This is a genomic window from Pseudomonas sp. HP_08 (assembly GCF_055284095.1).
This window is the reverse complement of the sequence record NZ_JBTOQC010000017.1, coordinates 55,708-112,835: the sequence shown is the minus strand read 5'-3', so window position 1 is coordinate 112,835 and position 57,128 is coordinate 55,708. Positions and strand designations below refer to the sequence as shown.

At 61.8% G+C, this 57,128-nt stretch carries 47 protein-coding genes and 1 pseudogene (1 of these 48 running past the window's edge); 27 read left to right on the top strand and 21 right to left on the bottom strand.

Annotated elements, in window-relative coordinates:
- Positions 1 to 122 precede the first annotated feature (122 nt).
- Entirely contained in the window at positions 123 to 1,007 is an 885-nt protein-coding gene (locus tag ACYAS9_RS16985) for a DMT family transporter (RefSeq protein WP_463569430.1), read from the bottom strand.
- Positions 1,008 to 1,296: 289 nt separating this feature from the next.
- Between ACYAS9_RS16985 and ACYAS9_RS16980 the strand changes: the two genes are divergently transcribed.
- Positions 1,297 to 2,556, top strand: coding sequence for an OprD family porin (locus ACYAS9_RS16980; protein ID WP_463569429.1), 1,260 nt, complete (start codon positions 1,297 to 1,299; stop codon positions 2,554 to 2,556).
- 18 nt (positions 2,557 to 2,574) lie between these two features.
- Here the strand turns inward: ACYAS9_RS16980 and ACYAS9_RS16975 are convergent, their stop codons facing one another.
- Positions 2,575 to 3,534: an AraC family transcriptional regulator gene (locus ACYAS9_RS16975; protein WP_463569428.1), complete on the bottom strand. Its 960-nt coding sequence runs from the start codon at positions 3,532 to 3,534 to the stop codon at positions 2,575 to 2,577.
- A gap of 275 nt (positions 3,535 to 3,809) precedes the next feature.
- Here ACYAS9_RS16975 and ACYAS9_RS16970 point away from each other — a divergent pair, with 275 nt between their 5' ends.
- On the top strand, positions 3,810 to 4,205 hold the full coding sequence (locus ACYAS9_RS16970; RefSeq protein ID WP_463569427.1) for a hypothetical protein: 396 nt from the start codon (positions 3,810 to 3,812) through the stop codon (positions 4,203 to 4,205).
- Positions 4,206 to 4,240: 35 nt separating this feature from the next.
- On the opposite strand, the gene ACYAS9_RS16965 is transcribed toward ACYAS9_RS16970, so the two are convergent.
- Positions 4,241 to 4,564 (bottom strand): hypothetical protein, encoded by a 324-nt coding sequence (locus tag ACYAS9_RS16965; RefSeq protein WP_463569426.1) that lies wholly within the window; start codon positions 4,562 to 4,564, stop codon positions 4,241 to 4,243.
- Positions 4,565 to 4,696: 132 nt separating this feature from the next.
- Here ACYAS9_RS16965 and ACYAS9_RS16960 point away from each other — a divergent pair, with 132 nt between their 5' ends.
- Positions 4,697 to 4,981, top strand: a complete 285-nt coding sequence (locus tag ACYAS9_RS16960) for a hypothetical protein (protein WP_463569425.1) — start codon at positions 4,697 to 4,699, stop codon at positions 4,979 to 4,981.
- A gap of 40 nt (positions 4,982 to 5,021) precedes the next feature.
- Here the strand turns inward: ACYAS9_RS16960 and ACYAS9_RS16955 are convergent, their stop codons facing one another.
- Together ACYAS9_RS16955 and ACYAS9_RS16950 are read right to left on the bottom strand one after the other, a co-directional pair.
- On the bottom strand, positions 5,022 to 7,415 hold the full coding sequence (locus ACYAS9_RS16955; protein ID WP_463569424.1) for a TonB-dependent receptor plug domain-containing protein: 2,394 nt from the start codon (positions 7,413 to 7,415) through the stop codon (positions 5,022 to 5,024).
- Positions 7,416 to 7,632: 217 nt separating this feature from the next.
- A complete protein-coding gene (locus ACYAS9_RS16950) occupies positions 7,633 to 8,841 on the bottom strand; it encodes an ammonium transporter (RefSeq protein ID WP_463569423.1) in 1,209 nt (402 codons plus the stop codon).
- Positions 8,842 to 9,180: 339 nt separating this feature from the next.
- On the opposite strand from ACYAS9_RS16950, the gene ACYAS9_RS16945 reads away from it, so the two are divergent.
- The 10 genes from ACYAS9_RS16945 to dacB all read left to right on the top strand — a co-directional run bounded on the left by ACYAS9_RS16945 (position 9,181) and on the right by dacB (position 20,283).
- Positions 9,181 to 9,495: an ElaB/YgaM/YqjD family protein gene (locus ACYAS9_RS16945; protein ID WP_463569436.1), complete on the top strand. Its 315-nt coding sequence runs from the start codon at positions 9,181 to 9,183 to the stop codon at positions 9,493 to 9,495.
- 4 nt (positions 9,496 to 9,499) lie between these two features.
- The gene (locus ACYAS9_RS16940; RefSeq protein WP_463569422.1) at positions 9,500 to 9,892 is read left to right on the top strand and encodes a phage holin family protein; all 393 of its coding nucleotides are present in this window, start codon (positions 9,500 to 9,502) and stop codon (positions 9,890 to 9,892) included.
- Positions 9,889 to 10,245 carry a hypothetical protein gene (locus ACYAS9_RS16935; RefSeq protein ID WP_463569421.1) on the top strand — a complete coding sequence of 119 codons (357 nt, stop codon included), beginning with the start codon at positions 9,889 to 9,891 and terminating at the stop codon, positions 10,243 to 10,245. The genes ACYAS9_RS16940 and ACYAS9_RS16935 overlap by 4 nt, the downstream gene beginning before the upstream one ends.
- A gap of 131 nt (positions 10,246 to 10,376) precedes the next feature.
- A complete protein-coding gene (locus ACYAS9_RS16930) occupies positions 10,377 to 11,540 on the top strand; it encodes an EAL domain-containing protein (RefSeq protein ID WP_463569420.1) in 1,164 nt (387 codons plus the stop codon).
- Between the two features lie 63 nt (positions 11,541 to 11,603).
- The gene (locus tag ACYAS9_RS16925; protein ID WP_463569419.1) at positions 11,604 to 12,935 is read left to right on the top strand and encodes a deoxyguanosinetriphosphate triphosphohydrolase; all 1,332 of its coding nucleotides are present in this window, start codon (positions 11,604 to 11,606) and stop codon (positions 12,933 to 12,935) included.
- 263 nt (positions 12,936 to 13,198) lie between these two features.
- Positions 13,199 to 13,597, top strand: a complete 399-nt coding sequence (locus tag ACYAS9_RS16920) for a response regulator (RefSeq protein ID WP_463569418.1) — start codon at positions 13,199 to 13,201, stop codon at positions 13,595 to 13,597.
- 280 nt (positions 13,598 to 13,877) lie between these two features.
- Positions 13,878 to 14,504 (top strand): response regulator, encoded by a 627-nt coding sequence (locus ACYAS9_RS16915; protein WP_463569417.1) that lies wholly within the window; start codon positions 13,878 to 13,880, stop codon positions 14,502 to 14,504.
- A 9-nt stretch (positions 14,505 to 14,513) separates the two neighbouring features.
- The gene (locus ACYAS9_RS16910) at positions 14,514 to 18,137 is read left to right on the top strand and encodes a transporter substrate-binding domain-containing protein (protein ID WP_463569416.1); all 3,624 of its coding nucleotides are present in this window, start codon (positions 14,514 to 14,516) and stop codon (positions 18,135 to 18,137) included.
- Positions 18,138 to 18,196: 59 nt separating this feature from the next.
- Positions 18,197 to 18,541: a YggL 50S ribosome-binding family protein gene (locus tag ACYAS9_RS16905; protein ID WP_463569415.1), complete on the top strand. Its 345-nt coding sequence runs from the start codon at positions 18,197 to 18,199 to the stop codon at positions 18,539 to 18,541.
- A 266-nt stretch (positions 18,542 to 18,807) separates the two neighbouring features.
- Complete coding sequence (gene dacB, locus ACYAS9_RS16900) at positions 18,808 to 20,283, top strand: D-alanyl-D-alanine carboxypeptidase/D-alanyl-D-alanine endopeptidase (protein WP_463569414.1); 1,476 nt, start codon at positions 18,808 to 18,810, stop codon at positions 20,281 to 20,283.
- A gap of 13 nt (positions 20,284 to 20,296) precedes the next feature.
- Here dacB and ACYAS9_RS16895 read toward each other — a convergent pair whose 3' ends face one another.
- Together ACYAS9_RS16895 and rlmKL are read right to left on the bottom strand one after the other, a co-directional pair.
- Positions 20,297 to 22,693 (bottom strand): sensor domain-containing diguanylate cyclase, encoded by a 2,397-nt coding sequence (locus ACYAS9_RS16895; protein WP_463569413.1) that lies wholly within the window; start codon positions 22,691 to 22,693, stop codon positions 20,297 to 20,299.
- A gap of 239 nt (positions 22,694 to 22,932) precedes the next feature.
- Positions 22,933 to 25,152, bottom strand: a complete 2,220-nt coding sequence (gene rlmKL / locus ACYAS9_RS16890; RefSeq protein ID WP_463569412.1) for a bifunctional 23S rRNA (guanine(2069)-N(7))-methyltransferase RlmK/23S rRNA (guanine(2445)-N(2))-methyltransferase RlmL — start codon at positions 25,150 to 25,152, stop codon at positions 22,933 to 22,935.
- A gap of 556 nt (positions 25,153 to 25,708) precedes the next feature.
- Here rlmKL and rmf point away from each other — a divergent pair.
- Positions 25,709 to 25,924, top strand: coding sequence for a ribosome modulation factor (gene rmf / locus ACYAS9_RS16885; RefSeq protein WP_082481508.1), 216 nt, complete (start codon positions 25,709 to 25,711; stop codon positions 25,922 to 25,924).
- A 138-nt stretch (positions 25,925 to 26,062) separates the two neighbouring features.
- Here rmf and ACYAS9_RS16880 read toward each other — a convergent pair whose 3' ends face one another.
- A complete protein-coding gene (locus ACYAS9_RS16880; RefSeq protein WP_463569411.1) occupies positions 26,063 to 27,088 on the bottom strand; it encodes a quinone-dependent dihydroorotate dehydrogenase in 1,026 nt (341 codons plus the stop codon).
- Between the two features lie 236 nt (positions 27,089 to 27,324).
- On the opposite strand from ACYAS9_RS16880, the gene ACYAS9_RS16875 reads away from it, so the two are divergent.
- Both ACYAS9_RS16875 and ACYAS9_RS16870 read left to right on the top strand, forming a co-directional pair.
- Complete coding sequence (locus ACYAS9_RS16875) at positions 27,325 to 28,536, top strand: CmpA/NrtA family ABC transporter substrate-binding protein (RefSeq protein ID WP_463569410.1); 1,212 nt, start codon at positions 27,325 to 27,327, stop codon at positions 28,534 to 28,536.
- Positions 28,537 to 28,549: 13 nt separating this feature from the next.
- Positions 28,550 to 29,125, top strand: coding sequence for an ANTAR domain-containing response regulator (locus ACYAS9_RS16870; protein ID WP_463569409.1), 576 nt, complete (start codon positions 28,550 to 28,552; stop codon positions 29,123 to 29,125).
- Positions 29,126 to 29,143: 18 nt separating this feature from the next.
- Here ACYAS9_RS16870 and ACYAS9_RS16865 read toward each other — a convergent pair whose 3' ends face one another.
- Positions 29,144 to 29,752, bottom strand: coding sequence for a cysteine hydrolase family protein (locus ACYAS9_RS16865; RefSeq protein ID WP_463569408.1), 609 nt, complete (start codon positions 29,750 to 29,752; stop codon positions 29,144 to 29,146).
- Between the two features lie 119 nt (positions 29,753 to 29,871).
- Here ACYAS9_RS16865 and ACYAS9_RS16860 point away from each other — a divergent pair, with 119 nt between their 5' ends.
- The 6 genes and pseudogenes from ACYAS9_RS16860 (at position 29,872) to cobA (ending at position 38,958) form a co-directional block, all read left to right on the top strand.
- Complete coding sequence (locus tag ACYAS9_RS16860) at positions 29,872 to 30,837, top strand: helix-turn-helix domain-containing protein (protein WP_463569407.1); 966 nt, start codon at positions 29,872 to 29,874, stop codon at positions 30,835 to 30,837.
- Between the two features lie 285 nt (positions 30,838 to 31,122).
- Positions 31,123 to 32,334 (top strand): nitrate/nitrite transporter, encoded by a 1,212-nt coding sequence (locus tag ACYAS9_RS16855; protein WP_463569406.1) that lies wholly within the window; start codon positions 31,123 to 31,125, stop codon positions 32,332 to 32,334.
- Between the two features lie 9 nt (positions 32,335 to 32,343).
- Positions 32,344 to 33,999 carry a protein kinase domain-containing protein gene (locus tag ACYAS9_RS16850; RefSeq protein WP_463569405.1) on the top strand — a complete coding sequence of 552 codons (1,656 nt, stop codon included), beginning with the start codon at positions 32,344 to 32,346 and terminating at the stop codon, positions 33,997 to 33,999.
- Positions 34,000 to 34,254: 255 nt separating this feature from the next.
- Positions 34,255 to 35,466: pseudogene (locus tag ACYAS9_RS16845) on the top strand (NAD(P)/FAD-dependent oxidoreductase); the annotation flags it as partial.
- A gap of 2 nt (positions 35,467 to 35,468) precedes the next feature.
- Positions 35,469 to 38,201: a nitrate reductase gene (locus ACYAS9_RS16840; protein ID WP_463569404.1), complete on the top strand. Its 2,733-nt coding sequence runs from the start codon at positions 35,469 to 35,471 to the stop codon at positions 38,199 to 38,201.
- Positions 38,202 to 38,211: 10 nt separating this feature from the next.
- Positions 38,212 to 38,958 (top strand): uroporphyrinogen-III C-methyltransferase, encoded by a 747-nt coding sequence (gene cobA / locus ACYAS9_RS16835; RefSeq protein WP_463569403.1) that lies wholly within the window; start codon positions 38,212 to 38,214, stop codon positions 38,956 to 38,958.
- Positions 38,959 to 39,069: 111 nt separating this feature from the next.
- Here cobA and ACYAS9_RS16830 read toward each other — a convergent pair whose 3' ends face one another.
- The 7 genes from ACYAS9_RS16830 to ppsA form a co-directional block, all read right to left on the bottom strand.
- Positions 39,070 to 40,107, bottom strand: a complete 1,038-nt coding sequence (locus ACYAS9_RS16830; protein ID WP_463569402.1) for an OmpA family protein — start codon at positions 40,105 to 40,107, stop codon at positions 39,070 to 39,072.
- Between the two features lie 106 nt (positions 40,108 to 40,213).
- Positions 40,214 to 40,804 (bottom strand): RNA polymerase sigma factor SigX, encoded by a 591-nt coding sequence (gene sigX, locus ACYAS9_RS16825; protein ID WP_463569401.1) that lies wholly within the window; start codon positions 40,802 to 40,804, stop codon positions 40,214 to 40,216.
- Positions 40,805 to 40,891: 87 nt separating this feature from the next.
- Positions 40,892 to 41,716, bottom strand: a complete 825-nt coding sequence (locus ACYAS9_RS16820) for a mechanosensitive ion channel family protein (protein WP_463569400.1) — start codon at positions 41,714 to 41,716, stop codon at positions 40,892 to 40,894.
- 2 nt (positions 41,717 to 41,718) lie between these two features.
- Positions 41,719 to 41,967 carry a CrfX protein gene (locus tag ACYAS9_RS16815; RefSeq protein ID WP_459745315.1) on the bottom strand — a complete coding sequence of 83 codons (249 nt, stop codon included), beginning with the start codon at positions 41,965 to 41,967 and terminating at the stop codon, positions 41,719 to 41,721.
- 85 nt (positions 41,968 to 42,052) lie between these two features.
- Positions 42,053 to 43,048: a zinc transporter ZntB gene (locus tag ACYAS9_RS16810; RefSeq protein WP_463569399.1), complete on the bottom strand. Its 996-nt coding sequence runs from the start codon at positions 43,046 to 43,048 to the stop codon at positions 42,053 to 42,055.
- A gap of 68 nt (positions 43,049 to 43,116) precedes the next feature.
- Positions 43,117 to 44,118 carry an alpha/beta fold hydrolase gene (locus tag ACYAS9_RS16805; RefSeq protein WP_463569398.1) on the bottom strand — a complete coding sequence of 334 codons (1,002 nt, stop codon included), beginning with the start codon at positions 44,116 to 44,118 and terminating at the stop codon, positions 43,117 to 43,119.
- A gap of 142 nt (positions 44,119 to 44,260) precedes the next feature.
- Positions 44,261 to 46,636 (bottom strand): phosphoenolpyruvate synthase, encoded by a 2,376-nt coding sequence (ppsA, locus tag ACYAS9_RS16800; RefSeq protein WP_463569397.1) that lies wholly within the window; start codon positions 46,634 to 46,636, stop codon positions 44,261 to 44,263.
- On the opposite strand from ppsA, the gene ACYAS9_RS16795 reads away from it, so the two are divergent.
- The 3 genes from ACYAS9_RS16795 (at position 46,583) to yfcF (ending at position 48,355) form a co-directional block, all read left to right on the top strand.
- Positions 46,583 to 46,780, top strand: coding sequence for a hypothetical protein (locus tag ACYAS9_RS16795; protein ID WP_463569396.1), 198 nt, complete (start codon positions 46,583 to 46,585; stop codon positions 46,778 to 46,780). The two genes, ppsA and ACYAS9_RS16795, sit on opposite strands and share 54 nt — an antisense overlap.
- Positions 46,781 to 46,794: 14 nt before the next feature.
- Positions 46,795 to 47,613: a posphoenolpyruvate synthetase regulatory kinase/phosphorylase PpsR gene (gene ppsR, locus ACYAS9_RS16790; protein WP_463569395.1), complete on the top strand. Its 819-nt coding sequence runs from the start codon at positions 46,795 to 46,797 to the stop codon at positions 47,611 to 47,613.
- A 106-nt stretch (positions 47,614 to 47,719) separates the two neighbouring features.
- Positions 47,720 to 48,355, top strand: a complete 636-nt coding sequence (yfcF, locus tag ACYAS9_RS16785; protein ID WP_463569394.1) for a glutathione transferase — start codon at positions 47,720 to 47,722, stop codon at positions 48,353 to 48,355.
- Here the strand turns inward: yfcF and prpF are convergent.
- The 5 genes from prpF to ACYAS9_RS16760 form a co-directional block, all read right to left on the bottom strand.
- Positions 48,350 to 49,546, bottom strand: coding sequence for a 2-methylaconitate cis-trans isomerase PrpF (prpF, locus tag ACYAS9_RS16780; RefSeq protein WP_463569393.1), 1,197 nt, complete (start codon positions 49,544 to 49,546; stop codon positions 48,350 to 48,352). The genes yfcF and prpF overlap by 6 nt on opposite strands.
- A gap of 134 nt (positions 49,547 to 49,680) precedes the next feature.
- Positions 49,681 to 52,260 (bottom strand): Fe/S-dependent 2-methylisocitrate dehydratase AcnD, encoded by a 2,580-nt coding sequence (acnD, locus tag ACYAS9_RS16775; protein WP_463569392.1) that lies wholly within the window; start codon positions 52,258 to 52,260, stop codon positions 49,681 to 49,683.
- Positions 52,261 to 52,336: 76 nt separating this feature from the next.
- Positions 52,337 to 53,467, bottom strand: coding sequence for a bifunctional 2-methylcitrate synthase/citrate synthase (gene prpC / locus ACYAS9_RS16770; protein WP_463569391.1), 1,131 nt, complete (start codon positions 53,465 to 53,467; stop codon positions 52,337 to 52,339).
- 50 nt (positions 53,468 to 53,517) lie between these two features.
- Positions 53,518 to 54,411 carry a methylisocitrate lyase gene (gene prpB, locus ACYAS9_RS16765; RefSeq protein ID WP_463569390.1) on the bottom strand — a complete coding sequence of 298 codons (894 nt, stop codon included), beginning with the start codon at positions 54,409 to 54,411 and terminating at the stop codon, positions 53,518 to 53,520.
- A complete protein-coding gene (locus ACYAS9_RS16760) occupies positions 54,408 to 55,115 on the bottom strand; it encodes a GntR family transcriptional regulator (protein WP_463569389.1) in 708 nt (235 codons plus the stop codon). Before ACYAS9_RS16760 ends, prpB begins: the two co-directional genes overlap by 4 nt.
- A gap of 194 nt (positions 55,116 to 55,309) precedes the next feature.
- On the opposite strand from ACYAS9_RS16760, the gene ACYAS9_RS16755 reads away from it, so the two are divergent.
- Both ACYAS9_RS16755 and rloB read left to right on the top strand, forming a co-directional pair.
- Complete coding sequence (locus ACYAS9_RS16755) at positions 55,310 to 55,840, top strand: ATP-dependent zinc protease family protein (protein ID WP_463569388.1); 531 nt, start codon at positions 55,310 to 55,312, stop codon at positions 55,838 to 55,840.
- Positions 55,841 to 55,844: 4 nt separating this feature from the next.
- Positions 55,845 to 57,128 carry the 5' portion of an osmotic stress tolerance membrane protein RloB gene (rloB, locus tag ACYAS9_RS16750; RefSeq protein ID WP_463569387.1) on the top strand. Its footprint extends 252 nt past the window's final position, so 1,284 of the gene's 1,536 nt are visible here — the first part of the coding sequence; its start codon is at positions 55,845 to 55,847; its stop codon lies off the right edge, out of view.

Below are 57,128 nucleotides of genomic sequence, written 5' to 3'. Positions count from 1 at the left end.
GCCCGATGGAGTGGCGCCGGAGTGAGGGTACCCCGAAGGGGCCCAGCCAGGAGCAAACGGTTTGGTTACTTTGCCATGACAAAGTAACCCGGCCCGAAGAGGGCCGGAACCTCTCTCAAGGCCTACCTCTTCCTGCGCTGCTGCCAAGCCGCCGCCAATCCACTCAAACAGATAATCGCAATACCGATCTGCGCATCCAGCGGCGGCATGTGATCAAACACCAGCCACCCCAGCAACCCGGCAAAAACAATCTGGCAATAACTGAATGGCGCCAGCATCGCCGGTGCCGCGTAGCGAAACGCCTGGGTCAGCAACAAATGCGCGCCCATGCCGCAAGCCCCCAGCGCCAGCAAGAACGGCCAGTGCTTGAATTCCGGGGTCTGCCAGAAGAACGGCACTAGAGCGCTCATCACCAAGGTATTGAACAACCCGGCAAAGAAGTTACTGGTGGTCGGGCTGTCATAAGGGCTCACCAGCCGGGTCAGCAGTTGATAGAAGGCAAAGCACAGTGCCGACGACAGCGGCAGCAGAATCGCCGGGGTGAACAGTTCGCCGCCCGGGTGAATGATGACCACCACCCCGATAAAACCCACGATCACCGCACACCACTGGCCACGGGTAACCTGCTCGCGCAGCAGCGGTACCGACAGCGCCGTCACCAGCAAGGGCGCAAGAAAGTTGACGGCTGTCGCCTCGGCCTGGGGAATGAACAGCAGGCTGCTGGTGAACAGCAGGCTGGTGCCCAGCAAAGCCAGCGCGCGCAGCACCTGAAACAGCGGCCGCTTGGTCCGCAACACCCGCAAGCCCGACGAAGGCATGAAGATGAACGCCATCAACAGGGTGTGCACCACATACCGCGCCCAGACCACCAGCATCACCGGATAAAAGCCTGACAGGTACTTGGACAGCGTGTCATGACTGGCAAACAGAAACGTGGCCAACAGGATGAAAGTAATCCCTTTGAGGGGATGGTTGACGCCGGACACGGGCGTACTGGTCGTGCTCATTGGGCTTCCTTAGGCTTTATACGTAAAGCAGGCATGAATCGGCGGCAGGCAAAGTGATGGGCAGACAAACATTGTTATAGCTGACCGCTGGCACGACGCCCTGTTCTGCAAGCGTCTCAGTCAGTCGTTGTTGCGTCTTGTCTATAATGTTCTAACCAGTTAATTAACGTGCGATAATCGCCCTGTAACGTTTCCAAACAATTGCAGGCCACGTTCATGCCCAGCACTATTTCAGGCAGCAGCACCGCATTCGTTTCAATCGACCTATAACTACAAAAAAGGCATCGCCATGCGCTTTTCCTCTTCCCGCACTACCAAGGGCAGCTTCTGCGTTCTGTTCACCGCCACCGCACTGATCCCGACGGTCAGCCACGCCGCAGGCTTCGTCGATGACGCCAAGGTCGGTTTGAACCTACGCAACTTCTTCATCAACCGCAACTTCGTCGACCCGGCCAATGCGCAGAGCGGCGCGCAGGAGTGGACGCAGAACTTTATCCTCGACGCCCGCTCCGGCTTTACCCAAGGCACGGTAGGTTTCGGTGCCGATGTGCTGGGCATGTACTCGCTCAAGCTCGACGGCGGCAAGGGTTCGGGCGGCACACAGTTGCTGCCGATCCACAGTGACGGTCGCCCTGCCGATGACTTCGGACGTCTGGCGGTGGCCGGCAAGGCACGCTTTTCCAAGACCGAACTGAAAGTCGGCGAATGGATGCCGGTGTTGCCGATCCTGCGTTCCGACGACGGTCGCTCGCTGCCGCAGACCTTCCAGGGTGCGCAGATCACCTCGAAGGAAATCGACGGCGTGACCCTGTACGGCGGCCAGTTCCGCGCCAACAGCCCGCGCAACGATGCCAGCATGGAAGACATGTTCATGAACGGCCGGGCCGGTATCACCTCAGACCGCTTCAACTTCGCCGCCGGCGAATACACCTTCAATGAAAAGCGCACCACGCTCGGTGTCTGGTACGGACAGCTCGAAGACATCTACCAGCAGCAGTACTACAACGTGCAGCACAGCCAGCCGGTCGGCAATTGGGTGCTGGGCGCCAATCTGGGCTACTTCATCGGTAAGGAAGACGGCCAGGCACTGGCAGGCGACCTGGACAACAAGACCGCATCGCTCATGCTCTCGGCGCGTTACGGCGGCAGCACGTTCTATGTCGGCCTGCAAAAAGTCAGCGGCGATAACCTGTGGATGCGCGTCAACGGCACCAGCGGCGGCACCCTGGCCAACGACAGCTACAACTCAAGCTTCGACAACGCCAAGGAGCGCTCTTGGCAGCTGCGGCACGACTATGACTTCAGCGCACTGGGCGTGCCGGGCCTGACCCTGATGAACCGCTACATCAGCGGTGACAACGTGCACACCGGCGCGATCACCGATGGCGAAGAATGGGCACGCGAGTCGGAACTGGCCTATGTGTTCCAGCAAGGCGCGTTCAAGAGCCTGAGCATCAAGTGGCGCAACTCGACCATGCGCCGCGATTACAGCACCAACCAGTTCGACGAGAACCGGGTGATCGTGAGCTATCCGATCTCGGTGCTGTAAGCGGACCGGGCGGCGATCCTACGCAGATCGCCGCCTCAGCGTATCGGAGGGCAATTCGCCAAAGCTGTTGCGGTAGCTCTCCGAAAAGCGCCCCAAGTGCAAGAAGCCATAGTCCATGGCCAGTTCGGTGATATTGCGCACCCGGCAGTCCGGGTCTTTCAGGCAGGCATGAATACGCTGCAGCTTGCGCTGGCGCACATACAGTTTCGGCGTCACGCCCGCATGCCGCTCGAACAACCCATACAGGCTGCGCAGGCTGACCCCGGCCTGACCGGCAAGCGCTTCGATGTCGATGTCCTGCTTGAGGTTGCGCTCGATGTAATCGCTGATGCGCTCGAACACTGCCGACGACCCCACAAGATTTTCGCGGCTGACGTTGGTTTTCATCAGGGTCAGCATCTTGCTGGCGACGATTTGCGCGTAATGCTCCTGCACCCGCAACAGCCGCTCTTCAGCCTCGGCTTCCTGGCAAACCATTGCCAGCAAGTTGACGAAGCCGTCCAGACGCCCCAGTTGATAGCGGTTTTCCGTGAAGCGCACGCCATCGTGCGGGTGCTGCCAGCGATGCTCGGCACACACTGACTCGATCAGGGTCACGGGCATTTTCAGGATGAATTTTTCGCAGTCGTCCGAATACGTAAGGTCTACCGGATCATCGGGATTGATCAACAGCAGTTCACCCGGCGCAAAATAATGCTCCTGGCCATGGCCGCGCCACAGGCAATGGCCACGCAGCAGGATCTGCAGGTGAAAGATGGTTTCGAGCGCCGGAGAGGTCACCCGTACACCGCCGCCGTAGCTGATGCGGCACAGGTCCAGGCTGGCAAACTGGCAATGGTTGAGACTGGCTTCGGGACGACCGACCGCAGGCATGCGGATGTTGTGCGTGCCCACATGCTGATTGACGTAACTCGACACCGCATGCGGGTCGGCACGGTCGAACACCCGACTGCGCTCACTGAGCAGGCGACTATCCATAAGGCAAGGCACTCTTGTAATTATTCTTGTGGGTCTGCGCTTGGCATCGTGGCAAAGGCAGAGGCTAATCAGGTCGCGGCACTCTGTCGGGCCGCTGCTGGCGTCAGAGTAAGGGCGCCGTGTGACAAGCGTCAATCGAGCCCTTGTGCTATATGGGCGGTAATCGAACGGCATAGTGGCACATACCTTGACAGCAGGTGTCTGGCTCGCACATCAGGCGCGGTGCGGCGCGTGGCGCTGGTCATATCCGGATACGAATCGCTATGCTTGGACACATGAGCCCGAACCCGATTCGCCATCCCTGCCCGCCCGGCGCCTGCAATTGCGGGCGCGAACGGCTGGACACGGCCGGCGCCGATCAGCGCATCCTGCTGCTGACCCGCGAGCAGGAACAAAAGCTGCTCGAACGCCTGGAAAACGTCGAAAGCCTCAGCCAGTTGCAGCATCTGCAACAGCGGATCTTCGAACAATTGGGCGTACGGGTTCACATTGCGCCTGGCTTCAACGAGGTGAAAACCATGCGCGGTATCGGCATTCACATGGATGAACTGCCCGGCCTGTGCCGCAAGACCCGCCAGTCGATTCCCGCTGCAATTCGTCGCGGCCTTGAAAAGCGCCCGCATATTGCCTGGGAATTGCTCAATACCTTCGACCTGCTGCGTGACGCCTGACGCCGGGTCTTGCGCCCGGCGTGCAGATCAAGGTCTCAGCGGTTCGACAGCAGACGCTTGATAATCAGACCGACGCCCACGGCAATGGCCGCCGACTTGACCGGATTGGCCTTGATGAACACGGTGGCCTGCTCGACTTTCGAAGGGCCGTCCAGCGGGCGCGGCTGCTTGGGCGACAGCAGGTTTTCGGCACGGTCCAGCAGTTGCCCCAGCAAATGCCGCGATTGTGGCCCGCGATCAGCGCGAATAGTGCGGCCACGCTTGAGCAGCGCATCGGCTTCGTCCAGAAAAGTGCTGAGTTCCGAGCGGGTCTTGACCTTCAGATCGTCGGCCAGTTTGTCGGTGATATCGCGTGCCATGAGCTGTACCTGATGAGTGGGGGGGATACAGCGTTGACTGTGGGGTGGCCGGCTTCGTTCCGTTCATCATCGGCCTGCCATCGATGATAATATTTCGCATCCTCACACAGGCAGGGCCCCTCAGGCAGGCACATGCAGGACACGTATGAGATTCACTATGTAAAGCACGGACTCAAAAAAGTATTCGTCCTCAACCGCAACGCCATGAGCGAATTCGACGCCTGGAAAGCCGCCTTGCTCATCGACGGAGAATGCGTGGGCACCACGGTATTTCTACGCACGCTGGACGACGCCATCACCAGAGCCACCCTGAACGGCATCAGCAAGGTGCGCTGGAACAAGGCCAGCCATGTGGTTTCGTGGAGCGAACGAGCGCGGCAGAACCAGAACACCTTGCCAGTCACCCGTATCGGATGAGGCAGGCGCTCTGGAACCTGCACAGCATGCGCCCCTCGTCTTACCAGTTGTAGGTCACCTTGCCGTAGTAGTACGCACCGCTATAGCCATAAGGCGAATAGGTGCTGTAGGCCAGGTTGCCGCCGCTGTTGGTGAAGTCGTTCTGTTTTTCCGGGTACTTGTCGGTGACGTTGTCGCCGCCGACGGTGAAGGTCCAGTTGCGCAGGTTGTAGTCCAGCGCCAGGTCCAGCAGCCAGGCGGCTTTATAGGTCTGGTCGTTGACCGGGTCGGCCTGGTAACTGGTGAACTCGCCATAACGCACCAGATTGGAATGCAACGCCCAGTTGCCGAAGGTGAAGTCGTTGCCGAGGCTCAGCTTGTGCTTGGGCGTGGTATCGCCCAGCAGGCCGATGCGCTCGCGACGGTCGACACGCAGCAGATTGACGCCCAGTTGATCGAGCACCGCCGGGTTGGCTTTGACGTCGGTGACCTTGGTGTGGCTGTAGTTGTAGCCCAGGGTGCTGTTCCAGCGCACGCCGTTGTCGAACTGGTAACGGTAGTTGGCCACCAGGTCGACGCCGTCGGTGCTGGTGTCGGTGGCGTTGGTGAAATAGCGCACGGTGGTGTAGTTGATGTCGCCTACGCCGTTGGCGCGCAGGTAGTTGGTGGCCGCGTTGTTGAGCACCAGGTTGGATGACAGCGAGATCCGGTCACGAATGTCGATGCGGTACACATCGGCGGTCACGGTCAGGTTATCCAGCGGCTCCAGCACCAGGCCCAGGCTGTAGTTGCGCGACTTTTCCGCTTCCAGGTCTTCGGCACCGAGCAGTTGCGCAACGCGGCTGCTGGCCGGAAACGTACCCGCTTCCTGAAGCGTGCTGCCGATCAGTTGCGAGGACGTGAAGGCAAAGTCTTGCTGGGCCAGCGATGGCGCACGGAAGCCGGTCGACACACTGCCGCGCAAGGCAACCTGCGGGGTGAAGTCATAACGTGCCGACAGCGAGCCGCTGACGTTGGAGCCAAAGTCGCTGTAGTCCTCGTGACGCACCGCCGCCGAGGCGCTGAGTTTGTCGGTGAAGTTGGTTTCCAGGTCCAGGTACTGGGCGAAGTTATGCCGCGACGAACTGCCGGCATCGGAATCGCGGAAACCGGCCAGTCCCGAACTGCCGCTCTGGAAATACGACTCGGCCTGACCGGCCTCGATCTGATAGCCCTGGCGCAGATATTCGGTGCCGAAAGCCACCGACACCGGATTTGGCAGCCAGGCCGCGCTGAATTCACGCGACAGGTCCAGGCTCACTTGCTTCTGATCGTTGGTCAGCGTGCCGTTATAGAACGAGCGCGGCGTGTTCAGGCCCAGGGAGGTGTTGATGGTCTTGGTGCGAATCTCGTAGCTGTTCTTGCCGTAGTTGGCCGACAGGTCGTAGTGCCAGTCGAACGCCAGCTCACCGCGCAGGCCGGCCACCAGAGTGGTGTCTTCCAGGGTGCCGCGAATCAGCGGCAGATAGCCGTTGGGGAAGATCGCCGGGTTGTTGTTCGAGGCATTGCTGGCCCGATAGAACGCCGCCGTCTCGCCCCGGCGCTTGCTGTAGCCGCCAAAGGTGTAGAACTCGGCCGCGTCATTGAAGCTGTATTCACTGTTGAACTGCAGCTTGCCCTCTTCGGTGGCCGGCTCACCCTGACGGAAGACATGCTGGCCGTAAGTGGTCGAACCGATGCTGGCGGCGCGAAAATCGTTGCCGGCACGGTCGGTGTAATCGTTGTTGGCGCCTTCGGCCGACAGGTTGATAAAGCCGTCGCTGCCCAGGGCAATGCCGGTATTGCCCGACACCTTGCGCTGAATGCCGTCGCCCTTGGTGTATTGGCCAAAGCCGGTGGACACCGAGCCGCCATGGTCGGCGCTCTTGAGAATGACGTTGATGACCCCGGCAATCGCGTCCGAGCCGTAGCGCGCCGAGGCGCCGTCACGCAGCACTTCAATGCGCTCGATGGCCGACAGCGGAATCGCGTTCAAGTCTGCCGGTGCCGAGCCGCGCCCTACCGCACCGCCCAGGTTGACGAACGCCGAGGTGTGCCGGCGCTTGCCGTTGACCAGCACCAGCACCTGGTCCGGCGACAGCCCGCGCAACTGCGCAGGGCGCGTCAGTTCGGCGCCGTCGACCAGACTGGGACGCGGAAAGTTGATCGACGGAATCAGCTTGGCCAGCACCGCGCCCAGCTCTCCGGAACCACTGTTGCGCAAGGTGTCGCCAGTGATCACATCGATCGGCGACAGCGAGGCACTGGCCGTGCGTTCCTGGGTGCGGGTGCCGGTGACAATCACCGTGCTCAATGTCGAACTGGCTGATGTTGCGCCTTGGTCGCCCGCCTCTTCTGCCCCCGCAGAAGTGCCGAACGCCAGCAGATTGGCCGACACGATGGCCGTGACCAGCAGGTGTTGCTTGAAGCTCCTCATACCGCTCCCCTTGAATCCCTTTAACCAGGCACAGGGCCTGGCCTTGACGAGCGATCCGTATGGAGAACGGTGGCGATCATCTGATCATTATTGAGTGAGAACTCCGGTAGCCCGATGCCATATATCCTAACTCGATTTAATTTTGGTATTTAAATACGAATATGGAATAAGACGATGCATTTGAGTTTGTAGAGGGCGCGTCCATGCGCCTCGGCAGTCAGTCCTGACTGACCGCACCAATCTTGTGAATCGACAGGTCAGCCCCGTAGTACTCCTGCTCCTGATTCAGACGCAGGCCCACCACACGCTTGAGCACGCCATACACCAAAAGCCCACCAACCAGCGCCACGACCACGCCCAGCAGGCTGCCGATCAACTGGCTGATCAGGCTCACGCCGCCCAGGCCGCCGAGTGCCTCCTGGCCAAAGATGCCGCAGGCAATGCCGCCCCATACGCCGCACAGACCGTGCAGCGGCCAGACACCGAGCACATCGTCGATTTTCCAGCGCACCTGGGCGGCGGTGAAGCTCCAGACAAACAGGCCGCCGGCAATCGCGCCGGTCACCAGCGCACCGACCGGATGCATCAGGTCGGAGCCTGCGCAGATTGCCACCAGACCGGCGAGCGGGCCGTTGTGCAAGAAGCCCGGGTCATTGCGCCCGACCAGCAGCGCGGCGACGGTGCCGCCGACCATCGCCATCAGCGAGTTGACCGCCACCAGGCCACTGACCGCCGGCAGGGTCTGGGCGCTCATGACGTTGAAGCCGAACCAGCCAACGATCAGGATCCACGAACCCAGCGCCAGAAACGGAATGCTCGACGGCGGGTACGCCACCAGACGCCCGTCACGGTAGCGACCGTTGCGCGGGCCCAGTAGCAGCACCGCCGCCAGCGCCAGCCAGCCGCCCATGGCGTGCACCACCACGGAGCCTGCAAAGTCATGGAAGCTGGCGCCGAAGCGCTCCAGCAACCAGGCTTGCAGCCCATAGTTGCGGTTCCAGATCATGCCCTCAAACAACGGATAGACAAACGCCACGATCAACGCCGTGGCACACAGCTGTGGCACGAAACGCGCACGCTCGGCGATACCACCGGAAATGATCGCCGGAATGGCTGCGGCAAAGGTCAGCAGGAAGAAGAACTTGACCAGGCCATAGCCATGATCGGCATTGAGCACCGCCGCCGGCTGCATGAAGGTCACGCCATAGGAAATCCAGTAGCCGACAAAGAAATACGCCAGGGTCGACACGGCAAAATCACTGAGGATCTTCGACAGGGCATTGACCTGATTCTTCTGCCGGACCGTGCCGACTTCGAGAAACGCGAAGCCTGCGTGCATGGCCAGGACCATGACCGCGCCCAGCAGCAGGAACAGGGTGTTGGATCCATGGACCAAGGTGTCCACGGCGCTTTGCAAATTTTCCATTGAAAAGGCAGACCTGCAGGTTCTTGAAAGCACCAAAGCGATACATTCTTCAACCGGCGCGCACCGAACTGGCGCAATACGCAGGTAACCCGATCCATCGGCAGTGCCCCGAGTGAGGGCATGAAGAGAAAAGTGCTTCGGATATTTCTCGGTTTTTAGAGTTTTGGCGTAGGGTATGCGCCCAGTGCCGCGCCTGTTTGGCGCAACCACGCCACGCAACGCACCATGGCGAAGCAAAAGCTGTACCAGCGCGCTATCGAACACTGGAAAGGCAATCGAACTGAACCTTCCGCGAAACGCTCTACTCTCAATCCCTACATGCCATTCACGGAGAACACCATGGCCCGCCGTACTGCTCAGAATGCTCAGGAAATTCTCTTGGCCGACTTCCAGACCCTGGTTGCCGACACCGAAAAGCTGTTGGATCACACCGCCTCTCTTGCCGGCGAACAGGCCGACATCTTGCGCGACCAGATTCAGGACAGCCTGCTGCGCGCTCGCGAAACCCTGAAACAAACCGAAGATTCCCTGCGCCAGCGTGGTGAAGCTGCCGTCATCGCCACAGAAGATTATGTGCAGAACAATCCCTGGCAGTCGGTGGGCCTGGCCGCAGGTGCCGGGTTCCTGATCGGCCTGCTGGCATCCCGGCGTTAAGGCCATGGATCCGCAAGCACAAGACGCCGCTGCGAAGGCGGCGCAGGGTCCTTCACCGCGGCGTCTGGGCGCCGCTTTCATTGGCCTGATGCACAGCCATATCGAACTGTTCGGCATTGAATTGCAGGAGCAGAAGGCCCGCACGTTGCACCTGTTGCTGTTTGCAGGTCTAGCCCTGGTGTTTGCCCTGCTGTTGCTGACTGCATTGTCGGCACTGGTGCTGATCGTGCTGTGGGACAGCTACCGTCTGGTCGGCATCATTGGCTTGTGCGTCTTCTATTTTCTGGCACTGGTGTTCTTTGCCCTGCGGATGCGGGCGGCGATCTTCGATGAGTCCTCGCCGTTCAGCGCCACGCTCGAAGAACTGGCCAACGACCGTGAGCGACTGCTGCCATGAGTGAACCAAAATCACACCAAGGCAATACCCGACGCGAGCTGCGCAAGGCGCTGGTTCGCCTGCGCATGGAAATGCACCGTCAGGAAATCCGCCATGAGTCCACGCAACTGATGCAGCCGTTCAAGCGGGTGCGTGGCATGACACGTGACATTCCCGGCACGCTGGGCATCCGCCACGCGCCGCTGTGGGGTGTGGGCGCCGTTGCCCTGCTGGGCTTTCTCGGCGGCAAAGGCCGGGGCCGTGAACGTGCAGCACCTGCACGCGCTGGCGGCCTGGGCCGATTGATCAAATTGAGCGTCACGCTGATGCCACTGATCAAGCTGGCGATCCAGAGCCGCATGCGCAAGCCATAAACAGCGCACGCCACTCGCGGCTTGCCGTAGTGGCGCTCTGGCTACAATCTTGCAACAGACTTTATCCCAGCGCCCGGGCCACTGCCCGGGCGCGGTTTTGTGTGCACGGTTTATTGTTCAAGGAGCACCATGTGATCGAGGGGCAACCCATTGCCTGCTTCCAGCCGTTTATCGATACCGCCACGGGGCGGATCGCGGGTGTCGAAGCTCTGGGCAGACTGCGCGACGAACAGGGTAACCTGCGCTCGGTCGGCCCGCTGTTCAACGATCCGGCCCTGTCGGGCGACACCTTGCGCCAACTGGACCGAGTCATCCGCGACAATGCCTTGAGCCGCCTGCACGAGGCACCGCAAGACTGGTTTTTGAGCCTTAACATGTCGCCACGCTGGATCAGCGGCGTGGCTCCGGGCGAGCCGCTGCCCAGCCTGCAACAGCTTGAGCGGCATGACGTGCCCCCGCAGCGGGTGGTGTTCGAAATCACCGAACTGGGTGGCGACAGCCAGCGCCTGAACGAGGTGGTCAACCGTTACCGCCAGGCCGGTGCGCGCATCGCCATCGACGACTTCGGCGCCGGTTACTCGCAACTGGACCGCGTGCTGGCCTTGCAGCCGGACATTCTCAAGCTCGACATGCGCCTGTTCCAGGCCGCAGCGCGCGGCGGCCCCAGCAGTGAGGTGGTACGCGCCCTGGCGCTGATGGCCGAAAAAACCGGTTGCTGGATCATTGCCGAAGGCGTCGAAACCGAAGCCGAGCTGCACTTTGCCCTGGAATGCGGCGCGCGCTATGTGCAGGGCTATCTGTTCGCCCGCGCCGAAGAACACTTTTTTGCCGCCGACACCTTCGTCGAAACGTTTGCCGCCCTGCGCGACCGCTATGTGCTGCACAAGGTCGCCGAACGCGCCCGGTTGATGACCCGGCGCAAGAAGCTGGCGCGCCTGATGGGCCTGTTGCAGCGCTGGGCCCTGGACGAGTTGCCGGTCAGCGAACTGCCCCATCCGCAGGATTACCCGTGGTTGCTGCGCTTTTATCAATGTGATCGTCACGGCACCCAACTGACTCCCAACCTGGAATGGCGCAACGGCGTGTGGCAGGCCGATGCACGTTACCTGGGGCATAACTGGTCGTGGCGACCGTATTTCTATCACCTGCTGGCCGAAGGCTGGGAAGAGCGGCGCCTGATCCTGTCCAATACCTATCGCGATGCCACCAGTAACCAGTACTGCCTCACCGCCGGGCAGTTCTACGCGGGCGGCACCCGGTTGTTATTGATCGACATTGATGCCGCAGGCTTGTGACCCTTGCGGCAACGGTCACGAACCCTGAAGCTAGGCGTCTAATGAGCCTACGGAGCGCACGCCTTGGATTGGCAAACCCTGCTTAACCGCGAACGACTCGGCAAAACCCTGCAAAGCCCCGAAGAACTGGGGCGCAGCCCGTTTCACAAGGACCACGACCGGGTCATCTTTTCCGGCGCCTTCCGCCGCCTGGGACGCAAGACCCAAGTGCATCCGATGTCGAGCAACGACCATATCCATACCCGGCTGACCCATTCGCTGGAGGTCAGTTGCGTGGGCCGCTCACTGGGCATGCAGGTGGGCCAGACCCTGCGCTCGCAGTTGCCCGACTGGTGCGACCCGAGCGATCTGGGAATGATCGTGCAATCGGCCTGTCTTGCCCATGACATCGGCAACCCGCCATTCGGCCACTCCGGCGAAGACGCGATCCGCAACTGGTTCAAGCAGGCGGCAGGCCGTGGCTGGCTGGACGGCATGAGCGAGGTCGAGCGCAATGACTTTCTCAACTTCGAAGGCAATGCCCAGGGCCTGCGGGTGCTCACGCAACTGGAGTACCACCAGTTCGACGGCGGCATGCGCCTGACCTACGCGACCCTCGGCACCTACCTGAAATACCCCTGGACGGCGCGGCATGCCGATTCGCTGGGCTACAAGAAACACAAGTTCGGCTGTTACCAGAGCGAACTGCCGATCCTGGAACAGATCGCCCACAAACTGGGCATTCCGCAAGTCGAAGACCAGCGCTGGGCGCGGCACCCGCTGGTGTACCTGATGGAGGCGGCCGACGACATCTGCTATGCGCTGATCGACCTGGAAGACGGTCTGGAAATGGACCTGCTGCAGTACGCTGAAGTCGAAGCCCTGCTGCTGGACCTGGTGGGCGACGATCTGCCCGACACCTACCGCCAGCTGGGCCCCGATGATTCGCGGCGGCGCAAGCTGGCGATTCTGCGCGGCAAAGCCATCGAACACCTGACCAACGCCGCCGCACGCGCTTTTGTCGACCAGCAGCAGGCCTTGCTCGACGGCAGCCTGGAAGGCGATCTGGTCGAGCACATGCATGGCCCGGCCAAGCGCTGTGTGCTCAGCGCCAAGGACATGGCCCGCAAGAAGATTTTCCAGGACAAGCGCAAGACCCTGCACGAGATTGGTGCCTACACCACGCTTGAAGTGCTGCTCAACGCTTTCTGCGGTGCTGCCGTAGAGCAATTCGGTGGCCGTACGCCGTCGTTCAAGCATCGGCGCATTCTTGATCTGCTTGGCAGCAGCGCCCCGGCACCCGAGGCACCTTTGCACAGTGCGTTTTTGCGCATGATCGACTTCATCGCCGGCATGACTGACAGCTACGCCAGCGAAATGGCCCAGGAAATGACGGGAGGCTCGGGCCACCGCTAAAGGATACAGAGCGCGGCTGGCGCCACGGATCGGCACTTTTCCCGGTCTGTGGCGCAGTGGCGCGCACGCAAACTTCGGAAACGCCCTACACGCTTGTCAGAAACCTCCTATCGCCCGCTGGACAAGCGCTCCTGAATAATCCCCCCACTCGACGCCCCCGCAACGCCTTGCCAGATCAGGGCCTCCACGCCATGACTGCGGCGCTGCGCAGGCCATTGCGCCAGCACCTGCCGGGCGCGCCTCCCGAACCTGCCGGAAGACCCATGTTCAAACACAACCTGCGGATTCTGCTGGTGGAAGACCACCCTTTCCAACTGATCGCCACCCAGATTCTGCTCAACAACCAAGGCTACTTTCTGCTGACCCCGGCACTCACCGCCGCCGAGGCCTTCGCAGCCCTGGAGCGCAGCCCCCAGCCCTACGACCTGCTGCTCTGTGACCAGTGCCTGCCGGACATTGCCGGTCTGGAAGTCATCGATCATGCCTGGCGCAAAGGGCTGGCGCATAAGGCCATCCTGCTCAGCGGCCTTGAACCCGAGCAATTGCACAACCTGGAACAGTCCGCACGGCAACGCGGCCTGCCGCTGCTGGGTTGCCTGAACAAGCCACTGCATGGCCCCGACCTGTCGCGTTTGCTGAACGCTCTGGAGCCTGAAAACTGAGCCGCTTGTCATCACGACAAAGCCGTAAGATTCAGAGCATTATTTTGTAGGGTATTTCTCTAAATAAATAAACGGATCCTATCCAGACACTTCCAATGCATACTGGCCAATCGCACACTTAATTAAACATCGGCTGCTGAACTGGGCACTAACGTACGCCAATACGTTAATTATTGTAGGAACTTTCCTATATACAGCAACCGACCCTGTTCATTCATGTGACTTGCCGAGCTTCTGAGCTAATGTGCGCGCTTTCTTCGCTGTCTGTCTGGAATGAACTATGAACTCAGTCTTTATCATCGACGACCATCCTGTTATTCGCCTGGCCGTGCGCATGCTGCTTGAAAATGAAAACTACGAGGTGGTCGGTGAAACCGACAACGGTGTGGACGCCATGCAAATGGTGCGCGAATGCATGCCCGACCTGATCATCCTCGACATCAGTATTCCCAAGCTTGATGGCCTGGAAGTATTGGCCCGCTTCAACTCCATGGGCCTGCCTTCGAAAATCCTGGTCCTGACCTCGCAGACGCCCAGCCTGTTCGCCATCCGCTGCATGCAGTCTGGCGCGGCAGGTTACGTGTGCAAGCAGGAAGACCTCAGTGAATTGCTCAGTTCGGTGAAGGCGGTATTATCCGGCTACAATTACTTCCCCAGCCAGGCACTCAATACGCCACCCGGCGCAGACGGTAAACCCAGCGAAATTGAACTATTCAAATTAGTCAATGATCGCGAATTGATGGTACTGCAATTATTCGCGCAGGGTCGTTCCAACAAGGAAATTGCCAAGGGCATGTTTCTCAGCAACAAGACCGTCAGCACTTATAAAACCCGGCTCATGCAAAAGCTTAGAACCAAAACGCTGGTGGAACTTATCGAGATGGCTAAACGCAATGCATTGGTGTGAGTAAAGTGGATGTCCAGGTGCCTTGAACACAGTTGCAAACTGGCCGCCTGCCTGTTGCTGGCCTTGGGGTTGCAGGCCAGTGCCATGGCCGCCGACGCTTACAACCTGCTGGGCCGCACCACCGCCACGTCTATCGAGGTGAAGCTCGACCGCGCACAGTGGCAGTGGGTGCGCAGCCAGCGCGGGCTGGTGCTGGGCACCTCGGTCCCTGACTACCCGCCCTTCGACATGACGCTGTCGGGGCAGGACTATGAAGGGGTGACCGCCGATTATGCCGGCATCATTTCCCAGGCACTCAAGCTGCCCGTCAAGGTCATGCGCTTTGAAAGCCGCGATGCGGCCATCGAGGCGCTCAGGCAGGGTCAGATCGACCTGCTGGGCAGCGCCAACGGCTTTGAGGCCATGGAGCGCAATGTCAGCGTGTCCCTGCCTTACGCCACGGACCAATCGGTGTTGATGACCCGTACCGGAGAAACCCGGCCGCTGACCAATGGCCTCAAGGGCATGCGCTTGAGCATGGTCTACCACTACCTGCCTCCGCCCGAGATCCGGGCCTTGTACCCAGGAGCAATCCTGCAGACGTACCCCTCATTCCAGAGCGCTATCAACGCTGTGGCCTTCGATCAGGCCGATGTGTTTATCGGCGATGCGATTTCCACCCGCTACATCATCAACAAGGGCTATCTGAGCAATGTGCAGGTCGCAAGCTTCGGTAAACACGAGGCCAACGGCTTCGGTTTTGCCGTGCGCAGCGATAACACCCGGCTGCTGGAAGTCATCAACCTGACGCTGCAAGCCATTACGCCAGGCGAGCGTCTGGAAATTTCCAGGCGCTGGGGCACTGACAGCGCCGGGATGCCCGACGGCCAGCCGTTGCAGCTCAGTGCGAGCGAACAACGCTGGATGGCGGCGCATCCCCAGGTCCGGGTGGTGGTCAATGAAAACCATGCGCCCCTGACCTTTTTCGATGCCGATGGCCAATTGCGGGGCATCACCGCCGACTTGCTGGAACTGATACGCCTGCGCACCGGGCTGCGCTTTGAGGTGCAGCGCGCCTCGAGTACCCGCGACATGCTCGATCAGCTCAACCAGGGTGAGGCGGACATGATCGCAGCCCTGACGGTCAGCGACGAGCACAGTGCGCGCCTGGGCCTGGTGCGGCCCTGGCTCGACACGACCTTCGTCCTGGTGACCCGGCGCGATAGCAAACTGGCGGCCTGGCCCCTGCAAATGAACGGCAAGCGCCTGGCCGTTGCCGAGAACAGCCCGCTGCTGCCCTGGCTGCGCAGCCAGCACCCGGAAATCATCACGGTGCCGATCGACAACCCGCTGCAAGCCCTGGACCTGCTCAATGATGAACGGGTCGACGGTGCCGCCGTCTCGCTGCTCAGTGCCAATTATTTTCTCGCATCCGGGCGCTTTGCCCAGCACCTGCGCATCACCGCCACGCTGGGCGAACAACCGGCATTGATCGCCATGGCCACCGCGATGCCGGCTGTCGAGCTGCGTTCGATCCTCGACAAGGCGCTGATCAGCATCGCCCCGCAGGACATGACCGCCATCAACGAGCGCTGGCGCACTTACAACGCCAGCGGGGTCAACTGGCACCAATACCAGCGCCTGATCTATCGGGTGCTGATCGGCGCAGGCCTGCTGCTGTTCAGCCTGCTGGCCTGGAATGCCTGGATGCGCCGGCAGATCCGCCAGCGCAAAATTGCCGAGCGCGCGCTGAGCGATCAGTTGCAGTTCATGAACACCCTGCTCGACGGCACCCCGCACCCGATTTATGTCCGCGACCGCCAGGGCTTGCTGCGCATGTGCAACGACAGCTACCTGCAGACCTTCTCGGCCAGCCGTGACCAGGTCATTGGCCAGTGCGTCACCAGCGGCGTCCTCAGCAACGCGGCCGAAGCGGCCGATTATGCCAGCGACTATCAACGGGTCATGGCCACCGACACCGCCCTGGTCCTTGACCGCACGCTGCACCTTGGCGATCGACGGCTGACCATCTACCACTGGATCCTGCCGTTTCGTGACTCACTGGGCGATGTGCAAGGCATCATCGGCGGCTGGATCGACATCAGCGAGCGCCGGCAACTGATCGACGAACTGCAGGCCGCCAAGGAACAGGCCGACAATGCCAGCCGCGCCAAGAGCACCTTTCTGGCAACCATGAGCCACGAGATACGCACGCCCATGAATGCGGTGATCGGCATGCTGGAGCTCGCTCTGAAACGGGCCGACCAGGGCCATCTGGACCGTACGGCAATCGAGGTGGCGTACAGTTCGGCCAGTGATCTGCTGGAGCTGATCGGCGATATTCTCGACATTGCCCGCATCGAGTCCGGGCACCTGGCCCTCAGCCCGGAACGCGCCAATCTGCGGCAACTGACCGAGTCGGTGGTGCGGGTCTTCGACGGGCTGGCGAGGCAGAAAAGCCTGAGCCTGCACTTGGAGCTCGATGAGCGGCTCGACACCGATGTACTCATCGACCCGCTGCGCTTCAAGCAGGTGCTCTCCAACCTGATCAGCAATGCCATCAAGTTCACCCCGCAAGGCGAGGTCCGCGTCACCCTGCAGGCAAGCCCGGGCCTGCACGACCGGCAATTGCATCTGCTGTTGAGCGTACGCGACAGCGGCATCGGCATCGGTGCTGCCGACCTGCAGCGCCTGTTCGAACCCTTCGCGCAGGCCGACAACACCGGACAAATGGCACGCAGCGGCGCGGGTCTGGGCCTGGTGATCTGCCGTCACCTGTGCCAGATGATGGGCGGCAGCCTGGACCTGCAAAGCGAAGCGGGCCAAGGCACCAGCGTCACGCTGCGCATGGACCTGACGCTGCTCGATGTGACAGACCGACCGGTACAAAAACCCGAGGTGCTGGTGCCGGCCAGCAACGCCCTGCACATTCTGGTGGTCGACGACCATCCGGCCAATCGCCTGCTGCTCAGTCAGCAACTGGGCTTTCTCGGCCATCGAAGCGAAGTTGCCGAACACGGCGAGCAGGGTCTGCAGGCCTGGCTGGCACACACCTTCGATCTGGTCATGGTCGACTGCAACATGCCCGTCATGAACGGCTACGAGTTGACCCGCGCCATCCGCGAGCACGAAACCCTTGAGCAACGAACGCCCTGTGTCATCTGGGGCTTCACCGCCAATGCCCAGCCTGAAGAAGTGCAGCGCTGTCGCGACGCCGGCATGGACGACTGCCTGTTCAAGCCCATCGGCCTGACAGCGCTGGGCAAGCAACTGGCGTCCTTGAAGCCGGTGTTGTCCAGCGCCAGCATAGCCTTGCCATTCAGCCCCGACAGCATCCGCCAACTGACCGGTGACCGCGCCGACCTGGCCCATCGATTGCTGACCCAGCTACTGTCCAGCAACCGCCAGGACCGTGAGGCCCTGGCCCAATTGGTGCCGGGTCACGATGATCCGGCCATTGTCGAAATGGCCCACCGCATCAAGGGCGCTGCGCGAATCATCAGCGCAACCGGGGTAGTCGATGCCTGCGAAGCGCTTGAACAGGCCTGTCGTACACCGGCGCAAAGCGCTCTGGTCATGACGTGCCGGCAAACCCTGGACAGCGCGCTGCAAACCCTGGACAAGGCTCTGGCGACACACTTGCTCAACCTTTGAAGCGCGCGCATCACTTAACTGATAGACTGCGCGCCGTATTTACCCAAGAGGATTTTTTCATGGCTACTAACCGTTCCCGTCGTCTGCGCAAGAAGCTGTGTGTGGATGAGTTCCAGGAGTTGGGTTTCGAGCTCAACCTGGAATTCAAGGAAGACCTGAGCGATGAAGACATCGATGCCTTCCTCGATGCGTTCCTCGATGAAGCCATGGATGCCAACGGCCTCGACTACGTCGGCGGCGATGACTACGGTCTGGTCTGCCTGGCCGAGCGCGGTTCGGCAACCGAAGAGCAGCGCGCCATTGTCGAAGCGTGGCTCAAGGCTCGCAGCGAAGTGACCAAAGTTGAAGTCAGCCCGCTGATCGATGCCTGGTACCCGGAAAAGCCGATCAATTCGGCCGTCTGAGAACAGGGCGGTAATTGCCGCCGGTTTTTGACATCCCGCAAAGAAGCCATCCCTTGAGGGTGGCTTTTTTGTATCCGGGATCAAACCCGCAAAGTATGAAAAATCCAGCTACAACTCACTTGCGATACCGCACTGCCCGTCGGCTTGGGGCATAATGCCGCTCTGTTACGGCGCGTTCAGTTCATTATCTTTTTTTGCGCCCTCCATCGTCGCCGAGGGTATTACCCTCCTCTGGTTTTTCATCTTTGTTGTAAGGTTTTTAATTGATGATCAGACTCTTACGTCCTCTGCTACTGGCCACTCTGCTCGCCTCTGTCACGCTCCAGACCCAGGCCGCCACGATCAACACCACGCTTCCCCCAAAGGTTCAACAGGCGCTCAAGGCCAGCAAGCTGAACGATGACGCCTTGTCGCTGGTCATGCTGCCGCTCAATGGCCAGGGCTTACCCACCGTGTTCAACGCCGATGTGTCGGTCAACCCGGCCTCGACCATGAAACTGGTCACCACCTACGCGGCGCTGGAAATCCTCGGCCCGACGCACCAGTGGAAAACCGAATTCTTCACCGATGGCACCCTGAGCAACGGCGTACTGCGCGGCAACCTGTACCTCAAGGGCGGCGGCGATCCCAAGCTCAACATGGAAAAGCTCTGGCTGTTGATGCGCGACCTGCGTGCCAATGGCGTGCAACAGGTGACCGGCGATCTGATTCTGGACCGCAGCCACTTCGTGCAACCGGTGCTGCCGGCCTTCAACGACGATGGCAATGACGAAAACAAGCCGTTTCTGGTGCGCCCGGACTCGCTGCTGGTCAACCTCAAGGCCTTGCGCTTTGTGACCCGCAATGACGAGGGTCGCATCGTGGTGTCGGTCGAACCGCCGATTGCCACCATTCGTATCGACAATCAGGTCAAGGCCAGCGCGGCCAAGCAGTGCGGCGACGATGTGCGCTACAACCCGGTGCCGCAAACCGACGGCAGCATGACCGTGGTGGTCAGCGGCCAGTTGGCCAAAGGCTGTAACTCGCAGACGTACCTGTCGCTGCTCGATCATCCGGCCTATGCAGCCGGTGCCGTGCGCGCTATCTGGCAGGAGCTCGGTGGCAGCATTCAGGGCGGCGACAAAGTCGCCAACGTCCCGGCCGGCGCCAAACTGCTGGCCCGCACGTTTTCCCCGGACCTGGTCGAAGTCATCCGCGACATCAATAAATACAGCAACAACACCATGGCCCAGCAACTGTTCCTGAGCCTGGGCCAGGAGTTTCGCACCAGTGCCGACGGCGACGATGCCAAGGCCGCGCAACGGGTGATCCGCCAGTGGCTGGCGAAAAAGGGCATCACCGCACCGCATCTGGTCATGGAAAACGGCTCAGGCCTGTCACGCGCCGAGCGGGTCAGCGCCCGGGAAATGGCCATCCTGCTGCAAGCCGCCTGGCGCAGCCCGTATGCCGCCGAGTTCACCAGCTCCATGCCGCTGGCCGGCATGGACGGCACCATGCGCAAGCGCCTGAAACGCACGCCGTTGCTGGGTGAGGCGCATATCAAGACCGGTACGTTGAACACCGTGCGCGCGATTGCCGGCTATAGCCGCGACAGCAACGGCAATACCTGGGCGGTGGTGGCGATCCTCAACGACCCGCGTCCGTTCGGCGCCTCATCGGTACTGGACGAAGTGCTGGTCGAGTTGTACCGCCAGCCCAAGCTGAACAACGACACCCTGTCGATTGCACAGCCAGCGCTTTGACCCCCCTCAAGGGTCAGGCCTGCTCCGGCTCGACCCTGTCGCGCCCGGCCTGCTTGGCCGCATAAACGCCGGAGTCGGCACGTAACAGCAAGGCATCGGCGCCCTCTTCGGGGCGCCAGCTGGCGATGCCGAAGCTGGCAGTGACACGCCCTACTGCCTCGATCGACTGGCTGCGCATGATCTGCCACAGGTTGACCGCCAGTTGCCAGGCCTGCTCGCCACGAATGCCGGGGCAAAGAATGATGAACTCCTCACCGCCCAGCCGGCAGAACACATCTTCAGCGCGCAAACGCTGGGCGATATTGTGTGACACCGCCTGCAGCACCGCATCGCCGACCGCGTGGCCGTGCTGATCGTTGATGCGCTTGAAGTTGTCGATGTCGAGCATGATCACCGACAGATCGCCACCGTAGCGCTCGATACGCCGCAGTTCGGCCTGCAAGCGCTCCTGGAAATAGCGGCGGTTGTAGGCGCCGGTCAGCACATCGGTGACCGACAACGCGCGCAACTCATCCTCGACGCGCTTCATGTCGGTCACATCGCTTAAAAAGCCATGCCACAGAATGCCGCCATCGGGCAAACGCTCCGGTGTCGCTTCGCCACGCACCCAGCGAATGCCACGCTCGGGCAGCTCGATCCGGTATTCCTCACGCCACGGCTTGCAGTGTTCACTGCTGTCGCGCATGACCCGCATCACCCGCATCCGGTCCTCCGAGTAAGTGCGGTCGAACACTGTGTCGGCGTTGGTGACGATTTGCTCTTCGGTCAGGTCATACAGCTCGCACATCCCGACACTGATGTAATTGAACCGCGCCTGGCCATCGGCAAGGCGCTGGAACTGATAGATACCACCCGGCACCTGGGAGCCGAGCCGCTCCAGCAGCCGGTCGCGCGCCGCCAATGCTTCATGAACCCGCTTGCGTTCGGTGACATCGATGCACACCGCCAGATAGCCGATCCATTGATCCTGATCGTCGCGCACGGCGGTCACCAGCATGTTGACCACCAACGTAGTGCCGTCACGGCGCCGGAACAGCCATTCCCGGGCCGGGTGGCTGCCCAGTTCGGTGGCCTCGATCAGCATCGCCTGCTCCAGTGGAACCGGTCGCTGGTAGTGCTCGCTCAGTTGCCTGGCATGCGCCTCAAGCTCGACAGGATCGTGCAGATCCTTGAGCACAAACTTGCCCAGCACTTCCGCCTCGCTGTACTCAAGCATCTTGCACGCCCCCACGTTGAACGTGCTGATCACCCCGTTGAGGTCAGTGGCAATGATTGCCACTTCAGTGGCGGCATCCAGCACATTACGCAATTGCCCATGGGTGATGCGCAGTTGCTGCTCGCGCAGGCGCAACTGGCCGGTGCGCTGGTCGACCAGCAACAAGGCACGCTGACGCTGACCGATCAGGCTGTAAAGCAAGGCGCTGAGCATCAGGCTCAACAGGCCGCCCAACACCACCACGCTGCCGGCCATCGACTGGTTGCTTTGCAGGAAAGACTCGGTGGGACGCACCTCAAGCAAATAATCGCGATCGGCCAGGTTCAACAAGGTGCTGACCCGCAAATCACCGGCGGCCGCCTGCACGGTCGACTGGTAAAGCAACTGCGGCTCGGCAGGCGAGCCGAGATCGAGCATGGTCACCGCCAGGTTGTCCTGGGTTGGCAGGCCTTCGCTCATCAGTTCGCCCAGGCTGATCACCGCCATGACATAGCCGCGCAGCTCTGAGGTCCAGTCGGCTTCGCCCGTCGGAGTGCTGAACACCGGGGCCACCAGCAGCACGCCATGCGCGTACTCCTGTTCCAGACCGACCAGTTCAATACGCGGCGTGGCGGCAATCGAGCCGAGCATCCGCGCGCGCTCCAGCGTCTGGTGGCGCAGGCTTTCGGAATTGATATCAAACCCCAGCGGCAACGGCAGCGTGCTCAACGACTGGGTAAACAGCACCGGGTAATACTCGTCTCGCGTGGCGGCCACCACCAACTGGCCGCCGGGGTCTTTTTCGCGAATAGCGAAACCGGTCAGGCCATCGGCGCGTGCCGCTGCCTCGAACGCCGGGCGCTGGGCATCGGTGACCCGCGGACTCCAGGAATAGGCACGGGTACCCTCCAGCAAGGGCGCAGCAAAGCCGTTGTAGTCGGTGCGGGTGACTTCATTGGAATAGACAAAGTAGCGACGCAGGCTGTCCAGCCTGCCAAGTTGACTGTCCAGGCGCTCCTGGATACGGATGAAGCGCTCGCTGGCCAGCAGGTCGAAACGCTGGCGCAACTGACGCTGGTAGAGCTCGTAATTGTTCAGTGCCAGCATGGCTGTCAACGCCAGCCCCGCCATCAGTGCGAGCAGGGCAACCAGCCACGCAGATGCTTGCTCGTTGATAAAACCGAGGATCCGGGGTCGGGATTGTTTCGCAGCCATACTCAAAACTCATGACGCCAACAAGGATTGAGCGTCATGCTGGCCGTGCATCTCTTATAGCTATTTGCCATTAATTTGCCTAGCCCATACAAGCCATAACTTGGACAAATCGAGCAATCTCTAACGATTTCAAAGAGATTGCCAGAGCATCCTGCTCTTTATTGCAGCAATGTGACGAATTCATATTCAGGCCACCGCGCCCACCGTCAGCCGACCCTGAGCGCGGTGCCTGTCAGGTCTCAGGCGTTGCGCACGGTGATTTTCCAGGCGCGGTGGATCCGGTCGTTGCGCGAGAAGTCAGGGTCCAGGGTCTGGGCACTGATTTCCTCGACGTTGTAGCGCTGGGCCACATGCTCGTCGAGCACGAACTTGCGGAAGTTGTTGGAGAAATACAGCACGCCGCCCGGCGCCAGTCGCGCCATGGCCAGGTCGATCAGCTCGACCTGATCGCGCTGCACATCGAACACCCCTTCCATGCGCTTGGAGTTGGAGAAGGTCGGCGGGTCGATGAAGATCAGCTCGTATTCTTCACGGCACTCGCGCAGCCAGGTCATGACATCGCTCTGCTCCAGACGGTTTTTCTCGGAAAAACCATTGAGCGACAGGTTACGCCGCGCCCAGTCCAGATAAGTACGCGACAAATCGACACTGGTGGTGCGCAGCGCGCCGCCCTTGGCCGCGTGCACGGTGGCTGTTGCGGTGTAGCAGAACAGGTTGAGGAAACGCTTGCCGGCCGCCTCTTTCTGGATGCGCATGCGCATCGGGCGGTGGTCGAGGAACAGACCGGTGTCCAGGTAATCGGTGAGGTTGACCAGCAGGCGTACGCCGCCCTCGTTGACTTCCATGAACTGACCCTGGGCGGCCTGACGCTCGTACTGGCGGGTGCCGCTCTGGCGCTCGCGGCGCTTGACCACCACATGGCTCTTGTCGATGCCCAAGGCCTGTGGAATGGCCGCCAGCGCATCGAACAGGCGCGCCGAGGCCTTGGCCGGGTCGATCGATTTGGGCGCCGCGTATTCCTGAACGTGGACCCAGTCGCCGTACAGGTCGACCGCTACCGAATATTCCGGCATGTCGGCGTCGTAGACGCGGTAGCACTCGACCCCTTCGCGACGCACCCATTTGCCCAGTTGCTTGAGGTTTTTCTGCAGGCGGTTGGCGAACATCTGCCCGCCTTCGCTGAGGCGCGCCTGCTCGACCGGGGCCGGCTTGCTCTCGTCGCGCGCAGGTGCCGGTTCTTCAAGCGCGGCCTGGCGCTGCTCGGGCGTGCGCCGCTCGCCGGTGACGAACTGATCGGGCTGAACCTTGAGCAACAGCAGCTTGCACGGCAAGGCGCCGTTCCAGAACGCATATTGCTTGTGGCTGCGAATGCCCATGCGCTTGCCCAGGTCCGGCGCGCCGGTAAACACCGCCGCCTCCCAGCCCAGACAGGCCTGGCGCAAACGCTCGCCGAGGTTCTGATAGAGGTACAACAGGCTGGCCTCATCGCCCAGGCGCTCGCCGTACGGAGGGTTGCAGATCACCAGGCCTTTCTGGTTCTGGTCGGTGCGTGGCTCGAAAGTACCGACTTCGCCCTGATAGACCTTGATCCACTCGCTCAAGCCTGCGCGCTCGATGTTGTTGCGCCCCGGCTGGATCAGCCGCGGGTCGGCCTCATAACCGCGAATCCACGATGGCGGCTTCGCCAGACCGGCTTCGGCGCGCGCCAGCGCTTCGTCATGCAACTTGCGCCACAGCGCCGGCACATGCCCCAGCCAGGCACTGAAGCCCCAGCGCTCACGCTTGAGGTTGGGCGCGATGTCGGCGGCAATCATGCCGGCCTCGACCAGAAAAGTGCCCACGCCACACATCGGGTCGGCGAGTGCGCCGCCCTCGGCGGCAATGCGCGGCCAGCCCGCACGGATCAGGATCGCCGCCGCGAGGTTTTCCTTGAGCGGCGCCGCGCCTTGCTGCAAACGGTAGCCACGCTGGTGCAGGCTGTGCCCGGAAAGGTCCAGGGACAGAATCGCCTGGCCACGGTCCAGACGCAGGTGCACGCGCAGGTCCGGGTTGATCTTGTCGACCGAAGGGCGCAGGCCATCGTTGGTGCGCAGTTTGTCGACGATCGCGTCCTTGACCTTCAGCGCACCAAAGTGGGTGTTGTCGATGCCCGAGCCATGGCCGCTGAATTCAACGGCGATGCTGCCGTCCGGCTCAAGGTGATCGTGCCACTCGACATCCAGCACGCCGTGGTACAGGTCCTCGGCATTGCTCATCGGGAAACGCTTGAGCACCAGCAGCACGCGGTTGGCCAGGCGCGACCACAGGCACAGGCGATAGGCCGTTTCCATGTCGGCCAGGCCACGAATGGCGGAGGTGTGCTCGCGCGCTTCTTCAAGGCCCAGCCCGGTGGCTTCCTCGATCAGCAGGCCTTCGAGGCCCTTGGGGCAGGTGAGGTAAAGTTCGTAGCGATCCGACATGTGTATTCCAGGGCCTGAGCCGTCAGCGGCGAGCAACGCATTGCCCGACCAGATTCAAGACAGGCGCTTTCTGACAGCGCCTGCGTGGCACGTAATGTGTGCCGGTCCACCGCGGTAACAGGTACATCGCCGCGGCAGTGTATTGATTTTGCAAAAAGCGGTTTTCCGGCCGCCTAGTGAGCCCGAAGTTTCAAGACATATGAAGTCACATCTCGACCCTTCGTCGCATAATAACTAAAAGCATTCAGCCATTATCGATGAACAGAAAAATCCTTCTGTCGTGCCGCAACTCCTTGCGGCACTTGAGTAATTAACTGAATCATCCTTGAAACACATTTGCCCTTAGTACTCATCAGACCTAAATGTGACGTCCTTATGACAAATCGATCATTCACAGCGTGTCGAGCATTGGTTAGAAATCGTCTCAGGCCAGCACTGCAACGGTGATGGCACCTCGCCCGCGACGCCGGCAGCGGGCAGACATGGCAGAAGATTTCTGCCAGACCTCGACATGAGGTCCATGGACATTACAGTCAACAGACGAGGGCAACACCCTATGAGAAGACTTAAGCGTGATCCGTTGGAAAGAGCATTTTTGCGCGGATATCAGTACGGCGTTAGTGGTAAATCCCGTGAGCTTTGCCCGTTTACTCTGCCGTCGGTGCGTCAGGCGTGGATCAATGGTTGGCGCGAAGGACGCGGCGACCAATGGGACGGTATGACCGGCACTGCGGGAATCCACAGGCTCAACGAACTTCACGCAGTCGGATGAGGTAACTTCCGAGCAGTCCATCAAAATTTTTGTCTGACCTTTGTACATTGCATTCATGTGATCACCGCCCTGACCGGGCGGCGGGCCACAGGCCCAGGGGCTCCTTTTTCAAGGAGCCCCTTTTTCATGCCCGCGCACTCAACGCCGAGGCAGTGCAGCGATGGCATCGACCGACTGGCGGATCAGGTCCGGGCCCTTGTAGATAAAGCCCGAATAGATTTGCACCAGGCTGGCGCCCGCCTCGATTTTCTCGGCGGCATGCCGGCCTTCGGTAATGCCACCGGCGGCGATGATCGGCAAACGCCCGGCCAGCTCACCGGCCAGCACCTTGACGGTGTGGGTGCTCTTTTCACGCACCGGCGCGCCAGACAAGCCGCCCGCCTCGTTGGCGTGCAGCAGCCCTTCGACGCCTTCGCGGCTCAGGGTGGTGTTGGTGGCGATCACCGCATCCATGCCTGAATCGAGCAACGCACTGGCCACCAGCACGGTTTCTTCATCGGTCATGTCCGGGGCAATCTTGATCGCCAGCGGCACGCGCTTGCCGTATTGCTGGGTCAAGGCTTCCTGACGCACGCGCAGGGCATCGAGCAGTTGCTTGAGCGAATCGCCGAACTGCAGGCTGCGCAGGCCCGGGGTATTGGGCGAGCTGACGTTGACCGTCACATAGCTGGCGTGGTCGTAGACCTTGTCGAGGCAGATCAGGTAATCATCGACCGCGCGCTCGACCGGGGTGTCGAAATTCTTGCCGATATTGATCCCCAGCACGCCACGGTATTTCGCCGCCTTGACGCGGGACACCAGGTGATCGACGCCCAGGTTATTGAAACCCATGCGGTTGATGATGCCCTGGGCCTCTGGCAGGCGGAACAGACGCGGCTTGGGGTTGCCTGGCTGCGCACGCGGGGTCACGGTGCCGATTTCAACAAAGCCGAAACCCAGCTGGGCAAACCCGTCGATGGCCGTGCCATTCTTGTCCAGGCCCGCCGCCAGCCCGACCGGGTTGGCAAAGCGAATGCCCATCACCGTCACCGGCAATTGCGCAGGTGCCTTGCTCAGCAGGCCATTGAGGCCCAGACGGCCACCGGCACCGATCAGGTCCAGGGACAGGTCGTGGGAGGTTTCGGGGGAGAGTTTGAACAGTAACTGGCGGGCCAGGTTATACATGGGTGGGCGAGGCTCGTGAGCGGCTGAAGTCAGGCGGCGATTATAGACGGCGGATGGCCTGCTAAGCGAGAAGTGCGACACTACAGGCACTGCGCGCCCTACTGGCACATGCCTTGCTTTGATTGAATAAACATCCCCCGGCAACGTCGCCGACGGGTATCGACAATGGCGTCGTTGTAGCTCGCAGCTTGTGCGGCGGGCTTGACGACGCTTTTTTTATGGATGTAGATCGGCCTATGAACCAACGATCAAGCAATGCCCTGGACTGGGTGGCGGGCAGCGATGCCCCCGAAATGAACAGCATTGACATAGGTTTCATGGCCCTGACCGACTGCGCCTCTCTGGTGGTCGCGGCGACTCAGGGTTTTGCCCAGCCTTACGGGCTGACCCTCAATCTCAAGCGCCAGGCGTCATGGGCCAACCTGCGCGACCGGCTGGTCAGCGGCCAGTTGCACGCCGCCCACAGCCTGTACGGCCTGATCTACGCCATGCAGCTGGGCATCAGCGGTGCGGCCGCCGCCGACATGGCGATCCTGATGGGCCTGAACCAGAATGGCCAGTGCATCAACCTGTCGCGCGGGCTGCAGGATGCCGGCGTGACCAGCCCTGAAGCACTGGAGCGCACCGTGCACCACCGAGGTGCAAAGCTGACGTTTGCGCAGACCTTTCCCACCGGCAACCATGCCATGTGGCTCAATTACTGGCTGGCCAGCCAGGGTATTCACCCGCTCGATGATGTCGACAGCGTGGTGGTGCCGCCGCCCTTGATGGTTGCGCACCTGCAAGCCGGGCGCATCGATGGTTTTTGCGTCGGCGAACCGTGGGGCGCCAGCGCGGTGCAACAGAAACTGGGCTTTACCCTGGCGACCAGCCAGTCGATCTGGCCCGACCATCCGGGCAAGGTGCTGGGCTGCACCCAGGCATTTGTCGAGCAGAACCCCAATACAGCCCGCGCCTTGACCATGGCGGTGCTCGAAGCCAGCCGCTTCATCGAGCAAAGCCAGGAAAACCGCCGCAGCACCGCACAATTGCTCAGTGGCGCCGATTACCTCGATGCGCCGCTGGACTGCATCGAACCGCGCCTGCTGGGCCAGTACCAGGACGGCCTGGGTAACAGCTGGCAAGACCCGCACGCCTTGCGCCTGTTCGGTGACGGCCAGGTGACGTTCCCCTGGTTGTCGGACGGCATGTGGTTCATGACCCAGTTCCGCCGTTGGGGCCTGCTGCGTGACGACCCCGATTACCTGGCGGTGGCCAACCGCGTTCACCGGCTGGACCTGTATCGCCAGGCCGCCGAGGCGTTGGGCATTGCCGTACCGGACAGCACCCTGCGCAGCAGCCAGTTGATCGACGGGCGAATCTGGGATGGTAGCGACCCTGCCGGCTACGCTCGCGGCTTTTCCCTGCATTCACGAACCGATGGCGCTCCTGCCATCGCCGCCCATTGAGAGACAGGCAATCATGCTGCGTATCCTGCTGATCAATGACACACCAAAGAAAGTCGGGCGCCTGAAGGCCGCCCTCAGCGAAGCAGGCTTCGACGTGATCGACGAATCGGGCCTGAGCATCGATTTGCCGGCACGGGTCGAAGCCTTGCGCCCGGACGTGATTCTTATCGACACCGAATCCCCCGGCCGCGACGTCATGGAACAAGTGGTGCTGGTGTCCCGCGACCTGCCCCGCCCGATCGTGATGTTCACCGACGAACACGACCCCGGCGTGATGCGCCAGGCGATCAAGTCCGGGGTCAGTGCCTACATCGTCGAAGGCATTCATGCCCAGCGCCTGCAGCCGATTCTCGATGTGGCCATGGCCCGTTTCGAGAGCGACCAGGCCCTGCGCGCGCAACTGGTGGCCCGCGACCAGCAACTGGCCGAACGTAAACGCATCGAGCTGGCCAAGGGGCTGCTGATGAAGATGAAGCACTGCAACGAAGAAGAGGCTTACACCCTCATGCGCCGCCAGGCCATGAGCCGCCAGCAGAAGCTGATTCAGGTGGCGGAGCAGATCATTTCAATGAGCGAGATGCTCGGCTGACCCTGGCGGGCGGCAATGCTACGGGCGCGTCGAGGAGTAGATATTCTCGTGCAGCGGCGCCTCGCCGCTGTGCAAGGCTGCAATCCATTCATCGGTGCTCAACACCGCCGCAAACGCGGCTTGCAGCACCGCCGAGATCACCCGGTGAACCTCTTCGGCGCTGACACTGCCGGCGCGGTTGCGGTACGACACCGCGCCCGTGGCATCGCTGAGAAATTCCACCGCCAGCCCCAGATGCACCGCCTGCTGGATGGTCGCGTTGTCGCAGTTCTGGGTCATGTAGCCCGCCACGCTCAGGGTGTCGATCTGCTGCTCGACCAGCCAGTCGCCAAGGCCGGTGTCCTTGAAAGCGCTGGCGTGGCTCTTTTCGACCAGCAAGGCACGCTCACGCCCCGCCACTGCCGGGTGCAGCGCGGCGCCTTCACTGCCGCGAGCGAACAGCGGGGAATCGGCCGGGCCCAGGTGCTGCACCAGAATCACTGGAATGCCCTGCGCCTGGGCGGCGTCGATGGCACGGCCAATATTGGCCAGCGACTGGTGCGGGTCGGGGTATTCGATCGGCAGGTTGCCGGTGAAATACTCATTCTGCACATCAATAACGATCAAGGCGCGTTTGGCAGCGGTCATGGCAGTGTCCTGGCGGTAATAAACGAGAGCACCAGTGTCGGCCAATGACTGACAGCGGGAAATTGACCTGAATGCCATCTTTCGCCAGGATCGGGCCATTCTCCGTACCGGGTGCCGCAATGAGCCAGTCAATCAAGGTCGCCGTCGTTGCCTTCGACCGTATCAGCCCTTTTCACCTGTCCGTGCCTTGCCTGGTGCTGGGCGAAGAGCGGCACGTCAACGATTCGCCATGGTTCGACCTGCGGGTCTGCGCCGCAGAACCCGGCCCCTTGCGCTCCACCGCAGGCTTCAATGTGCTGTGCGACCATGGCCTGGAGGCGCTGGCCTGGGCGGACATCGTCATCGTCCCCAGCTGGCGCGACGCCGGGGAATCGCCGCCCGAGGCGCTGCTGCGGGCCTTGCGTGATGCCCATGCGCGCGGCGCGCGAATCGTCGGCCTGTGCCTGGGCGCCTATGTGCTGGCCGCTGCCGGGCTGCTCGACGGTTATCCGGCCACCACGCACTGGGCCTGGGCCGAGGATTTCGGCCGGCGCTATCCCGAGGTGCAGCTCGACGCCCATGTGCTGTATGTCGAAGCCGCAGGGCTGATGACCTCAGCCGGTGTGGCGGCCGGCATCGACTGCTGCCTGCACATCGTGCGCGAGCACTATGGCCATGAGATCGCCAACCAGATTGCCCGGCGCCTTGTCGTGCCGCCGCATCGCGAAGGCAATCAGGCGCAGTTCATCGAACAGCCCGTGCCCCGGCGCCTGGCTGACCAACGCCTGAGCCAGTTGCTCGACTGGCTGCGCACCCACCTGCAACGGCCGCATCGCATCGATGAAGTCGCCGAACGCCTGGCCCTGAGCCGACGCACGTTCACCCGCCAGTTCAAGCGCCTGACCGGCATGACCTTCGGCGACTGGCTGCTGCACGAACGGCTCGCCTTCGCCCGGCGCCGACTGGAAACGGGCAACCAGTCGATCGAACACATCGCCGGCGAATGCGGGTTTGGCAGCAGCGCCTCGATGCGCCAGCACTTTCTTCAGACCTTGCAGGTGTCGCCCTCCGGTTACCGACGAACGTTCCGGACCGGCCATCACTGAACCGAAACGTCTCATTGCCGCGCGCGGGTGCGCCCTTATGGCGCGATCAACCGGCCAGGACCAGGCCTATACACCGGCAAGCGCGTTGATAGCCCGTTGAATTGCGATATGGCCCGGCTTTTGCTGTGTGTATTGCGCAGGTAGCCAACGGCGGTTGCCCCCACACATACGACAAAGACGTCGCCCTCTCCTTTCGCCCCACGGCGTTTCGAGAGGCGGCGTTTTTTGCGTTCTGGCTTCGGCAATGGCCGACGACTTACTTTCTGGCAGATGATGAGGTGTGCAATGGATACAAGTTTCTGGAAGGCCGGGCACAGACCGACCCTTTTTGCAGCCTTTCTGTATTTCGACCTGAGCTTCATGGTCTGGTACCTGCTGGGCCCGATGGCCGTACAGATTGCCGCCGACCTGCAACTGACCACTCAGCAACGCGGCCTGATGGTCGCCACGCCGATCCTGGCCGGTGCGGTATTGCGCTTTGTGATGGGCATGCTGGCCGACCAGTTGTCACCGAAAACCGCCGGCATCATCGGCCAGGTGATCGTCATCGTTGCGCTGTTCGCCGCCTGGCAACTGGGCATTCACAGCTATGAGCAAGCGCTGCTGCTGGGCCTGTTCCTGGGCATGGCCGGTGCGTCGTTTGCCGTGGCGCTGCCGCTGGCGTCGCAGTGGTACCCGCCACAGCACCAAGGCAAGGCCATGGGCATTGCCGGTGCCGGCAACTCCGGCACTGTGCTCGCCGCCCTGATCGCACCGGTGCTGGCGGCCAGTTTCGGCTGGGGCAATGTCTTCGGCCTGGCGCTGATTCCGCTGATCCTGACGCTGATCGCCTTTACCCTGATGGCACGTAATGCGCCCGAGCGCAGCAAGCCCAAGTCCATGACCGACTACTTCAAGGCCCTTGGCGACCGTGACAGCTGGTGGTTCATGTTTTTCTACAGCGTGACCTTCGGCGGCTTCATCGGCCTGGCCAGCGCCCTGCCCGGCTATTTCAACGACCAGTATGGCCTGAGCCCGATCACTGCCGGCTACTACACCGCAGCCTGCGTGTTCGGTGGCAGCCTGATGCGTCCGCTGGGCGGCGCGCTGGCCGACCGCTTCGGCGGTATCCGCACCCTGACCGCGATGTACATGGTCGCGGCCATCGGCATTGCCGCCGTCGGTTTCAACCTGCCCAGTTCGTGGGCGGCACTGGCGCTGTTTGTTGCCGCCATGCTGGGCCTGGGCGCCGGTAATGGCGCAGTGTTCCAGCTGGTACCGCAGCGCTTCCGCAAGGAAATCGGGGTGATGACCGGCCTGATCGGCATGGCCGGCGGCATCGGCGGCTTCTTCCTCGCCGCCGGCCTGGGCACCATCAAGCAGCACACCGGCGATTATCAACTGGGCCTGTGGCTGTTCGCCGGCCTGGCCGTGCTGGCCTGGTTCGGCCTGCTCAATGTCAAACGCCGCTGGCGCACCACCTGGGGCTCGGCAGCCGTGACGGCGGCCCGGGTCTAAGCCGGCCCCATGACTCTGCAACTGAGTTGTGCGCAATTCAGCGCCAGCGGCCCGCGCAGCGAGAACCAGGACGCGCTGCGCCTGGTCACGCCGGTGCCGGCGCTGGCGGCCAGCAAGGGTTATCTGTTTGCCCTGGCCGATGGCGTCAGCCAGTGCGCCGATGGTGCGCTGGCTGCCCAGTCGACCCTGCAGGCGCTGGCGCTGGATTACTACGCCACCCCGGAAACCTGGAGCATCGTTCAGGCACTCGACAAGCTGTTGCTGGCGCAAAACCGCTGGCTGTTGGCCAACGGCCTGTTGACCACCCTCAGCGCGCTGGTGCTGCGCGGCCGGCGCTTCACCATGGCGCATGTCGGCGATTGCCGGGTCTATCGCTGGCACGCCGGCAGCCTGCAACGCATCAGCGAGGATCATGTCTGGGAACAACCGGACATGAACCATGTGCTCAAGCGCGCGCTGGGGCTGGATCAGTACGTGGTCATGGATTACCTGGAGGGCGAGTTGCGCGAAGGCGAACGCCTGCTGCTGGTCAGCGACGGGATCTGGGCGACGCTGGGCGATCCGGGCATCCGCTCGATTCTCAGCGACACCGACGACCTGCAAGCCTGCACCAAAGCACTGGTCAGCGCCGCCCACCTGGCCGGCAGCCAGGACAACGCCAGCGCCCTGCTGCTGCACGTCGACAGCCTCGGCCATGATGACCTGGGCGACACCTTGCGCCAGTTGCAACAGTGGCCACTGCCGCCGCCGCTCAAACCCGGCCAGCGCTTTGAAGGCTGGCAGGTCCACAGTGTGCTGGCGCAGTCGCGCCAGTCGCTGCTCTATCGGGTCAGCGACGACAGTGGCCAGCCATGGCTGCTCAAGACGCTGCCCGCCAGCCGCGCCGACGAAGACGGTGCCGGCCAGGCCTTGTTGCTGGAAGAATGGTTTTTGCGCCGGGTCGCGGGGCGGTATTTTCCCGAAGCCGCGCCGCTGCCCGAGCGCCAGCATCTTTACTACCTGATGCGCCAGTATCCGGGGCGCACGCTGGACAAGCTGTTCGCCATTACCGGCCCCTTGCCGCTGGTGCAATGGCAGGACCTGGCCACCCGGCTGCTGCGCGCCACCGGCCTGCTGCACCGGCGCAATATCATCCACCGCGACATCAAGCCCGAGAACCTGCTGCTCGGTGACGATGGCGAACTGCGTCTGCTCGATTTCGGCCTGGCATTTTGTCCGGGCTTGTCGAGCCGGATACCCGGCGATTTGCCGGGCACGCCCAGCTATATCGCCCCCGAAGCGTTTGCCGGTGCCGAGCCAGCCCCGCGTCAGGATTTGTACGCGGTGGCGGTGACCTTGTATTACCTGCTCACCGGGCAATACCCGTATGGCGAGATCGAGGCGTTCCAGCACCGGCGTTTCACCGCGCCGATTCCAGCCAGCCGCTACCGCCCCGACCTGCCGGAGTGGCTCAACAATCACTTGACCCAGGCCTTGCAGGCCGACCCCGAACAGCGTTTCGAAACCGCCGAGCAATGGTTGCTGGAACTGGAACAGGGCGAACACCGCCCCGTCAGCCCTCGTCCGCAACCGTGGCTGGAACGTGAGCCGGTGAAGGTCTGGCGCACGCTGGCGCTGATCTCGCTGCTGGGCAATCTGGTGGCGTTTATCGTGATGGTGGCCTAGCACTGCCCCGCTTCTGTGCGCCACGCTTCAATCCGGTGCGCACTGTGCGCCTGTGTCGCGGCGCAACGCCTTGTTTTCAGGGGCTTGTGCAACTTGGCACAAGCGCTGCATCAGGCTTTGCCAACACACACATAACGTGCGGTCTTCAATGGCGAAGGCCGCACTTTCCCGATTAAACGGGAGCGGACAAAGGCGTCCTCGTCAGGTAACTGGCGGGGGCGCCTTTTTTGTTTGCGCAGCATTCAAGAGGCCCCCATGAAAAAACTCAAACTGGTGATGATCGGCAACGGCATGGCTGGGGTCCGTACCCTCGAAGAGCTGCTCAAGCTCAGCGAAGCGCTGTACGACATCACGGTGTTCGGGGCCGAGCCGCATCCCAACTACAACCGCATCATGCTGTCGCCGGTTCTGGCCGGCGAGCAGGGCTTCGACGACATCGTGCTCAACGACCTGAACTGGTACCGCGACCACAACATTCGCCTGTTTCTCGGGCGCCGTGTGGTCAAGATCGACCGCAAGCGCCGCGTAGTGATTGCCGACGATGGCACCGAGGCGAGCTATGACCGGTTGCTGATCGCCACCGGCTCCAGGCCTTACATTCTGCCGGTGCCGGGCAATGATCTGGACGGCGTGATCGGTTATCGCGACATCGCCGACACGCAACGGATGATCGACACCGCCAATACCCACCGGCGCGCGGTGATCATCGGCGGCGGCCTGCTGGGCCTGGAAGCGGCCAATGGCCTGGCACTGCGCGGCATGCACGTGACCGTGGTGCACCACGGCAAGAGCCTGCTGGAGCGGCAACTGGATTTCACCTGCGGGCGCTTGCTGCAAAAGGCCCTGGAACAACGCAACCTGAGCTTTTGCCTGAACGCGCACACCAGCGCCTTGATGGGTGACGATCAGGGCCGGGTGCAAGGCGTTCGCTTGCAGGACGGCCAGACCATTGCTGCGGACCTGGTGGTGATGGCCGCCGGCATCCGCCCCGAGACCGCACTGGCCGAAAAGGCCGGGCTGCCGTGCAATCGCGGCATTCTGGTCAACGACACCTTGCAGACCTATGACCCGCGCATCTACGCCATCGGCGAATGCGTCAGCCATCGCGGCATCGCCTATGGCCTGGTCGCGCCGCTGTTCGAACAGGCCAAGGTGTGCGCCAACCACCTGGCGCAACTGGGCTTTGCGCGTTATCCGGGCTCGGTGACCTCGGCCAAACTCAAGGTCACCGGCATCGACCTGTTTTCAGCCGGCGACTTTCTCGGCGGTGAAGGCACCGAGAGCATCACTTATTCGGACCCGATCAGCTGCGTCTACAAGAAGCTGGTGATCAAGGACGACGTGCTGGTCGGCGCCTGCCTGTACGGCGACACCAGCGATGGCGGCTGGTACATGCAGCAGATCCGCGCCAACAGCCGCATCGACTCGATTCGCCAGCACTTGATGTTCGGCGCACAGGCGGCCGGCGCATGACGGCTCTTCTGACCACACCGCCACTGGCGCCGCTGCGCACCACCGCCTCGACCTGCTGTTATTGCGGCGTGGGTTGCGGCGTGTTGATCGAGCACGACGATGTGCATATTCATGGCGTCAGCGGCGATCCGCAGCACCCGGCCAATTTCGGCCGGCTGTGCAGCAAGGGCTCCAGCCTGCACTTGACCGGCGACCTGTCCAGCCGCGCCCTGTACCCAGAATTGCGCCTGAGCAAATCGCTGCCGCGCAGCGTCACCGACTGGGACACCGCGCTGGACCACGCCGCCGGTGTGTTTGCCCGGACGATCGCCGAACACGGCCCTGACAGCGTGGCGTTCTATATTTCCGGGCAACTGCTGACCGAGGACTATTACGCCTTCAACAAGCTGGCCCGCGCGCTGGTCGGCACCAATAACATCGACAGCAATTCGCGGCTGTGCATGTCGTCTGCGGTGGTCGGCTACAAGCGCAGCCTGGGCGCCGATGCGCCGCCGTGCAATTACGAAGACATCGAGCTGGCCGATACCCTGCTGATTGTCGGCAGCAACATGGCCTATGCTCACCCGATCCTGTTCCGGCGCCTGGAAGACGCCAAAAGCCGGCGCCCGGACATGAAGATCATCGTCGTCGACCCACGGCGTACCGACACCTGCGAACTGGCCGATCTGCACCTGGCCATTCAGGGCGGCAGCGATGTGGCGCTGTTTCACGGCATCTTGCATTTGCTGATCTGGGAGGCGCACCTGGACCGCGACTTCATCGGCGCTCACACCGAGGGTTTCGACGAGCTCAAGGCGCTGGTGCGCGACTACACGCCCGAACATGTCGCGCGCCTGTGTGACATCAGCGTCGAGGACCTGCACACCTGCGCCCGAATGATCGGTGAGGCACCGGCGTTCTTGTCGCTGTGGTGCATGGGCCTGAACCAGTCCACCGCCGGCAGCGCCAAGAACAGCGCGCTGATCAACCTGCACCTGGCCACCGGGCAGATCGGCCGCCCTGGCGCCGGGCCTTTCTCGCTGACCGGCCAGCCCAACGCCATGGGCGGCCGTGAAACCGGCAGCCTGTCCAACCTGCTGCCGGGACACCGCGAAGCCGGCAATGCCGAGCATCGCCGCGAAGTGGCCGAGTACTGGAACGTCGCCGAGCTGCCGGCCAAGCCCGGACTGTCGGCCATCGACCTGTTCGAACAGGTGCGCAACGGCACGATCAAGGCCTTGTGGATTGCCTGCACCAACCCGGCACAATCGATGCCCGACCAGGTGGCGGTGCGCCAGGCGCTGAGCGACTGCCCGTTCGTGGTGCTGCAAGAGGCTTTTCACACCACCGAAACCGCCCGATACGCCGACCTGTTGCTGCCTGCGGCCAGCTGGGGCGAGAAAGAAGGCACGGTGACCAACTCCGAGCGGCGCCTGTCCAACGTGCGCAAGGCCATCCCGGCACCCGGCGAAGCCCGCGCCGACTGGTCGATCACCGTGGATTTCGCCCAGCGCCTGCAACAGCGTTTGCGTCCCGGCAGCGCACCGCTGTTCGACTTTGCGACGCATCAATCGCTGTTCGACGAATTCAAAGGCCTGACCCGTGGCCGCGATCTGGACATGAGCGGCCTCAGCCGCACCGTCATCGAACAACTGGGCCCACAACAATGGCCCTTCCCCGAAGGCGCTCGTGCCGGCACGCCACGGCTGTACACCGATGGCATTTTCCCGACCGCCTCGGGCCGCGCCCGGTTTGTTAGTGACGACTATGTCGCACCACAGGAACGCCGCGATGCGCGCTACCCGCTGACCCTCAATACCGGCCGGCTGCGCGACCAATGGCACGGCATGAGCCGCACCGGCACCGCGGCGCGGCTATTTGGCCATGTCAGTGAAGCCGTGCTGGGCATGAACCCGGACGACATGCAGCGCCAGCGCCTGGAAAGCGGTGATCTGGTTCACCTGCGCAGCCGCCGCGGCGCGATCGTGGTACCGATCGCCAGCGACGACAGCCTGCGGGCCGGGCATGCCTGGCTGCCGATGCACTGGGGCGACCGCTTTCTCAAGGGCGGCGTCAACCAGTTGACCCAGCCGGCCTATGACCCGCTGTCCAGACAGCCGGAGCTCAAGCACTCCGGAGTGCGGGTCGAAAAGGCCCACCTGCCGTGGCGTTTTTTCGCCTTGATCGAAGGCGATGTGCAACGTCATCTGCAAGCCTTGCGTCCGCTGTGTGAAGCATTCTCCTACGCAAGCCTGGGATTGATTGGCCGTGAGCGTCCGGCGCTGGTGATTCGCGCTGCCCACGAGCAGGCGCCCGATGGCGCTTTGCTGGTGCAGATCGACCGCTTGCTGGGTCTGGATCACGGCCCGGTGATGGCCTACGACGACCCCAAACGTGGCGTCGGCAAACGGGTGCGCATCGATCATGAGCGCATCACCGCCGTGCGCCTGGCCGGCGAAACCCTGGCCCAGCACTGGCTGCAAAACCTGTGGCTGGAAGGCCGCGCCGACGAACCGCTGCGCCGCTGGATGCTGGCGCCGATCAGCAGCGAGCCGGGCAAGAGCGCATTTTCAGCCCGCGACAAGATTCTGTGTAACTGCAAGAACGTCAGCCAGAGCAGCATCACCGCCGGTATCGAGCGCGGCTTGTGCCTGGACGACCTTAAAAACCAGCTGGGCTGCGGGACGCAATGCGGCTCCTGTGTCCCGGAAATAAAACGCCTGATCAACCTGGTCGCCATCCCTGAGTGAGGAAGAACCCATGAACGCAAAAGTCTGGCTGGTGGGCGCAGGCCCCGGTGACCCCGAGCTACTGACCCTCAAGGCAGTGCGCGCCCTGCACAGCGCCGACATCGTGATGATCGACGATCTGGTCAACCCGGCGGTGCTGGAGCATTGCCCCAACGCTCGCGTGATTGGCGTGGGCAAGCGTGGCGGCTGCCGCTCGACACCCCAGGCGTTCATTCACCGCTTGATGCTGCGCTATGCCCGCCAGGGCAAATGCGTGGTGCGCCTCAAGGGCGGCGACCCCTGCATCTTCGGTCGGGGCGGCGAAGAGGCCCAATGGCTCAAGGCGCAGGGCGTCGAGGTGGAGCTGGTCAATGGCATCACCGCCGGACTGGCGGGCGCCACCCAGTGCGATATTTCCCTGACCCTGCGCGGCATCAGCCGGGGCGTGACACTGGTCACCGCTCATACCCAGGACGACAGCCGCCTTAACTGGCAGGCACTGGCCCAGACCGGCACGACGCTGGTGGTGTACATGGGCGTGGCACGCCTGGACGAGATTCGCGACGGCCTGCTGACAGGCGGCATGCACGCGCACATGCCGGTGGCGATGATCGAAAACGCCTCGCTCCCCCATCAGCGCGAGTGCCGCAGTACCCTGCGCGACATGCAGCGCGATGCAGCGGCTTTTGCACTCAAGAGCCCGGCGGTCTTGGTCATTGGCGAAGTAGTGGGCGCTGCGGTCATGCAAGAGGCCGTGCTGTTGAATGCAGCAGGGTAAGCACTGAACCGACCTGGCCATAATGAAAAATGCCCCGTACCTTTCGGTACGGGGCATTTTTCATTGCAGATCAGGCGACCAAGGCCGCCTGTCCGCCAGAAGGCAGGCTAATTACTTGGCCTGGGCTTCTACTTCAGCTTCTACGCGACGGTTGACTGCGCGGCCGGATTCGGTGGCGTTGTCAGCAACTGGGCGGGACTCACCGTAACCAACCGAGTTAACGCGGTTAGCGCCAACGCCGTACTGGTTGACCAGGACCTGTTTAACAGCGTCGGCACGACGCTGGGACAGTTTCTGGTTGTAAGCGTCAGTACCGACGGAGTCAGTGTGACCTTCAACAGTGGTGCTGGTTTGTGGGTACTGCTGCATGAAGTCAGCCAGGTTCTTGATGTCGCCATAGCTGTTGGTCTTGACCTGAGCTTTGTCGAAATCGAACTTCACGTCCAGTTCAACACGGACGACTTCGGCAACAGCCGGGCAGCCATCAGCATCAACGGTAACGTTGGCCGGGGTGTCAGGGCACTTGTCGACGTTGTCGCACACGCCGTCGTTGTCGCTGTCGGAGCACACTTCAGCTACTGGAGCTGGAGCAGGTGCTGCTGCAGGCTTGCTGCCGCCACCGAAGTTCACACCGATACCGACGCTTGGCGCCCACTCGGTGTCGCCCTGGTCGATGTTGTACTGAGCTTCAACGCCGGCACGGGCGTAGAAGTTGTCAGTGAAGTACAGCTTGGCGCCGCCACCAACGTTGGCGAAGGTCGAACCGTTACGGCCGCCACGGCCGGTCTGGCCGATGCTCTGGTCAGAGAAACCAGCCGAAACGTACGGACGCAGCATGTCGCCTGGGTTGTTGAAGTGGTACAGAGCATCAAGGGCGGTGTTCGAACCCTTGATGTTCTTGCCATCTTCGCCACGGACGTTGTGAACTTCGTCGTAGCCCAGACGCAGCTCGACGTCGTCGGTCAGGAAGTAACCAATCGAACCACCAAACAGGTTGCCGTCGTTTTTGAAGTCACGCTGGCTGTCGTAATATTCTTTTTTGGCGAAGCCTTCGATTTCGACTGCGCCTTGGCCTTGAGCCAGTGCGCCGAACGAAGTGGCGGCAACGATTGTACCAATGGCCAAGCCCAAGGTGTTTTTCAGTTTCATCCGTTAAATCCCCATCTGGTGATTGTAAAGCAGCCCCAAAAAACGGAGGCAACTCGGTGGCAAGTCTATCAGAACCTGCCGATTCGTTAGAGGTATTTGCGCCGGGTTAAGTTTCGGCAATACCTGCAAATTTCTCCCGCAGCTTATCCAAAGCCCGCTTGTAGCGCATTTTAGTCGCGCTCAAGCCCATGTGCATAATGTCTGCGATCTCCTGGAATTCCAACTCTGCGACAAAACGCAGCACCAGAATTTCCCTATCGATCGGATTCACATGCACAAGCCAGCGATCAAGCCCGCCCCGTTCTTCAGGTTTGGGCGTCCGTTCTTCAGACGCCTCCTCGATCGGGTCAAGACTTAAAGCGTCCATCAAGCGACGCTTACGCCGTTCCTTTCGATACTGAGTGATGCATTCGTTATAGGTGATGCTGTACAGCCAGGTTTTGAATTTCGATTTACCCTCGAAATTTTTCAAGCCATACAACACCTTAAGCATCACTTCCTGACAGACATCGTCCGCGTCGCGATCGTTCCCTAAATAGCGTGCGCAGACATTAAAAAGAGTGCGCTGGTAGCGACGCATCAACTCTTCGTAAGCCCGCGTCACATGAAACAGCTCATCATGGGCGCGCGCAACCAGCTCCTCATCCGAGAGTTCATGGGGTTCATAACGCTGCGATAGCGGAGAGGGTTTATTCAAAACGAATCGTGCCGAAAGTCAGGTCAAAGGCCGCCATCGCCTGTGAACAGGCGATATTGTGGCGGCACAGATTAGCAGGTTAGCCGCTTAACGGCTGCTAACACGCTGCTCGAGAAGAATCCGGTTGGAAAACGAAACCAACTCCCCATCATCGGTCAACAGCGTAGTTTTGACCGTCCCTATTTCTTCGATCTGCCCCTCGATATCGCCGACCTGCACCTGCTGGCCGACCTGAAAGAGTTCACGTACATAAATACCCGCCAGGATCTGCCCGGCGATTTCCCGGCTGCCCAGTCCCATCGCCAGTGCGACGGCCAGGCCCACGGTAATCAACACGATGACGATCACATGGTTGAGCAGGTCAGTCTTGACTTCAAGCTGACTGATTGCCACAGAGAGGCTGATGATGATCACCAGCCCCTGTGCAACACGCCCAAGACCCGCAGCATAGTCGACGCCTACGCCTTCTGCCGCCCCGCGTACCAGCCCATTGGCCAATTGTGCCAGCAGTACGCCCACCAGCAACACCAGCGCGGCGCCAAATACCTTCGGCAGGTACAGCGCGAGCATGTCCAGGGTCGCGGAAACCCGTTGCAGCCCCAGCGATTCAGCAGCCGAGACCAGAAAAATCAACAACACGAACCAATAGACAATCTTGCCGATCAGGGTCGAGATCGGCACCTTGACCCCGGCACGGCTGATCAGCTTGGTCAGCCCGGTACCGTTCATCAGCCGGTCCAGGCCCAGCTTGGCCAGCAACCGGGACAACAGGGCGTCGAGCAGCTTGGCCACGACAAAGCCAAGCAGCACCACCACCAGCGCGCCGAACAGGCTGGGGATGAAGTTTGCGATTTTGGTCCACAATGCCGTCATTGCAGTCACGAGACTCTGGGTCCAGAGATCCAATTCCATGTTCAATCAGCCTTATCGACAGGGCGAGCAACAGGTTTGCTGCGACGCGAAACCGGGGAAACGTGGGCACTGCCGTTATTGACGGCAATCATCATGGCCTGGGTCCAGCGGCCGAGCAGGCCGAACAGTACGCCGGCGCCGACCTGCCGGTTGGCGGTTTTCAGGACGCGGCCCAGACAGGCATCGTCATCCCGGGTAGAGGACGATGCCTTGAGCATGTCTCGCAGGGATTCTTCGAATGGATCGTGCATCTGCCACCTCACGCAATGTCACAGGGAGACGCGACCTTGGGCAAACGAGTCACACAGCGGTCGTCATGCAAAGATGAAACATATTTCACAACCAGCGCAAACGCCGGAACAGCCACCACTGCCCTGCCGCCAGGGCCACGATCAGGCCACAGGCGGTCAGAAAACCGTACGGATTGTCCGACCCCGGAATACCGCCGACGTTGATCCCCAGTAGCCCGGTCAGAAAGCTCATGGGCAGGAAAATGCCGGTAATGATCCCGAAACGGTACATGGTGCGGTTCATCCGCTCGTTGAGCCTGCGGTCTTCGGCATCCAGCAACAGGCCGAGCCGCTCGCGGGTCAGCTCCAGCTCTTCCAGATAGCGGGTCATGCTGTTGTTCAGCTCGTTCCAGTAATCAACGTCGTCATCGACGAACCAGGTCAGGCGGCTGCGCGACAACTGGCCGAAGATATCGCGCTGCGGCGCCAGAAAACGCCGTAAACCGGCGGCGCGGCGGCGCACCTGCAACAGGGCGCCGTGGTCGGGGCTGTAGCATTCGTCGGCGTCGTTGCGCTCTTCTTCCTCGTCGACGGTCTCGGTCAGGTCGCCGACCAGGTCCTGAATCTTGTCGGTCAATAGCTGCGACAGGCTCAGGATCAGCTCGGAGGCGGTTTTGGGCCCGCGCCCCTCGAGCAGTTTGCCGATCAACTCTTCAGTGGCGCGCAACGGCCGCAGGCGCAGGGAGATGACCTGTTGCACGGCGGCAAAGATGCGCACCGAAACCATGTCTTCGGGCTCGGCACCGGGATTGAGGTTGACCCCGCGCAAAAACAGCAGCAATTGCTGATCGGGCAGCGACAGCAAACGCGGCCGGGTATTTTCTTCCAGCAACAGGTTGCAGCTGAATTCGCTCAGGCCGCTGTCATTGCGCAGCCAGGCATGGGTTTGAGGGTGACTGCGGTCCCAGTGCAGCCACAGGCTTTCGTGCGGCTGCAGTTGCAATTGATCCAGCTCGGTGCGCGCCATTTGTCGTGCACCGCCGTTGCCATCCAATACCAGGGCATGGACCAGCCCCCACTGCGCGTTGGCTTCGTCAAACATTGTTCAATTCACTTGTTCGGGCATGCTAGAGGCGGACCGTACCCAGCCAAAGGCCATTGCGCAAGGGCTCAGGTTTCAACCGTCACACTCTCGACCTCTTCGGCGACCGGCAATGACTCGCCGACCGGGCGCTGTTGCAGCCATTCAAGCACCTGCGGCCAGACCTGTTCCTGAGCGGCCTGGCTGACCAGCATGCGCACATGGTCGAAATCTTCACTGAAGCCCTGCTTGCGCCCCAGGCAGAGAAACTGGCGTTGCCGGGAGCCAAAGCGCTCAAGCAGCAGGCGGCAGGCCCACGGCGGGTCCTGATGATCGCCTTCGGCGGCCACCGCCAGCACCGGCACGCGCGTATTGGCAAGCCCGGTCCACCAGTTGCTGTCGCGGTCGCCGAAACGGCCGAACAAGCCATGCCAGCGCATACTTTCGAGCGCGATACCGATGGGCTCATCCTCGGGACCGCGTTCGAAGCGCGACCCGGAAATATGCTCGAACGGGCGCAGCAGCAAGCGTCCGGTCCATTGCACCGGCGGGATTTTTAGCGGCCAGTAGTAACGGCTGACCTGGCTGCCGAACAGCGCCACCGATGCAGCATCGTCCTGGCCCAGATACTCGCCGCCCAGCGCCGCCGCCAACGTCGTACCGCCCAGCGAATGGCCAAGCCAGTGCGGCACCTGGCCGCTGAGTTCCTTGACGAAAGCACCAATGGCCGGCAAGTCGTAACGGGCGTAATCGGCGACCCGGTTGCCACGATAGTTGGCATTGCGCGCCGACAGGCCATGGCCGCGCATCTCGGCGATCCACACATCAAAGCCTGCACGCACCAGATAAGGCCCGAGGCCCAGGCCTTTGGGCGAATACCAGAAGCGCCGGTTGGAGAAGCTGCCATGCAGCAGAATTACTGGCGTGCCGCGCGCCGCGGACTGATCGGCCAGCCCCAGACGGGTGACAGCCAGTTCTACAGTCGCATCGGGGCTGTTGCCGGGCTTGAGGCGATAAACGTCTTCGACCAGATCGCCACGACGTTCGGCGCTCATCAAGGCCACAGGAAATAGGGAGCTGCTGCTTTGCATAGTGTTCTTGATCAAAAATTCAAAGGCGTCCGGCCTTTGAGTGGCACAAAACGACTGGATTAAAAAAGGCGGTTCCCTGAGGGAACCGCCTTTCCTGACCATCCCGAACCTTGTAGACGGCCCGGAACGTCATCGCATCACATCAAGCTGGCGCCTGGCCTTCAGCGAGGAAGAACCAGGTCTCGAGCACCGAGTCAGGGTTGAGCGAAACGCTCTCGATGCCCTGCTCCATCAGCCAGCGCGCCAGGTCCGGATGGTCCGAAGGACCCTGGCCGCAGATGCCGATGTACTTGCCGGCCTTGTTGCACGCCTGGATGGCGTTGGACAGCAGCTTTTTGACCGCAGGGTTGCGCTCGTCGAACAGGTGAGCGATCACCCCCGAATCGCGGTCCAGGCCCAGGGTCAGCTGGGTCAGGTCGTTGGAGCCGATCGAGAAGCCGTCGAAATACTCGAGGAACTCTTCGGCCAGAATCGCGTTGGACGGCAGTTCGCACATCATGATGATGCGCAGGCCGTTTTCACCGCGTTTCAGGCCGTTGGCCGCCAGCAATTCGATGACCTGGCTGGCTTCGCCCAGGGTACGCACGAACGGCACCATGATCTCGACATTGGTCAGGCCCATGTCTTCACGCACACGCTTGAGGGCGCGGCACTCCAGTTCGAAGCAGTCGCGGAAATTCTCGCTGATGTAACGCGAGGCACCGCGGAAGCCCAGCATCGGGTTCTCTTCTTCGGGCTCGTACAGCTTGCCGCCGATCAGGTTGGCGTACTCGTTGGACTTGAAGTCCGACAGGCGCACGATGACCTTTTTCGGGGTGAAGGCGGCGGCCAGGGTGCTGATGCCCTCGACCAGCTTGTCGACATAGAAGCTGACCGGATCGCTGTAACCGGCGATGCGCTTGTCGACGCTGTCCTTGATGTCCTGCGGCAGGCCCGCATAGTTGAGCAGCGCCTTGGGGTGAACGCCGATCATGCGGTTAATGATGAACTCCAGGCGCGCCAGGCCGACACCGGCGTTGGGCAACTGGGCGAAATCGAAGGCGCGGTCGGGGTTGCCGACGTTCATCATGATCTTGAACGGCAGGTCGGGCATGGCATCGACCGAGTTGGTCTTGATGTCGAAGCCCAGCTCGCCTTCGAAGATGTAACCGGTGTCGCCTTCGGCGCAGGACACGGTCACGCCCTGGCCGTCGGTCAGCAACTGGGTGGCGTTGCCGCAGCCTACGACTGCCGGAATACCCAGTTCACGGGCGATGATCGCCGCGTGGCAGGTACGCCCGCCACGGTTGGTGACAATGGCGCTGGCGCGCTTCATGACCGGTTCCCAGTCCGGGTCGGTCATGTCCGAAACCAGCACGTCGCCGGCCTGGACCTTGTCCATCTCCGAGACGTCCTTGATGATGCGCACCTTGCCCGCGCCGATGCGCTGGCCGATGGCCCGGCCTTCGACCAGCACACTGCCTTTTTCCTTGAGCAGGTAGCGCTCCATGACGTTGGCATTGCTGCGGCTTTTCACGGTTTCAGGGCGGGCCTGAACGATGTACAGCTTGCCGTCGTCACCGTCCTTGGCCCACTCGATGTCCATCGGTGCCTTGTAGTGCTTCTCGATGATGATGGCTTGCTTGGCCAGCTCATTGACTTCGGCATCGGTCAGGCAGAAGCGTGCGCGTTCGGCGGCGTCGACATCGACCACCTTGACCGACTTGCCGGCCTTGGCTTCTTCGCCGTAGATCATCTTGATCGCCTTGCTGCCCAGGTTGCGGCGCAGGATGGCCGGGCGGCCGGCGGTCAACGTGTCCTTGTGGACATAGAATTCATCAGGGTTGACCGCACCCTGCACCACGGTTTCGCCCAGGCCATAGGCGCCGGTAATGAACACCACATCACGGAAACCCGACTCGGTGTCCAGGGTGAACATCACGCCGGCCGTACCGGTTTCGGAGCGCACCATGCGTTGCACACCGGCCGACAGGGCCACCAGCTTGTGGTCGAAGCCCTGGTGTACGCGGTAGGAAATGGCGCGGTCGTTGAACAAAGAGGCGAAGACCTCTTTGGTGGCGCGGATCACATTGTCCACGCCGCGAATGTTCAGGAAGGTTTCCTGCTGACCGGCAAAAGAGGCGTCGGGCAGGTCTTCGGCGGTGGCGGAAGAACGCACGGCCACGGCCAGATTCGGGTTACCGGCCGACAACTGCTCGAAGGCGGTGCGAATCTCGGCGTTGAGGCGCTCGGGGAACTGAGCCTCCATGATCCACTGACGAATCTGCGCACCGGTCTTGGCCAGGGCGTTGACGTCGTCGACATCCAGAGCGTCCAGGGCGGCGTGAATCTGATCGTTCAGACCACTCAGCTCAAGGAAATCACGGTAGGCCTGGGCCGTGGTGGCAAAGCCACCGGGCACCGAAACGCCAGCGCCTGCGAGGTTGCTGATCATTTCGCCGAGGGATGCGTTCTTGCCTCCCACGTGCTCCACATCATGGACGCCGAGCTTATCGAGGGAAACTACGTACTCTACCAAGGTGATCTCTCCACTAACTATTGTTCGTTGTTGGGAAAAGCTCATGTGCCCGGGCGCTTGTGGCCCGGACCTGGAAAAAGCGAGAATGCAGACCCGAAGGCCGGCAGACGCGCCTATCATATCCAAGAATCGTCATCAGCTTAAGGCCAGGGCCGCAAATGAAACGATCCGCGTTCTTCATCTCCGATGGTACCGGTATCACTGCCGAGACCCTCGGACAGAGTTTGCTGGCGCAGTTTGAAAACATTACGTTCAGCAAGTTCACCCGGCCCTACATCGACAGCGTCGAGAAAGCGCGGGCGATGGTACAACAAATAAACCAGGCCGCCGAACGCGACGATGTGCGACCGATCATCTTCGATACCATCGTCAACCAGGAAATTCGCGAGATCCTGGCGACCTCCAATGGCTTCATGATCGACATCTTCTCGACCTTCCTGGCACCGCTGGAGCAGGAGCTTAGTTCACACTCTTCCTATTCGGTGGGCAAATCCCATTCCATTGGTCACAACTCCAATTATATGGAGCGCATTGAAGCGGTGAACTTCGCGCTGGACAACGACGACGGCGCACGCACCCATTATTACGACAAGGCCGACATTATCCTGGTCGGCGTGTCGCGCTGCGGCAAGACGCCGACCTGTTTGTACATGGCCATGCAGTTCGGCATCCGCGCGGCCAACTACCCGCTGACCGAAGACGACATGGAACGCCTGCAACTGCCTGCGGCACTTAAAAATCACCGCAACAAGCTGTTCGGCCTGACCATCGACCCCGACCGGCTGACCGCCATCCGCCACGAACGCAAGCCCAACAGCCGCTATGCCAGCTACGCGCAGTGCGAATTTGAAGTGCGCGAAGTCGAAGGTCTGTTTCGCCGCGAGAACATTCCCAACCTCAACTCCACGCACTTCTCGGTCGAAGAAATCTCGGCCAAAGTGCTGGTCGAAAAAGGCGTCGAGCGCCGCTTCAAATAATCAGATGCCGGCATTCCCGCGAGGAATGCCGGCATAGAAATCCAGAATTTCATTTAAGCCCGACAATCACGTAGCGTGCTCTCTCCCGCCATAAGGAGATGAACCCGTGAGCCTTGTCCCTCTGCAACTGCATGTCGATGCCCGCTTTACCAGCCCGTATGCCCTGTCGGCCTTTGTCGCCCTGCGCGAAAAAGGCATCGATTTCGATCTGGTGCAGGTCAACCTGCACCAGGCCGAACAGCATCGCGATGCTTACGCCAGCCTGTCGCTGACCCGGCGTGTACCGACGCTGGTACAGGGCGACTTTGCCTTGTCGGAGTCCTCAGCGATTACCGAGTACCTAGAAGACACATTCGAGGGCGCCAGACTCTACCCGCAAGACCCGAAACAACGCGCCCGCGCCCGACAGGTCCAGGCCTGGCTGCGTAGCGATTTGCTGCCGATCCGCAGCGAACGCTCAACCCTGGTGGTGTTTTATGGCCAGAAGGCCGAAGCGCCGCTGTCCGTCGAGACCCAGATGGCGGCCGATACCCTGATCGCGGCCGCGCAAAGCCTGCTGCAAGATGGCCGCGAACATCTTTGCGGCCAGTGGTCGATTGCCGATGTCGATCTGGCGGTGATGCTTAACCGCCTGATCCTCAATGACGACGCGGTGCCGCAATCGCTGATCGATTACGCCAGCCGCCAATGGCAACGGCCGTCGGTGCAGGAATGGGTCAAGCTGCAGCGTCCGCCGCTATAAACCTGTTGGCGGCACGCGCACACAGCCTTCCATCAATACCCGCGCGCTGCGGCTCATGATGGCCTTGGTGACTTGCCACTGCCCTTGCACCTGTTGCGCTTCGGCGCCGACGCGCAAGGTGCCGGAGGGGTGGCCGAAACGCACCGCACTGCGCGGTTCGCCACCGGCGGCCAGATTGACCAGCGTGCCGGGAATCGCCGCCGCCGTGCCGATGGCCACGGCGGCAGTGCCCATCATCGCGTGGTGCAGCTTGCCCATCGACACCGCCCGCACCAGCAGGTCGATATCCTGTGCCCGCACCGGTTTGCCGCTGGACGCCACATAATCGGCAGGCGCTGCGACAAAGGCGACTTTTGGCGTGTGCTGACGCTGCGCGGCCTGCTCCAGACTGGCAATCAGCCCCAGGCGCAGCGCGCCCTGGGCACGGATGCTTTCCAGCAGCGCCAGCGCCTTGGGGTCGCCATTGATATCGCCTTGCAGTTCACGGCCGCTGTAGCCCAGATCCTGCGCATTGATGAACACCGTTGGAATACCGGCATTGATCAGCGTCGCCTTGAGCGGGCCAAACCCCGGCACCTGTAATTCATCAACCAGATTGCCGGTCGGAAACATGCCGGTGGCAGAATCGGCGCCCTCTTCATCGGCCGCCGGATCAAGAAACTCAAGCAGCACCTCGGCCGCCGGAAAGGTCACGCCGTCGAGTTCGAAATCGCCGGTTTCCTGCACCTGGCCTGCGGTGATCGGCACATGGGCAATGATTGCCTTGCCGATATTGGCCTGCCAGATACGCACCACCGCCACGCCTTCGTGTGGAATACGCTCGGGCGCCACCAGTCCGCTGCTGATCGCAAAGGCACCGACCGCCGCCGAGAGATTGCCGCAGTTACCGCTCCAGTCGACAAACGGCTTGTCGATGGCCACCTGGCCGAACAGGTAATCGACATCGAAGCCTTCGCGCGCACTGCGCGACAGGATCACGGTCTTGCTGGTGCTGGACGTCGCGCCGCCCATGCCATCGATCTGCTTTTCATACGGGTCGGGGCTGCCGATCACCCGCAACAACAAGGCATCGCGGGCCGGGCCCGGCACCTGCGCGGCCTCGGGCAGATCGGTGAGGTTGAAGAACACGCCTTTGCTGGTGCCGCCACGCATGTAAGTGGCGGGGATACGCAGCTGTGCTTGATGAGTCATGAATGGCTTCCCTTGTAAAAATGTCACGACCGTAGGAGCGCGCTTGCCCGCGACTGGGCGCGAAGCGGCCATAAAAATTGATCAAACGCTGCAATTTACGACTGCTGCGCACTCGGTCGCGGGCAAGCGCGCTCCTACAGGCCGGCCAGGAAATCCTGAGCGAAACGCTGCAGCACGCCACCGGCCTCGTAGATCGACACCTCTTCGGCGGTGTCCAGGCGACAGGTCACCGGCACTTCCAGGCGTTCGCCATCACGGCGCGCAATCACCAGTGTCAAGGTCGCGCCGGGCGTGCGCTCACCAATCACATCGAACACTTCGGTGCCGTCAATGCCCAGGCTCAGGCGGTTGCTGCCAGGCTTGAACTCCAGCGGCAGCACGCCCATGCCCACCAGGTTGGTACGGTGAATGCGCTCGAACCCTTCGGCGACGATGGCTTCGACACCGGCCAGACGCACGCCCTTGGCCGCCCAGTCGCGGGACGAACCCTGGCCGTAGTCGGCGCCGGCGACGATGATCAGCGGCTGTTTGCGCTGCATGTAGGTTTCGATCGCCTCCCACATGCGCGTGACCTGGCCTTCAGGCTCGATGCGCGCCAGCGAACCCTTCCTGACCTGGCCATCGACCACGGCCATTTCGTTAACCAGCTGCGGGTTGGCAAAGGTCGCCCGCTGTGCGGTCAAGTGGTCGCCGCGGTGGGTGGCGTAGGAGTTGAAGTCCTCTTCGGGCAGGCCCATTTTCGTCAGGTATTCGCCGGCCGCGCTGCTGGCCATGATCGCGTTGGACGGCGACAAATGGTCGGTGGTGATGTTGTCCGGCAGCACCGCCAACGGGCGCATGCCTTTGAGGGTGCGCTCGCCGGCCAGCGCCCCTTCCCAGTACGGCGGGCGGCGAATGTAGGTGCTGGTCGGGCGCCATTCATACAGCGGCTCGACCTGTTCGTCATTGGCCTCGATGGCAAACATCGGGATGTACACCTGACGAAACTGCTCCGGCTTGACCGAGGCGCGCACCACGGCGTCGATTTCTTCGTCGGCGGGCCAGATGTCCTTGAGGCGGATTTCCCGGCCATCGACCACGCCCAGCACATCCTGCTCGATGTCGAAACGGATGGTGCCGGCAATCGCATACGCCACCACCAGCGGCGGCGAGGCCAGGAACGCCTGTTTGGCGTACGGGTGAATGCGCCCATCGAAGTTGCGGTTGCCCGACAACACCGCGGTGGCATACAGGTCGCGGTCAATGATTTCCTGCTGGATCACCGGGTCCAGCGCACCAGACATGCCATTGCAGGTGGTGCAGGCAAACGCCACCACACCAAAGCCGAGGCGTTCCAGTTCGGTGGTCAGGCCGGCTTCGTCCAGGTACAGCGCCACGGTCTTGGAGCCCGGGGCCAGCGACGACTTGACCCACGGCTTGCGGGTCAGGCCCAGACGGTTGGCATTGCGCGCCAGCAGGCCGGCGGCGATCACGTTGCGCGGGTTGCTGGTGTTGGTGCAACTGGTGATGGCGGCGATGATCACCGCGCCATCGGGCAACTGTCCCGGCACATCTTGCCAGGGCCCGGCGATGCCCCTGGCCGCCAGATCAGTGGTGGCCACCCGCGCATGCGGGTTGGAAGGCCCTGCCATGTTGCGCACTACGCTGGACAAATCGAAGCTGAGCACGCGCTCGTACTCGACTTCGGCGAGGCTGTCGGACCACAGCCCGAGGGTTTTCGCATAGTGCTCGACCAGCTGCACCTGCGGCTCTTCACGCCCGGTCAGACGCAGGTAATCAAGGGTCTGATTATCGATCGAGAACATCGCGGCGGTGGCGCCGTATTCCGGCGCCATATTGGAAATGGTGGCGCGGTCGCCGAGGGTCAGGCTCGCGGAACCGCTACCGAAAAACTCCAGCCAGGCACCGACCACCTTTTGCTTGCGCAAGAACTCGGTCAGCGCCAGCACCACATCGGTCGCGGTGATGCCCGGCTGGCGGCTGCCGGTCAGCTCGACGCCGATGATGTCCGGCAGGCGCATCCACGAGGCGCGGCCCAGCATGACGTTCTCGGCCTCCAGGCCGCCGACGCCGATGGCGATCACGCCCAGCGCATCGACGTGCGGGGTATGGCTGTCGGTGCCGACCAGCGTGTCCGGGAACGCAACGCCCTCGCGCACCTGGATCACCGGCGACATTTTCTCCAGGTTGATCTGGTGCATGATGCCGTTGCCCGGCGGGATCACCTCGACGTTCTTGAAGGCCTTTTTGGTCCAGTCGATAAAATGAAAACGGTCTTCGTTGCGGCGGTCTTCGATGGCGCGGTTCTTCTCGAACGCCTGCGGGTCGAAGCCACCGCATTCCACCGCCAGCGAATGGTCGACGATCAATTGCACCGGCACCACCGGGTTGACCTGCGCAGGGTCCCCGCCCTGATCGGCGATGGCATCGCGCAGCCCGGCCAGATCCACCAGCGCGGTCTGGCCCAGAATGTCATGACACACCACCCGCGCCGGAAACCATGGAAAGTCCAGGTCGCGACGCCGCTCGATCAACTGGGTCAACGATGCCGTCAGCGTTTCGGGCGTGCAGCGGCGCACCAGGTTTTCCGCCAGTACCCGCGAGGTGTACGGCAGCCGGGACCAGGCGCCGGGCGCGATCGCCTCGACCGCCGACGGGGCATCGAAGTAATCCAGCGCAGTGCCGGGCAGGGATTTGCGGTAGTCAAGATTCATGGTTCGAAGGCTCGGTCACGGTAGACAAAGAGAGGGCGGGAAGCTCATCAGCGGCCTCCCTGCCCGTTCGGGCACGCTATTTACGCTGTTCGATGGGCACAAACGCGCGCTGTTCGACGCCGGTGTATTCGGCGCTCGGACGGATGATGCGGTTATTGGCCCGTTGCTCGAAGACGTGAGCGGCCCAGCCGGTCAGCCGCGAACAGACGAAGATGGGCGTGAACAGCTTGGTCGGGATGCCCATGAAGTGGTACGCCGAGGCGTGGTAGAAGTCGGCATTAGGGAACAGCTTCTTCTGCTCCCACATGACCTTGTCGATGGCCTCTGACACCGGGAACAGCACCGTGTCGCCGGCTTCGCTGGCCAGCTGCCGCGACCAGCCCTTGATCACCTCGTTGCGCGGGTCCGAGTCGCGGTAGATCGCGTGGCCAAAGCCCATGATCTTGTCCTTGCGCGCGAGCATGTCGAGCGTGCCCTGCGTGGCGTCTTCGGCCGAGGCAAAGCGTTGGATCATTTCCATCGCCGCTTCGTTGGCCCCGCCGTGCAACGGCCCGCGCAGGGTGCCGATGGCCGCGGTGATGCAGGAAAACAGGTCCGACAGGGTCGAGGCGCAGACCCGCGCGGTAAAGGTCGAGGCGTTGAATTCGTGCTCGGCGTACAAAATGAGCGAGACATTCATCACCTTGCGGTGCAGCTCACTGGGGCTTTTGTCCAGCAACAGGTGCAGGAAGTGCCCGGCGATGTCGGCCTCGTCGGTCACGCACTCGATGCGCTGACCGTCATGACTGAAGCGATACCAGTAGCACATGATTGCCGGAAACGCCGCGAGCAGGCGGTCGGTGGCGTCGTGCTGCTGTGCAAACGAGGTTTCCGGCTCCAGCGTGCCGAGCATCGACGCGCCGGTGCGCATGACATCCATCGGATGGGTGGCCGCCGGTATGCGCTCGAGCACTTCCTTGAGCGCCGCCGGCAAATCGCGCAGGCCCTTGAGGCGCTGTTGATAGTCGCTCAGTTGTGCCTGGGTCGGCAGTTCGCCGTAGAGCAGCAGATAAGCGACTTCCTCGAAACTGGCACCCGCGGCCAGGTCGCGCACGTCGTAACCACGGTAAGTGAGTCCTGCGCCCGCCTGGCCAACGGTGGACAGGGCAGTCTGGCCGGCGACCTGACCGCGCAGGCCGGCGCCACTCAATACTTTTGCTTCAGCCATTGCATTCTCCGGTTCTCTGTTTTGTCTGGGAATGAACAATTTTTACCCGATCACGCCTTTTTCTGGGCAAACAACGCATCGAGACTCTGTTCGAAACGGTGGTAGTCGATGGCGTCGTACAGCTCCATGCGCGTCTGCATGGTGTCGATCACGTTCTGTTGGGTACCGTCGCGGCGGATGGCGTTGAAGACGTTTTCGGCCGCCTTGTTCATCGCGCGAAACGCCGACAGCGGATACAGCACCAGCGCTACATCGGCCTCGCGCAATTGCTCGACGGTGAACAGCGGCGTGGCGCCGAACTCGGTAATGTTGGCCAGAATCGGTACACCGGCGCGGCTGGCGAACGCTTTGTACATCGCCAGTTCGGTAATCGCCTCGGGGAACACCATGTCGGCGCCGGCCTCGATGCACGCGGCAGCACGCTCAAGAGCCGCGTCCAGGCCTTCGACCGCCAGCGCGTCGGTGCGCGCCATGATCACGAAGCTTGAATCGGTCCGTGCATCCACCGCTGCCTTGATGCGGTCGACCATTTCCTGCTGCGGAACGATTTCCTTGTTGGGCCTGTGACCACAGCGCTTGGCGCCCACCTGATCTTCGATATGAATGCCTGCGGCTCCTGCCTTGATCATCGAGCGCACGGTGCGCGCCACGTTGAAGGCCGAGGCGCCAAAGCCGGTGTCGACATCCACCAGCAGCGGCAACTCACAGACATCGGTGATGCGCCGCACATCGATCAACACATCCTCCAGCCCGCTGATACCCAGGTCCGGCAGGCCAAGCGAGCCTGCTGCCACGCCACCGCCGGAAAGGTAAATGGCCTTGAAACCGGCGCGCTGGGCCAACAGCGCATGGTTGGCATTGATGGTGCCGACCACTTGCAAGGGATGCTCGCTGGCCACCGCATCGCGCAAGCGCTGGCCGGGGGTTGTGTGTGAATGACTCATGCTTCACCTCGGTCGTGAGCGGCCTGATAGTGGCGCTCGATATTGCGTCGGGAGGCGCCGATATGGCGGCGCATCAGAAGTTCGGCCAGCTCGCCGTCGCGCTCGGCGATGGCGTCTAGAATGCGGTGGTGTTCGGCGAAAGCCTGGCGCGGGCGATTGGGCGTGGAAGAGAACTGAATGCGGTACATGCGCACCAGTTGGTACAGCTCGCCGCAGAGCATCTGGCTCAGGGTCTGGTTGCCGCTGCCCTGAATGATCCGGTAATGGAAATCGAAGTCGCCTTCCTGCTGGTAATAACCGATGCCGGCCTGGAACGCCGCGTCGCGCTCATGGGTGTCGAGCACCCGGCGCAACTCGTCGATCTGTTCGATGCTCATCCGCTCGGCGGCCAGGCGGCAGGCCATGCCTTCGAGCGATTCACGAATTTCGTAGAGCTCGATCATCTGCGCATGGCTGAGCGACACCACCCGCGCGCCGACATGCGGAATGCGCACCACCAGCCGCTGCCCTTCCAGCCGGTGAATGGCTTCGCGCAGCGGTCCACGACTGATGCCGTAGGTGCGAGCCAGCTCCGGCTCCGAGATTTTGCTGCCTGGGGCAATCTCGCCGCTGACAATGGCCGCCTGAATACGCCGGAACACATTCTCGGAGAGTGTTTCTGTTTCTTGCCCGGCAGGCAGTGCAGGCTCAAGCACATCCAGCATATTGTCGACACCTCGATCAGCGCATAGCCAATAATCTAGCCATTACACACCTCAGCGTCAAAGACAAATAACAGATTGTCGACAATCGTCTAATACGTGCCGCCGTTTCTGCCGCTCAGCACAGCGCGGCTGATTGCTGGCGTCATACACCCTGCATGGTAGAATGCCGGCCTTTTTACCCGCGCCAGAACCTCATGAAACGTTTCACGCTGCTGTGCCTGTTGCTGCTTTCCCTGCCCGCCCTCGCCAATGAAAAATCCATCTACGGCCTGAACGAATACGCCCACCTGCCAGAGATCGACCTGCAAATACCGGCCAAGCTCGACACCGGCGCCCACACCGCGTCGCTCAGTGCCCGTGACATCGAATATTTCCGCCGTAACGAGCAGGACTGGGTACGTTTTTATCTGGCCATTGACCAGCAACATGCGCACCCCATCGAGCGGCAACTGGTGCGTGTCGGCAAGATCAAGCGCCGCGCCGATGACCTGGGCGCCAATGCAAGGCAGCAATACAGCGACCGCCCGGTGATCCGCATGGATATCTGCCTGGGCAAAGATTTACACAACCTGGAAGTGAACTTGACCGACCGTCGTGCTTTCCAATACCCGCTTTTGATTGGCGCCGATGCGCTCAAGCGCTTTAACGCGCTGGTCGACCCCAGTCTGAAATATGCCGCCGGCAAGCCCGCCTGCACCGACAACATCGCTCAAAACGCAGAGTAATCCCATGCGCGCGCTTACCCTCCATCTGAAAGTACTGATCGCCATCCTGGTGACCCTGGGCCTGGCAATCACGGCCTGGCAGGTGCTGGTACTCGGCATGCCGATGACCGAAGACGAAACCGATGACCTGTGGAACATCGACGCCAAGGTCGAATTCGTCGCCAGCCCCAAGGACTCGGTCAAGGTGCAGATGTTTGTCCCGCCCCTGGCGCAGGACTACATCAGCCTCAACGAGAGCTTTATCTCCAATAATTACGGGGTCAGCGTCAATCGCGTTGACGCCAACCGCAAAGTCACCTGGTCGGCGCGCCGCGCCAATGGCAACCAGACCCTGTATTACCGCCTGGTGCTGACCAAACGCTACAGCGCCGACAAACCCAAGCTCAAGGGACCGATCTTCCGCGACAGCCTGCCGGTAGAAGGCGCAGAGAAGATCGCCGCCGACGCGCTGCTGGCGCCGATTCGCCAGCACTCGGCGGATGTCGAAACCTTCATCAGCGAAGCCATCAAGCGGGTCAACAACGCCAGCGACGACAACGCCCGGCTGCTGCTCGCCGGCGACAATTCGGCGGCGCGCAAGGCGCAGGTGACCGACCTGCTGCTGTCCATCGCCCACGTACCGATGGAGAAGGTTCACACCATTCGCCTCGAAGCCGGCCAGCCGCAGGTGCCCGAGCTGTGGGTGCGCAGCTTCAATGGCAAGGAATGGCTGTACTTCAACCCCGAGACCGGTGAATCGGGCCTGCCTGAAGACCGCATGCTGTGGTGGATCGGCGACGAGCCGTTGATCACCGTCGATGGCGGGCGCAAGGCCACGGTGAATTTCACCCTGAACAACAGTGAAATGAACGCCATTCGCCTGGCGCAACTGACCGACGAAAACACCGACGCCGACTTCCTCTCCTATTCGTTGTACGGCCTGCCGCTGCAAACCCAGCAGAGCTTCATGATCATGGTCATGATCCCCATCGGCGTGCTGGTGATTCTGGTGCTGCGCAACCTGATCGGCCTGCAGACCCTGGGCACCTTTACCCCGGTGCTGATCGCGCTGGCGTTTCGCGAGACGCAGCTGGATTTCGGCATCCTGTTATTCACCGTGATCACCGCACTGGGCCTGTCGCTGCGCTCCTACCTTGAACACCTCAAGTTGCAAATGCTGCCACGGCTGTCGGTAGTGCTGACCTTTGTCGTGGTGCTGATCGCCGCCATCAGCCTGTTCAGCCACAAGCTGGGCCTGGAGCGCGGCTTGTCGGTGTCGCTGTTCCCGATGGTGATCCTGACCATGACC

What these genes read in the sequence shown, in the direction of transcription:
- rmf (WP_082481508.1), top strand. Translation starts at nt 25,709, where the DNA reads ATGAGAAGACTTAAGCGTGATCCGTTGGAAAGAGCATTTTTGCGCGGA.
- ACYAS9_RS16760 (WP_463569389.1), bottom strand. Translation starts at nt 55,115, where the DNA reads ATGCTGGATGTGCTTGAGCCTGCACTGCCTGCCGGGCAAGAAACAGAA.
- ACYAS9_RS16895 (WP_463569413.1), bottom strand. Translation starts at nt 22,693, where the DNA reads ATGGCTGCGAAACAATCCCGACCCCGGATCCTCGGTTTTATCAACGAG.
- ACYAS9_RS16855 (WP_463569406.1), top strand. Translation starts at nt 31,123, where the DNA reads ATGGATACAAGTTTCTGGAAGGCCGGGCACAGACCGACCCTTTTTGCA.
- ACYAS9_RS16755 (WP_463569388.1), top strand. Translation starts at nt 55,310, where the DNA reads ATGAAACGTTTCACGCTGCTGTGCCTGTTGCTGCTTTCCCTGCCCGCC.
- ACYAS9_RS16940 (WP_463569422.1), top strand. Translation starts at nt 9,500, where the DNA reads ATGGATCCGCAAGCACAAGACGCCGCTGCGAAGGCGGCGCAGGGTCCT.
- ACYAS9_RS16840 (WP_463569404.1), top strand. Translation starts at nt 35,469, where the DNA reads ATGACGGCTCTTCTGACCACACCGCCACTGGCGCCGCTGCGCACCACC.
- ACYAS9_RS16970 (WP_463569427.1), top strand. Translation starts at nt 3,810, where the DNA reads ATGAGCCCGAACCCGATTCGCCATCCCTGCCCGCCCGGCGCCTGCAAT.
- rlmKL (WP_463569412.1), bottom strand. Translation starts at nt 25,152, where the DNA reads ATGTCGGATCGCTACGAACTTTACCTCACCTGCCCCAAGGGCCTCGAA.
- ACYAS9_RS16945 (WP_463569436.1), top strand. Translation starts at nt 9,181, where the DNA reads ATGGCCCGCCGTACTGCTCAGAATGCTCAGGAAATTCTCTTGGCCGAC.
- ACYAS9_RS16920 (WP_463569418.1), top strand. Translation starts at nt 13,199, where the DNA reads ATGTTCAAACACAACCTGCGGATTCTGCTGGTGGAAGACCACCCTTTC.
- ACYAS9_RS16960 (WP_463569425.1), top strand. Translation starts at nt 4,697, where the DNA reads ATGCAGGACACGTATGAGATTCACTATGTAAAGCACGGACTCAAAAAA.
- ACYAS9_RS16915 (WP_463569417.1), top strand. Translation starts at nt 13,878, where the DNA reads ATGAACTCAGTCTTTATCATCGACGACCATCCTGTTATTCGCCTGGCC.
- dacB (WP_463569414.1), top strand. Translation starts at nt 18,808, where the DNA reads ATGATCAGACTCTTACGTCCTCTGCTACTGGCCACTCTGCTCGCCTCT.
- ACYAS9_RS16935 (WP_463569421.1), top strand. Translation starts at nt 9,889, where the DNA reads ATGAGTGAACCAAAATCACACCAAGGCAATACCCGACGCGAGCTGCGC.
- ACYAS9_RS16905 (WP_463569415.1), top strand. Translation starts at nt 18,197, where the DNA reads ATGGCTACTAACCGTTCCCGTCGTCTGCGCAAGAAGCTGTGTGTGGAT.
- ACYAS9_RS16980 (WP_463569429.1), top strand. Translation starts at nt 1,297, where the DNA reads ATGCGCTTTTCCTCTTCCCGCACTACCAAGGGCAGCTTCTGCGTTCTG.
- ACYAS9_RS16965 (WP_463569426.1), bottom strand. Translation starts at nt 4,564, where the DNA reads ATGGCACGCGATATCACCGACAAACTGGCCGACGATCTGAAGGTCAAG.
- ppsR (WP_463569395.1), top strand. Translation starts at nt 46,795, where the DNA reads ATGAAACGATCCGCGTTCTTCATCTCCGATGGTACCGGTATCACTGCC.
- ACYAS9_RS16880 (WP_463569411.1), bottom strand. Translation starts at nt 27,088, where the DNA reads ATGTATAACCTGGCCCGCCAGTTACTGTTCAAACTCTCCCCCGAAACC.
- ACYAS9_RS16830 (WP_463569402.1), bottom strand. Translation starts at nt 40,107, where the DNA reads ATGAAACTGAAAAACACCTTGGGCTTGGCCATTGGTACAATCGTTGCC.
- acnD (WP_463569392.1), bottom strand. Translation starts at nt 52,260, where the DNA reads ATGAATCTTGACTACCGCAAATCCCTGCCCGGCACTGCGCTGGATTAC.
- ACYAS9_RS16985 (WP_463569430.1), bottom strand. Translation starts at nt 1,007, where the DNA reads ATGAGCACGACCAGTACGCCCGTGTCCGGCGTCAACCATCCCCTCAAA.
- ACYAS9_RS16820 (WP_463569400.1), bottom strand. Translation starts at nt 41,716, where the DNA reads ATGGAATTGGATCTCTGGACCCAGAGTCTCGTGACTGCAATGACGGCA.
- ACYAS9_RS16815 (WP_459745315.1), bottom strand. Translation starts at nt 41,967, where the DNA reads ATGCACGATCCATTCGAAGAATCCCTGCGAGACATGCTCAAGGCATCG.
- ACYAS9_RS16910 (WP_463569416.1), top strand. Translation starts at nt 14,514, where the DNA reads ATGTCCAGGTGCCTTGAACACAGTTGCAAACTGGCCGCCTGCCTGTTG.
- ACYAS9_RS16975 (WP_463569428.1), bottom strand. Translation starts at nt 3,534, where the DNA reads ATGGATAGTCGCCTGCTCAGTGAGCGCAGTCGGGTGTTCGACCGTGCC.
- ACYAS9_RS16955 (WP_463569424.1), bottom strand. Translation starts at nt 7,415, where the DNA reads ATGAGGAGCTTCAAGCAACACCTGCTGGTCACGGCCATCGTGTCGGCC.
- cobA (WP_463569403.1), top strand. Translation starts at nt 38,212, where the DNA reads ATGAACGCAAAAGTCTGGCTGGTGGGCGCAGGCCCCGGTGACCCCGAG.
- ACYAS9_RS16850 (WP_463569405.1), top strand. Translation starts at nt 32,344, where the DNA reads ATGACTCTGCAACTGAGTTGTGCGCAATTCAGCGCCAGCGGCCCGCGC.
- ACYAS9_RS16865 (WP_463569408.1), bottom strand. Translation starts at nt 29,752, where the DNA reads ATGACCGCTGCCAAACGCGCCTTGATCGTTATTGATGTGCAGAATGAG.
- ACYAS9_RS16875 (WP_463569410.1), top strand. Translation starts at nt 27,325, where the DNA reads ATGAACCAACGATCAAGCAATGCCCTGGACTGGGTGGCGGGCAGCGAT.
- ACYAS9_RS16860 (WP_463569407.1), top strand. Translation starts at nt 29,872, where the DNA reads ATGAGCCAGTCAATCAAGGTCGCCGTCGTTGCCTTCGACCGTATCAGC.
- ACYAS9_RS16810 (WP_463569399.1), bottom strand. Translation starts at nt 43,048, where the DNA reads ATGTTTGACGAAGCCAACGCGCAGTGGGGGCTGGTCCATGCCCTGGTA.
- prpF (WP_463569393.1), bottom strand. Translation starts at nt 49,546, where the DNA reads ATGACTCATCAAGCACAGCTGCGTATCCCCGCCACTTACATGCGTGGC.
- prpC (WP_463569391.1), bottom strand. Translation starts at nt 53,467, where the DNA reads ATGGCTGAAGCAAAAGTATTGAGTGGCGCCGGCCTGCGCGGTCAGGTC.
- prpB (WP_463569390.1), bottom strand. Translation starts at nt 54,411, where the DNA reads ATGAGTCATTCACACACAACCCCCGGCCAGCGCTTGCGCGATGCGGTG.
- ACYAS9_RS16870 (WP_463569409.1), top strand. Translation starts at nt 28,550, where the DNA reads ATGCTGCGTATCCTGCTGATCAATGACACACCAAAGAAAGTCGGGCGC.
- ACYAS9_RS16805 (WP_463569398.1), bottom strand. Translation starts at nt 44,118, where the DNA reads ATGCAAAGCAGCAGCTCCCTATTTCCTGTGGCCTTGATGAGCGCCGAA.
- ACYAS9_RS16950 (WP_463569423.1), bottom strand. Translation starts at nt 8,841, where the DNA reads ATGGAAAATTTGCAAAGCGCCGTGGACACCTTGGTCCATGGATCCAAC.